The 56098-nt window shown below is 69.3% G+C and carries 51 protein-coding genes (2 of these 51 cut by a window edge); 25 read left to right on the forward strand and 26 right to left on the reverse strand.

What is annotated here, in order from left to right:
• The 4 genes from ACI7BZ_RS16755 to ACI7BZ_RS16770 form a co-directional block, all read right to left on the reverse strand.
• Positions 1 to 888, reverse strand: partial view of an ABC transporter permease gene (locus tag ACI7BZ_RS16755; protein WP_414118293.1) — the 5' portion only. The gene continues 126 nt to the left of window position 1, outside the view; only the first 888 of its 1014 coding nucleotides appear in the window; it begins with the start codon at positions 886 to 888; its stop codon lies off the left edge, out of view.
• A gap of 133 nt (positions 889 to 1021) precedes the next feature.
• Entirely contained in the window at positions 1022 to 2644 is a 1623-nt protein-coding gene (locus ACI7BZ_RS16760; protein WP_414118294.1) for an ABC transporter substrate-binding protein, read from the reverse strand.
• A gap of 255 nt (positions 2645 to 2899) precedes the next feature.
• The gene (gene pssA, locus ACI7BZ_RS16765; protein ID WP_414118295.1) at positions 2900 to 3739 is read right to left on the reverse strand and encodes a CDP-diacylglycerol--serine O-phosphatidyltransferase; all 840 of its coding nucleotides are present in this window, start codon (positions 3737 to 3739) and stop codon (positions 2900 to 2902) included.
• Positions 3739 to 4440, reverse strand: a complete 702-nt coding sequence (locus ACI7BZ_RS16770; protein ID WP_414118296.1) for a phosphatidylserine decarboxylase — start codon at positions 4438 to 4440, stop codon at positions 3739 to 3741. The genes pssA and ACI7BZ_RS16770 overlap by 1 nt, the downstream gene beginning before the upstream one ends.
• 365 nt (positions 4441 to 4805) lie before the next feature.
• Between ACI7BZ_RS16770 and ACI7BZ_RS16775 the strand changes: the two genes are divergently transcribed.
• Complete coding sequence (locus ACI7BZ_RS16775; RefSeq protein ID WP_414118297.1) at positions 4806 to 5339, forward strand: arsenate reductase ArsC; 534 nt, start codon at positions 4806 to 4808, stop codon at positions 5337 to 5339.
• 6 nt (positions 5340 to 5345) lie between these two features.
• Here the strand turns inward: ACI7BZ_RS16775 and ACI7BZ_RS16780 are convergent, their stop codons facing one another.
• Positions 5346 to 6335, reverse strand: a complete 990-nt coding sequence (locus tag ACI7BZ_RS16780) for an AraC family transcriptional regulator (protein ID WP_414118298.1) — start codon at positions 6333 to 6335, stop codon at positions 5346 to 5348.
• Positions 6336 to 6514: 179 nt separating this feature from the next.
• Here ACI7BZ_RS16780 and ACI7BZ_RS16785 point away from each other — a divergent pair, with 179 nt between their 5' ends.
• The 5 genes from ACI7BZ_RS16785 (at position 6515) to ACI7BZ_RS16805 (ending at position 11539) form a co-directional block, all read left to right on the forward strand.
• Positions 6515 to 7282: a 3-hydroxyacyl-CoA dehydrogenase gene (locus ACI7BZ_RS16785; protein WP_414118299.1), complete on the forward strand. Its 768-nt coding sequence runs from the start codon at positions 6515 to 6517 to the stop codon at positions 7280 to 7282.
• Between the two features lie 73 nt (positions 7283 to 7355).
• The gene (locus ACI7BZ_RS16790; protein WP_414118300.1) at positions 7356 to 8546 is read left to right on the forward strand and encodes an acetyl-CoA C-acyltransferase; all 1191 of its coding nucleotides are present in this window, start codon (positions 7356 to 7358) and stop codon (positions 8544 to 8546) included.
• Between the two features lie 81 nt (positions 8547 to 8627).
• Positions 8628 to 9755, forward strand: a complete 1128-nt coding sequence (locus ACI7BZ_RS16795; protein WP_414118301.1) for an acyl-CoA dehydrogenase family protein — start codon at positions 8628 to 8630, stop codon at positions 9753 to 9755.
• Positions 9756 to 9922: 167 nt separating this feature from the next.
• Positions 9923 to 11077: a CaiB/BaiF CoA transferase family protein gene (locus ACI7BZ_RS16800; protein ID WP_414118302.1), complete on the forward strand. Its 1155-nt coding sequence runs from the start codon at positions 9923 to 9925 to the stop codon at positions 11075 to 11077.
• A 114-nt stretch (positions 11078 to 11191) separates the two neighbouring features.
• Positions 11192 to 11539: an ArsC family reductase gene (locus ACI7BZ_RS16805; protein WP_414118303.1), complete on the forward strand. Its 348-nt coding sequence runs from the start codon at positions 11192 to 11194 to the stop codon at positions 11537 to 11539.
• A gap of 193 nt (positions 11540 to 11732) precedes the next feature.
• Here the strand turns inward: ACI7BZ_RS16805 and ACI7BZ_RS16810 are convergent, their stop codons facing one another.
• From ACI7BZ_RS16810 to ACI7BZ_RS16850, 9 genes are all read right to left on the reverse strand, one after another.
• A complete protein-coding gene (locus ACI7BZ_RS16810) occupies positions 11733 to 12206 on the reverse strand; it encodes an SRPBCC family protein (RefSeq protein ID WP_414118304.1) in 474 nt (157 codons plus the stop codon).
• A gap of 17 nt (positions 12207 to 12223) precedes the next feature.
• The gene (locus ACI7BZ_RS16815; RefSeq protein ID WP_414119192.1) at positions 12224 to 12925 is read right to left on the reverse strand and encodes an ABC transporter ATP-binding protein; all 702 of its coding nucleotides are present in this window, start codon (positions 12923 to 12925) and stop codon (positions 12224 to 12226) included.
• On the reverse strand, positions 12918 to 13670 hold the full coding sequence (locus ACI7BZ_RS16820) for an ABC transporter ATP-binding protein (RefSeq protein ID WP_414118305.1): 753 nt from the start codon (positions 13668 to 13670) through the stop codon (positions 12918 to 12920). The genes ACI7BZ_RS16815 and ACI7BZ_RS16820 overlap by 8 nt, the downstream gene beginning before the upstream one ends.
• Positions 13667 to 14677: a branched-chain amino acid ABC transporter permease gene (locus ACI7BZ_RS16825; protein WP_414118306.1), complete on the reverse strand. Its 1011-nt coding sequence runs from the start codon at positions 14675 to 14677 to the stop codon at positions 13667 to 13669. Before ACI7BZ_RS16825 ends, ACI7BZ_RS16820 begins: the two co-directional genes overlap by 4 nt.
• A 31-nt stretch (positions 14678 to 14708) precedes the next feature.
• Positions 14709 to 15584, reverse strand: coding sequence for a branched-chain amino acid ABC transporter permease (locus ACI7BZ_RS16830; RefSeq protein WP_414118307.1), 876 nt, complete (start codon positions 15582 to 15584; stop codon positions 14709 to 14711).
• A 339-nt stretch (positions 15585 to 15923) separates the two neighbouring features.
• On the reverse strand, positions 15924 to 17168 hold the full coding sequence (locus ACI7BZ_RS16835; RefSeq protein ID WP_414118308.1) for an ABC transporter substrate-binding protein: 1245 nt from the start codon (positions 17166 to 17168) through the stop codon (positions 15924 to 15926).
• 59 nt (positions 17169 to 17227) lie between these two features.
• A complete protein-coding gene (locus tag ACI7BZ_RS16840; protein ID WP_414119193.1) occupies positions 17228 to 19567 on the reverse strand; it encodes a xanthine dehydrogenase family protein molybdopterin-binding subunit in 2340 nt (779 codons plus the stop codon).
• Positions 19568 to 19617: 50 nt separating this feature from the next.
• On the reverse strand, positions 19618 to 20118 hold the full coding sequence (locus ACI7BZ_RS16845; RefSeq protein WP_414118309.1) for a (2Fe-2S)-binding protein: 501 nt from the start codon (positions 20116 to 20118) through the stop codon (positions 19618 to 19620).
• Positions 20115 to 20975: an FAD binding domain-containing protein gene (locus tag ACI7BZ_RS16850; RefSeq protein ID WP_414118310.1), complete on the reverse strand. Its 861-nt coding sequence runs from the start codon at positions 20973 to 20975 to the stop codon at positions 20115 to 20117. Before ACI7BZ_RS16850 ends, ACI7BZ_RS16845 begins: the two co-directional genes overlap by 4 nt.
• A gap of 418 nt (positions 20976 to 21393) precedes the next feature.
• Between ACI7BZ_RS16850 and ACI7BZ_RS16855 the strand changes: the two genes are divergently transcribed.
• On the forward strand, positions 21394 to 22029 hold the full coding sequence (locus ACI7BZ_RS16855; protein ID WP_414119194.1) for a TetR/AcrR family transcriptional regulator: 636 nt from the start codon (positions 21394 to 21396) through the stop codon (positions 22027 to 22029).
• A 55-nt stretch (positions 22030 to 22084) separates the two neighbouring features.
• On the opposite strand, the gene ACI7BZ_RS16860 is transcribed toward ACI7BZ_RS16855, so the two are convergent.
• Complete coding sequence (locus ACI7BZ_RS16860; RefSeq protein WP_414119195.1) at positions 22085 to 22966, reverse strand: LysR family transcriptional regulator; 882 nt, start codon at positions 22964 to 22966, stop codon at positions 22085 to 22087.
• Positions 22967 to 23079: 113 nt separating this feature from the next.
• On the opposite strand from ACI7BZ_RS16860, the gene ACI7BZ_RS16865 reads away from it, so the two are divergent.
• From ACI7BZ_RS16865 to ACI7BZ_RS16875, 3 genes are all read left to right on the forward strand, one after another.
• Positions 23080 to 24579, forward strand: a complete 1500-nt coding sequence (locus ACI7BZ_RS16865; RefSeq protein ID WP_414118311.1) for a CoA-acylating methylmalonate-semialdehyde dehydrogenase — start codon at positions 23080 to 23082, stop codon at positions 24577 to 24579.
• Positions 24580 to 24949: 370 nt separating this feature from the next.
• On the forward strand, positions 24950 to 26020 hold the full coding sequence (locus tag ACI7BZ_RS16870) for a DUF2778 domain-containing protein (protein WP_414118312.1): 1071 nt from the start codon (positions 24950 to 24952) through the stop codon (positions 26018 to 26020).
• 260 nt (positions 26021 to 26280) lie between these two features.
• Positions 26281 to 27234, forward strand: coding sequence for a Bug family tripartite tricarboxylate transporter substrate binding protein (locus ACI7BZ_RS16875; protein WP_414119196.1), 954 nt, complete (start codon positions 26281 to 26283; stop codon positions 27232 to 27234).
• A gap of 129 nt (positions 27235 to 27363) precedes the next feature.
• Here the strand turns inward: ACI7BZ_RS16875 and ACI7BZ_RS16880 are convergent, their stop codons facing one another.
• Positions 27364 to 28014 carry a TetR/AcrR family transcriptional regulator gene (locus ACI7BZ_RS16880; RefSeq protein WP_414118313.1) on the reverse strand — a complete coding sequence of 217 codons (651 nt, stop codon included), beginning with the start codon at positions 28012 to 28014 and terminating at the stop codon, positions 27364 to 27366.
• Between the two features lie 112 nt (positions 28015 to 28126).
• Between ACI7BZ_RS16880 and ACI7BZ_RS16885 the strand changes: the two genes are divergently transcribed.
• Genes ACI7BZ_RS16885 through ACI7BZ_RS16895 form a run of 3 tightly spaced genes read left to right on the forward strand, consistent with a single transcriptional unit; the run spans position 28127 to position 31750 of the window.
• Entirely contained in the window at positions 28127 to 29320 is a 1194-nt protein-coding gene (locus tag ACI7BZ_RS16885; RefSeq protein WP_414118314.1) for an acyl-CoA dehydrogenase, read from the forward strand.
• A gap of 56 nt (positions 29321 to 29376) precedes the next feature.
• Entirely contained in the window at positions 29377 to 30552 is a 1176-nt protein-coding gene (locus tag ACI7BZ_RS16890) for a CaiB/BaiF CoA transferase family protein (RefSeq protein ID WP_414118315.1), read from the forward strand.
• A gap of 16 nt (positions 30553 to 30568) precedes the next feature.
• Positions 30569 to 31750, forward strand: a complete 1182-nt coding sequence (locus tag ACI7BZ_RS16895; RefSeq protein ID WP_414118316.1) for an NAD(P)/FAD-dependent oxidoreductase — start codon at positions 30569 to 30571, stop codon at positions 31748 to 31750.
• A 21-nt stretch (positions 31751 to 31771) separates the two neighbouring features.
• Here the strand turns inward: ACI7BZ_RS16895 and cimA are convergent, their stop codons facing one another.
• The 4 genes from cimA to ACI7BZ_RS16915 form a co-directional block, all read right to left on the reverse strand.
• Complete coding sequence (gene cimA / locus ACI7BZ_RS16900) at positions 31772 to 33385, reverse strand: citramalate synthase (RefSeq protein WP_414118317.1); 1614 nt, start codon at positions 33383 to 33385, stop codon at positions 31772 to 31774.
• A complete protein-coding gene (locus ACI7BZ_RS16905; RefSeq protein ID WP_414118318.1) occupies positions 33382 to 33882 on the reverse strand; it encodes a GNAT family N-acetyltransferase in 501 nt (166 codons plus the stop codon). Before ACI7BZ_RS16905 ends, cimA begins: the two co-directional genes overlap by 4 nt.
• Positions 33879 to 35267, reverse strand: a complete 1389-nt coding sequence (gene cysS, locus ACI7BZ_RS16910) for a cysteine--tRNA ligase (RefSeq protein WP_414118319.1) — start codon at positions 35265 to 35267, stop codon at positions 33879 to 33881. The genes ACI7BZ_RS16905 and cysS overlap by 4 nt, the downstream gene beginning before the upstream one ends.
• A gap of 252 nt (positions 35268 to 35519) precedes the next feature.
• Positions 35520 to 36059 (reverse strand): CreA family protein, encoded by a 540-nt coding sequence (locus ACI7BZ_RS16915; RefSeq protein ID WP_414118320.1) that lies wholly within the window; start codon positions 36057 to 36059, stop codon positions 35520 to 35522.
• Positions 36060 to 36347: 288 nt separating this feature from the next.
• Between ACI7BZ_RS16915 and rpsD the strand changes: the two genes are divergently transcribed.
• A complete protein-coding gene (rpsD, locus tag ACI7BZ_RS16920) occupies positions 36348 to 36965 on the forward strand; it encodes a 30S ribosomal protein S4 (RefSeq protein ID WP_414118321.1) in 618 nt (205 codons plus the stop codon).
• Positions 36966 to 37131: 166 nt separating this feature from the next.
• On the opposite strand, the gene ACI7BZ_RS16925 is transcribed toward rpsD, so the two are convergent.
• Complete coding sequence (locus tag ACI7BZ_RS16925; protein WP_414118322.1) at positions 37132 to 37452, reverse strand: DUF1476 domain-containing protein; 321 nt, start codon at positions 37450 to 37452, stop codon at positions 37132 to 37134.
• Between the two features lie 282 nt (positions 37453 to 37734).
• Here ACI7BZ_RS16925 and purC point away from each other — a divergent pair, with 282 nt between their 5' ends.
• The 7 genes from purC (at position 37735) to ACI7BZ_RS16960 (ending at position 43068) form a co-directional block, all read left to right on the forward strand.
• Complete coding sequence (purC, locus tag ACI7BZ_RS16930; RefSeq protein ID WP_414118323.1) at positions 37735 to 38529, forward strand: phosphoribosylaminoimidazolesuccinocarboxamide synthase; 795 nt, start codon at positions 37735 to 37737, stop codon at positions 38527 to 38529.
• Between the two features lie 202 nt (positions 38530 to 38731).
• A complete protein-coding gene (gene purS, locus ACI7BZ_RS16935) occupies positions 38732 to 38974 on the forward strand; it encodes a phosphoribosylformylglycinamidine synthase subunit PurS (protein WP_348833463.1) in 243 nt (80 codons plus the stop codon).
• An 82-nt stretch (positions 38975 to 39056) separates the two neighbouring features.
• Positions 39057 to 39755: a phosphoribosylformylglycinamidine synthase subunit PurQ gene (gene purQ / locus ACI7BZ_RS16940; protein WP_414118324.1), complete on the forward strand. Its 699-nt coding sequence runs from the start codon at positions 39057 to 39059 to the stop codon at positions 39753 to 39755.
• 22 nt (positions 39756 to 39777) lie between these two features.
• The gene (purL, locus tag ACI7BZ_RS16945; protein WP_414118325.1) at positions 39778 to 42000 is read left to right on the forward strand and encodes a phosphoribosylformylglycinamidine synthase subunit PurL; all 2223 of its coding nucleotides are present in this window, start codon (positions 39778 to 39780) and stop codon (positions 41998 to 42000) included.
• Between the two features lie 30 nt (positions 42001 to 42030).
• The gene (locus ACI7BZ_RS16950) at positions 42031 to 42270 is read left to right on the forward strand and encodes a BolA family protein (protein ID WP_414118326.1); all 240 of its coding nucleotides are present in this window, start codon (positions 42031 to 42033) and stop codon (positions 42268 to 42270) included.
• A 125-nt stretch (positions 42271 to 42395) separates the two neighbouring features.
• Positions 42396 to 42734, forward strand: a complete 339-nt coding sequence (gene grxD / locus ACI7BZ_RS16955) for a Grx4 family monothiol glutaredoxin (protein ID WP_414118327.1) — start codon at positions 42396 to 42398, stop codon at positions 42732 to 42734.
• Between the two features lie 28 nt (positions 42735 to 42762).
• Positions 42763 to 43068 carry a hypothetical protein gene (locus ACI7BZ_RS16960; protein ID WP_414118328.1) on the forward strand — a complete coding sequence of 102 codons (306 nt, stop codon included), beginning with the start codon at positions 42763 to 42765 and terminating at the stop codon, positions 43066 to 43068.
• Positions 43069 to 43209: 141 nt separating this feature from the next.
• Here ACI7BZ_RS16960 and purB read toward each other — a convergent pair whose 3' ends face one another.
• On the reverse strand, positions 43210 to 44517 hold the full coding sequence (gene purB / locus ACI7BZ_RS16965; RefSeq protein WP_414118329.1) for an adenylosuccinate lyase: 1308 nt from the start codon (positions 44515 to 44517) through the stop codon (positions 43210 to 43212).
• A 114-nt stretch (positions 44518 to 44631) separates the two neighbouring features.
• Positions 44632 to 45648 carry a Na+-dependent transporter gene (locus ACI7BZ_RS16970; protein WP_414118330.1) on the reverse strand — a complete coding sequence of 339 codons (1017 nt, stop codon included), beginning with the start codon at positions 45646 to 45648 and terminating at the stop codon, positions 44632 to 44634.
• Between the two features lie 193 nt (positions 45649 to 45841).
• Between ACI7BZ_RS16970 and ACI7BZ_RS16975 the strand changes: the two genes are divergently transcribed.
• Positions 45842 to 46939, forward strand: coding sequence for a TRAP transporter substrate-binding protein (locus tag ACI7BZ_RS16975; protein ID WP_414119197.1), 1098 nt, complete (start codon positions 45842 to 45844; stop codon positions 46937 to 46939).
• 115 nt (positions 46940 to 47054) lie between these two features.
• A complete protein-coding gene (locus tag ACI7BZ_RS16980) occupies positions 47055 to 48338 on the forward strand; it encodes a DUF2865 domain-containing protein (RefSeq protein ID WP_414118331.1) in 1284 nt (427 codons plus the stop codon).
• 106 nt (positions 48339 to 48444) lie between these two features.
• On the opposite strand, the gene ACI7BZ_RS16985 is transcribed toward ACI7BZ_RS16980, so the two are convergent.
• From ACI7BZ_RS16985 to ACI7BZ_RS16995, 3 genes are all read right to left on the reverse strand, one after another.
• Entirely contained in the window at positions 48445 to 49791 is a 1347-nt protein-coding gene (locus ACI7BZ_RS16985) for a glutamate--tRNA ligase (RefSeq protein WP_414118332.1), read from the reverse strand.
• 396 nt (positions 49792 to 50187) lie between these two features.
• The gene (locus ACI7BZ_RS16990; protein WP_414118333.1) at positions 50188 to 51678 is read right to left on the reverse strand and encodes an SH3 domain-containing protein; all 1491 of its coding nucleotides are present in this window, start codon (positions 51676 to 51678) and stop codon (positions 50188 to 50190) included.
• 115 nt (positions 51679 to 51793) lie between these two features.
• The gene (locus ACI7BZ_RS16995) at positions 51794 to 53218 is read right to left on the reverse strand and encodes a helix-turn-helix domain-containing protein (protein ID WP_414118334.1); all 1425 of its coding nucleotides are present in this window, start codon (positions 53216 to 53218) and stop codon (positions 51794 to 51796) included.
• A gap of 196 nt (positions 53219 to 53414) precedes the next feature.
• Here ACI7BZ_RS16995 and ACI7BZ_RS17000 point away from each other — a divergent pair, with 196 nt between their 5' ends.
• Both ACI7BZ_RS17000 and ACI7BZ_RS17005 read left to right on the forward strand, forming a co-directional pair.
• Positions 53415 to 54947 (forward strand): acyl-CoA carboxylase subunit beta, encoded by a 1533-nt coding sequence (locus ACI7BZ_RS17000; protein WP_414118335.1) that lies wholly within the window; start codon positions 53415 to 53417, stop codon positions 54945 to 54947.
• Between the two features lie 188 nt (positions 54948 to 55135).
• Positions 55136 to 56098 carry the 5' end (the start) of an acetyl-CoA carboxylase biotin carboxylase subunit gene (locus ACI7BZ_RS17005; RefSeq protein ID WP_414118336.1) on the forward strand. It continues 1065 nt past the right edge of the window, so only the first 963 of its 2028 coding nucleotides appear in the window; its start codon is at positions 55136 to 55138; its stop codon lies beyond the right edge, outside the window.

Here is a 56098-nt window from a genome sequence, read left to right on the forward strand (position 1 = left end):
CAGCGCCTCGACCGCATAGGAGCCGATGCCCGGCCAGGCGAACACCTTCTCCACCAGCACGTTGGCGCCCAAAAGGAAGGAGAAGACCATGCCCAGCGTGGTCACCACCGGCAGCATGGCGTTTCGGAAGGCATAGGTGATGATCACCGTATAGTCGGTGAGCCCCGCCGCGCGCGCCGTGCGCACGAATTCGGAGGAGAGCACCGCCAGCATGGAGGCCCGCGTCATGCGCGCGATGGGCGCCAAGGCGAAGATGGCGAGGGTGATGGCCGGCACTGCCAGCTGCGCCAGCGCCGCCCGGAAGGTTTCAAGGTCGCGGGCGATCAGGCTGTCGATGAGATAGAAGCCGGTCACCGTCTCCGGCGCCGAGAAGTAGACGTCGAGCCGGCCCAGCGGGGCCGGCGCCCAGCCCAGCTTGAAGTAGAACACATAGACCAGCAGCAGGCCGGTGAAGAACACCGGCAGGGAGACGCCCGCCGTGGTGATGAGCCGGCAGGCGTGATCCACCCACGAGCCCTGCTTCACCGCCGCCATGATGCCGAAGGGAACGGCGATGGCGAGGGCGAGGATGAGCCCCGCCAGCGTCAGTTCCGCGGAGGCGGGAAGCCGCGCGGCGATCTCCGCGGCCACCGGCTGGCCGGTGGACAAGGAGGTGCCGAAGTCTCCCGCCGCCAGCGCCGAAACATAATCCACGAACTGCGCGGGCAGCGACTTGTCGAGGCCGAGCTTGGTGCGGATTTCGGCGATGGCCTCCGGCGTCGCGGCCGGGCCGGCGAAATAGGCCGCCGTATCGCCCGGCAGCACGCGGGTGAGCAGGAAGGTGACGATCACCACACCGATGAGGCTCGGCACGGCGGTGGCGAGACGGCTGCCTATAAGCTTCAGCATGGTGCAATCCCTTGATGCGACGGGGCCGGCGGCGCCGTGGACTGGCTGCCGCCGCACCCGCAGTAATCCCGCCTTCGCCCGCGGCGGGGCCGCAGGGCGGCGGACCGCCCCCGGCTGTGCCGGAAGGCGCGCCTCAGCCCTTCTGGAAGGCGCGATAGTCGAGCCGGCGGTGGAACCAGTATTCGTAGCCGGTGACGTTCTTCTGCATCGCGACGTTCACATAGGGCTGGTAGAGCGGGATGCGCGGCACGTCGGCGAAGGCGAGGTCCACCATGCCCTTCACATTGGCATCATACGCCGTCCTGTCGCCATTGGCGGCCGAGGCGCGGGCCGCGTCGATGAAGGCGTCCATCGCCTGCGACTGGTAGCTCATGGTGTTGAAGATAGAATTGTTGCCGTGGTAACACCAGAAGAAGAAGTATTCGGGGTAGTCCAGCCAGCCCGAAAACACATTGGTGTAGAGCGGCAGCACCTTCTTCGTCAGTTCCGTGCGCCAGTTGGCGCCGGGGATCTTGTTGATGGTGGTCTTGATGCCGAGCTGGGCCAGGTTCTCCTGCAGCAGCACGCAGATGGGCTCGTTGACGCCGGCAAAGCCCAGGTCGAACGAAAGGGTGGTCTCAAGCCCGTTGGGGTAGCCCGCCTCGGCGAGGAGCTGCTTGGCCTTGGCAAGGTCGGTGGTGAATTTTGTGGGCTGCGGCCAGGCCACCTGGGTGGGCGCATCCGCCGGGGCGCCGAACATGGGCTTGGCCAGGCCGTACAAGGCGGCGTCCATGATCTTCTGGTAGGGGATGGCATAGGCGATGGCCTGGCGCACCTTCACATTGTCGAAGGGCGGGTTCTTCACGTTCATGCCGATGTATTGCACGCCGTTGGAATAGGGCACGGACGTGATGGTGAGCTTGCCCGCCTGCTTCATCTCCATGAAGTCCTTGCTGGGCAGGTCGTAGGAGATGTCCGCATCGCCGCGCTCCAGCAGCGCCCGGCGGTTGCCGGCGGACGGCACCATGCGCCAGATGACGCGCTTGATCTTGGGCAGCGGGCCGCCCTTCCAGTCGTCGAAGCGCTCGAAGATCACTTCCGTGCCGGGGGTCCACTTGGTGACGCGATAGGCGCCGGAGCCCACCGTGTTCTGCTTGGTGTATTCGAGGCCCCAGGGGTCCTTCTCGGTGGCGTTCTTCTGCACCAGGCCGGAATTGATGACGCACGGCACGATCACCGCAAGGTCGGGGATGGTGAGGCGGTCCTTGCGCAGGAAGTCCACGCGCACCGTGTGGTCGTCCACCACCACGAACTGCTCCGGCTTCTCCAGCGAGCCGGCCTTCATCTGGAAGGTGGGGAAGCCGCCCACCGAGACGGCGCGGTCCAGCGACCACTTCACATCCTTGGCGGTGACCGGGGAGCCGTCCTGGAAGGTGGCATTCTTCTTCAGCTTGAAGGTCACCGACATGTCGGAGATGTTCATGTCCTCGGCCAGCTCGCCCTTGAGCTTGTCGCGGTCGTAGTAGCGCACCCCGTCCTTCTCGGTCATCTCGTGGGTGATGAGGCGGTCGTAGCAGTTCCAGTTCGCCTCATAGCCGGGCACGTTGGTGCCGACGCCATGGATGTCGAGATTGTTGGGGCCGCTCTCCGAGACGATGAGCAAGGTCTCGTTGCGCGCCTGCGCCTGCGCCGAGGAGAAGACGGCGGGAGCTGCGACGCCGGCGCCGGAGGCAACGGCGGTGGCGGACGCGGACTTCATGAATTCACGGCGGTTCATCGGGAGGCATCCCCATGGGTGATTGTCCCCTCCCCTTATTCAAGCCATGTGCCAATTGCATACAAAAAGTTTAAATATGTTTTATTTCAAATAGTTATTAGCTATTTCGGCCCGCGGCCACGCCCGCGTCACACGGTCATGAGCCTAAAAAATAGGCTGATATGTGACTATTGTATGCATTACTGCCGCAAACGGTGGCGGCCAGATTGGCCATCCGGAATGGGCGCTCGAAACGGGCGCCGCGGGCCGGCGGCTTCAGGACGGGCGCGGGCCCGCCCCTTCCGCTGCCGGATGCTCCGCCCGGAACGCCGCCATCAGCCGGCGGTGGCGCAGGGTCGAGACCGGCAGCAGCGCGAGATAGAGCACCGAGCAGACGGTGAGCACGATCCACGGATAGCTCGCCAGCAGCGCGAAGAAGAGGGCCACCAGCACGAACAGGGGCAGCACCATGTCGCGGCGCACCCGGCGCCCCAGCGTCTTGCCGGACCAGGCGGGGACGGTGGAGATCATCAGGAAGGCGATGGCCACGGTGTAGATCAGCGCCAGCGGCGCGCTCACGCCGCCGTGGGGCACGCCGATCAGCTCCAGATAGACCGGCAGCAGCACGGTGATGGCCCCCGCCGGGGCCGGAATGCCGGTGAAGAAGTCGCCGGCGAAGGGCGGCTTGTCCGGGTCGTCCAGCATCACATTGAAGCGGGCGAGGCGCAGGGCGGCGCAGATGGCATAGGTGAGCGCGGCGATCCAGCCGAACGAGCCGGCCTCGTTCAGCCCCCAGAAATAGAGCATGAGCGCCGGCACGCAGCCGAAATTCACGAAGTCCGCCAGGCTGTCCAGCTCGGCGCCGAAGCGCGAGGTGCCCTTCAGCGCCCGGGCGAGCCGCCCGTCGATGCCATCCAGCAGGGCGGCGAAAACGATGGCGGCCAGCGCCAGCTCGATGCGCTCCTCGATGGCCAGGCGCACGGCCGTGAGGCCCGAGCACAGGGCCAGCAGCGTCACCAGATTGGGCAGCAGCACCCGCACCGGCACCCGGCCGAAGCGGCCGAAGCGCGGGCGCGGCCGGCCCTCTGGATCGAAGGGCGGAAACGGGGTTTCCATCAGCTCACCCGGTATGCGGTGTCGCGCGGGGGCGCGGCCGCGAAATCGCACAGCACCGTTTCCCCGGCCACCGTGAGCTGGCCTTCGGCCACGTGAACCCGCGTGCCCACCGGCAGGTAGACATCCACCCGCGAGCCGAAGCGGATGAGGCCGAAGCGCTCGCCGGCGCCGATGGATTCGCCTTCCCGCACGAACGAGACGATGCGCCGGGCGATGAGGCCGGCAATCTGCACGCAGCCGATGCGGCCGAACGGCGTTGCCAGCACCATGCCGTTGCGCTCGTTGTCCTCGCTCGCCTTGTCGAGGTCGGCATTCAGGAAGATGCCGGGCTTGTAGGCGACGCGCTCGATGCGCCCGGTCACCGGCGCCCGGTTCACGTGCACGTTGAACACGTTCATGAAGATGGACACGCGCAGGAGCGGCGTGTCGGACAGGTCCAGCTCCCGCGGCGGCACGGCAAGGCCGATCTGCGAGATGCGCCCGTCGGCCGGCGCCACCACCAGCCCTTCGCGCACCGGCGTCACCCGCGGCGGATCGCGGAAGAACAGCGCGGTCCAGATGGCAAGGCCCACCGCGATCATGCCGAAGAAGGTGGAGAAGGCGAGCAGGACGAGCGCGATCACCGCCGCGAAGGCGATGAAGGGGTAGCCCTCCGGGTGAACGGGGACCAGCGACTTGCGGATGGTGGTGACGAGGGACAACAGAGCCTCCGGCGGCGCCGCTCCGCCGGGAGCGTAGCGCACAGGTCATGAGGGGCACAGGTAGTGAGGGCGCGCCCCGCCGTCAAATACCCCCCGGCGCCGGCTACCGTCGCACGGACCGGCGGCGGACGCCACCTCGTCGCGCGTCTTGCCAGCGGCCGGCAAGATACGTGTTGACAGGCCGGCCTGGCCTCCGTTTGCGTTGTCGGACCGGACTCGCCCAGGAGCCGGGCAACGCTCATGCTGCCGCGACCCGCCCGGTCGATGCGCCGCGGGGCCGGTGCCTTGAAGCGCCACGCGCCGTACCGCCGGGCCATCCGGCCGGCGCGGGCTCCGGCGGCGGAAAAGAATCGGTGGAGGAAGACATGTCGGACGACCGCGTTTTCAATGTCCTGTTCCTGTGCACCGCCAATTCGGCGCGCTCGCTCATGGCCGAATGCATTCTCAACCGGCTGGGCAAAGGCCATTTCCGCGCCTATTCCGCCGGCACTGCCCCCGCGGCGCAGGTGCACCCGGAAACGCTGAAGCTGCTCGCCGGCCTGAATTACGACGTGAGCGCCCTGCGCCCGAAAAGCTGGCACGAATTCACAGGCCCCGACGCGCCGCACTTCGACTTCGTGTTCACCGTCTGCGACGACGCCGCCAACGAGACCTGCCCCACCTTTCCCGGCGAGCCGTGGCATCGCATGTCCGCCCATTGGGGCATTCCCGACCCCAAGGTCGTCGGCGGCACCGCCACCGACCTGTCCTTCGCCTTCGCCGACGCCTATCGGCTGCTGGACCGGCGCATCGCCATCTTCGTCGCCCTGCCCATCCGCTCCCTCGATCGCCTCGCCCTGCAGGAGCATCTGGAGCAGATCGGGCAGGCCGGCGGGGAAGTGCAGGCGCAGGCGAGCTGAGGCGGCTCAGTCCGCCGGCCTGCGGCGGAAGGCGCCGGGGCTGAGGCCGGTCCACTTCAGGAAGGCGCGATGGAAGGCGCTGGGCTCGGAAAAGCCCAGCTCCGCGGCAATGTCCCCCACCGGCAAGGCGGTGGAGAGCAGCAGCGCCTCGGCCTTCAGGCGGCGCAGCTCGTCCTTGATGTCGCGATAGGTGCGGCCCTCATGGGCCAGCCGGCGACGCAGGGTGGACGCCGGCAGGCGCAATTGCCGGGCGAGGTCCTCGAAGCCCGGCCACGCGCTCGCCGGCAGGTCGCGCAACCGCGCCCGCACCTTGGCGGCAAGGCCGGCATCATGCCGGTAGCGCACCAGGATGTTGGCCGGCGCGGCACGCAGGAAATCGCGCAGGGCCCGCTCGCTGCGATGGGCCGGCAGCTTGAGGAAGTCGGCATCGTAGACCAGCCGGCTGACCGGGGCATGGAAGCGCACCGGCGCGCCGAAGAACAGGCCGTAGTCCGCCCCGTGCGCCGGCGGCCCGCAGCGGAAATCCACCTGCCGCAATGGAATGCGCCGGCCCACCAGCCAGCAGGTGATGCCGTGCACGATGATCCAGTAGGTGCGATAGGCGAAGGCCGAGCGCGCCGCCCCGCGGTCCTCCAGCACGATGGCGGCGCGCCCTTCCGCCACCTCCAGCTTGCCCACCGGATCGTCCAGCACCACGCGCAGGAAGCGCAGGGCGCGCTTCAGCGCCTGCTCCAGCGTCGCCGCGCCCATCAGGGCATGGCACAGCAGGGTGAAGCTGCCGCAGCGCATGGGACGCGCGCCGAGGCCGAAGAATTCGTCGTCGAGGGCCTCGGCCACCGCCGTCCAAAGCGCCCCGTACTGTTCCGCCGAAACATGCCCCAACACTGGCGGAACGAGCCCGGCCCGCGCCAGCACCGGCTGCGGGTCGATGCCCCGCCCTGTCAGGCAATCGAGCGCATCGTCCACGAAGCGGGCGGATATCATGCGCCGTTCCAAGGGGCGGGGCTCCATTCTCGCATATGGCAGAATCGCTCAAAAATTTAGATCGCTTCCGCCATCGAATGCCACACCCATCGTGGCTACAGCACATGACGGTCTCTCTTCTTGAGCGTAGAGGCGGCAACCGGCCTTCCCACCCGGCGGGGACGGCCCAGGCATCATCCCGGGAGGAAACCATGAAGATCGAAGGCCGCGTGTTTCTCGTCACCGGCGCCGGCTCCGGCCTCGGTGCCGCCGTCACCCGGATGCTGGTGGCGGAAGGCGCCAGGGTGGTGGGTGTGGATATCAACGCCGCAGCCGGCGAGGCCATCGCCGCGGAGCTGGGCGATGCGGTGCGCTTCCAGAAGGCCGACGTCACCAGCGAGGCTGACGGCATCGCCGCCGTCACCCTCGCCAGGGAGGCCTTCGGCCACCTCCACGGCCTCGTGAACTGCGCCGGCGTCGCCCCCGGCGAGAAGGTGGCGGGCCGCGACGGCCCGCACCGGCTGGACAGCTTCGCCCGCGCCGTCTCCATCAATCTGGTGGGCACCTTCAACATGCTGCGGCTCGCCGCCGATGCCATCGTGAAGGAAGAGCCCGACGCGGAAGGCGAGCGCGGCGTCATCATCAACACCGCCTCCATCGCCGCCTTCGACGGCCAGATCGGCCAGGCCGCCTATGCCGCCTCCAAGGGCGGCGTCGCGGCCCTCACCCTGCCGGTGGCGCGGGAGCTGGCGCGCTTCGGCATCCGCGTGGTCACCATCGCCCCGGGGATTTTCGAGACCCCGATGATGGCCGGCCTGCCCCAGGAAGTGCAGGATTCGCTGGGCAAGACCGTGCCCTTCCCGCCCCGCCTCGGCCGCCCGCCGGAATATGCCGCCCTGGTGCGGCACATCTGCGAGAACACCATGCTGAACGGCGAGGTGATCCGCCTCGACGGCGCGCTGCGGATGCCGCCGCGCTGACGGCAGCCACACCACGGCCGCTGCCGGGTGCGCCGGCGCCGGCCGCCATCGCAACACCGGGAGGAAAATGAAAATGACTGCCGCTGATCCCATCGTCATCGTCGGCGCCGCCCGCACGCCCATGGGCGGCTTCCAGGGCGACCTGAAGGACGTGGCCGCCCCGGCGCTGGGCGCCGCGGCCATCGCCGCCGCTTTGTCCCGCGCCGGCCTCGCGCCGGACCAGGTGGACGAAGTGGTGTTCGGCTGCGTGCTGCCCGCCGGCCTCGGCCAGGCGCCGGCGCGCCAGGCCGGCCTCGGCGCCGGGCTGCCCCTTTCCTCCGGTGCCACCACCGTCAACAAGATGTGCGGCTCGGGCATGAAGGCCGCCATGTTCGCCCACGACCTCCTCCTCGCCGGTTCTGCCGGGGTGGCGGTGGCCGGCGGCATGGAGAGCATGAGCAACGCCCCCTATCTGCTGGACCGCGCCCGCGGCGGCTACCGCATGGGACACGGCAAGGTCCTTGACCACATGTTCTTCGACGGGCTGGAGGACGCCTACGACAAGGGCCGCCTCATGGGCACCTTCGCCGAGGATTGCGCCCAGGCCTACCAGTTCACCCGCGAGGCGCAGGACGCCTTCGCCATCGCCTCCCTCACCAAGGCCCAGAAGGCCATGACCGACGGCGCCTTCGACGCCGAGATCACCCCGGTGACGGTGAAGGCCGGCAAGGCCGAGCGCGTGGTGGCGGCGGACGAGCAGCCGCCCAAGGCGAAGCTGGACAAGATCCCCACCCTGAAGCCCGCCTTCCGCGACGGCGGCACGGTGACCGCGGCCAATTCCTCCTCCATCTCCGACGGCGCCGCCGCTTTGGTGCTGATGCGCCGCTCGGAAGCCGAGAAGCGCGGCCTCACCCCGCTCGCCGTCATCGCCGGCCATGCCACCCACGCCCAGGCGCCCAACCTCTTCACCACCGCCCCCGTGGGCGCGGTGCAGAAGCTCGCCGAAAGGACCGGCTGGGCGCTGGCGGACGTGGACCTGTTCGAGATCAACGAGGCGTTCGCGGTGGTGCCCATGGTGGCCATCCACGACCTTGGCCTGCCGCAGGACAAGGTGAACGTGCACGGCGGCGCCTGCGCGCTGGGCCATCCCATCGGCGCCTCCGGCGCCCGGGTGATGGTGACGCTTCTGGCCGCGCTGGAACGCTACGGCATGAAGCGCGGCATCGCCTCCTTGTGCATCGGCGGCGGCGAGGCCACCGCGGTGGCCATCGAGCGGGTGGGCTGAGGAAGGTTTGCCTCGCCGCCCTCTCCCGCACGCGGGAGAGGGGTCCCACCGCGACAGGAACCACTCCCGGAGGAGCCCCCCATGATCCTCACCGAAACCCAGACCGAGATCCGCGAGGCGGTGCGCGCCTTCGCCTGCGAGCGCCTCGCCCCCGGCGCCGCCGCCCGCGACCGCGAGCACCGCTTTCCCGGCGCCGAGCTGAAGGAGATGGGCGCCCTCGGCTTCCTCGGCATGCTGGTGCCGGAAGCCTATGGCGGATCGCAGACCGACCTTGTGTCCTATGCCCTGGCGCTGGAGGAGATCGCGGCGGCGGACGGCGCCTGCTCCACCATCCTCAGCGTGCATTCCTCCGTGGGCTGCATGCCGCTGGTGAAGTTCGGCACCGAGGCGCAGAAGGAGCGCTTCCTGCCGAAGCTCGCCTCCGGCGAATGGATCGGCGGCTTCGCCCTCACCGAGCCCCAGGCCGGCTCGGACGCTGCGAACCTGAAGACCCGCGCCCGCCGCGACGGGGACCATTACATCCTGTCCGGCGCCAAGCAGTTCATCACCTCCGGCAAGAACGGGCAGATGGTGGTGGTGTTCGCCGTCACCGATCCCGATGCGGGCAAGAAGGGCCTTTCCGCCTTCATCGTGCCCACCGACACCCCCGGCTATGAGGTGGTGCGGGTGGAGGAGAAGCTGGGCCAGCATTCTTCCGACACCTGCCAGCTCGCCTTCAACGACATGCGCCTTCCCGCCGATCTGCGCCTGGGTGCCGAGGGCGAGGGGCTGAAGATCGCGCTGGCCAACCTGGAAGGCGGGCGCATCGGCATCGCCTCCCAGTGCGTGGGCATGGCACGCGCCGCGTTCGAGGCGGCACGGGCCTATGCCCGCGAGCGCGTGACCTTCGGAAAGCCCATCATGGAGCATCAGGCCATCGCCTTCCGCCTGGCGGACATGGCCACCCGCATCGAAGCCGCGCGGCAGATGGTGCTGCACGCGGCCGCCCTGCGCGAGGCCGGCCTGCCCTGCCTCACGCAAGCCTCCATGGCCAAGCTGTTCGCCTCAGAAATGGCCGAGCAGGTCTGCTCCGCCGCCATCCAGATCCATGGCGGCTACGGCTACCTCGCCGATTTCCCGGTGGAGCGCATCTATCGCGACGTGCGGGTGTGCCAGATCTATGAGGGCACCAGCGACGTGCAGCGCATCGTCATCGCGCGGGGGCTGTGACGACGCGCCCTCTCCCGCTTGCGGGGGAGGGCTGGAAGGGGCCGCCCCTTCCCCGCAGATCAATGCCGGGCGAACCGGACCCGTGCACACCTGCCAAGTCCCCTCCGCCACCCCCTCCCCCGCAAGCAGGAGCGGGGGCGAGCCGGAGGACGAACCGAGGAACCGCCATGTCCGACGCCAACGCTTCCCGCGGCCCCCTCGCCGACATCCGCGTGGTGGATCTGTCCCGCCTCGCCCCCGGCCCCTATTGCACCATGCTGCTGGCCGACCTCGGCGCCGACGTGATCGTGGTGGGCGGCGGGCGGGCCGGCGTCGCGATCCCGGAATTCTCCCGCGGCAAGCGCCACATCGCCCTCGACCTGAAGGCCCCCGCCGGCCGCGCCGCGCTGCATGCGCTGGCGAAGACGGCGGACGTGGTGGTGGAGGGCTTCCGCCCCGGCGTCGCCGACCGCATCGGCGCGGGCTATGGCGAACTCTCCGCCCTCAATCCGCGCCTCGTCTACTGCGCCCTCACCGGCTTCGGGCAGGACGGCCCGCGGGCGAAGGAGGCCGGGCACGACATCACCTATCTCGCCCTTTCGGGCGTGCTCGGCGGCCTCGGCCCCAAGGGGGCGCCGCCGGAAGCGCCGCTCAATCTGGTGGCCGATTTCGCCGGCGGCAGCCTGATTGCCGCCATCGGCATCCTTGCGGCCGTGGTGGAGGCGAAGGCATCGGGCCGGGGGCAGTTCATCGACGCGGCCATGATGGACGGCGCGCTCTCCCTCATGGCCATGCACCTGCCCCTGTGGCGGACCCCCCTGTGGCCGGAGCGCGGCGACGGGCTGCTGGGGGGCGGGGCGCCCTTCTACCGCACCTATGCCTGCGCGGACGGCGGCTTCATGGCCGTGGGGGCGCTGGAGCGCGGCTTCTTCGAAACCCTGTGGCGCACGCTGGAGCTGGGGGCGGCGCCCGACCACATGGACCGCGCCCAATGGCCGGCCATCGAGCGCACCCTGGCCCGCACCTTCGCTTGCGCCCCCCGCGACCACTGGACCGCCCTGTTCGCCGGAACCGACGCCTGCGTCGCCCCGGTGCTGGCGCCGGACGAGACCTGGAGCGACCCCCACGTGGCCGCCCGGCATCCCGGCTGCGGGCCGCAGCGCGTGCCGGCGGTGCCCCGCCTGTCGCGCACGCCGGCGCTGGCGCGGCCCCTCGATCTGTCGGACCGCACCGGCGAGGTGCTGCGCGCCCTCGGCCTTTCCGACGCCGAGGTGAGCGCCGCCGCGGCGCCGGACGAGCCGGAAGGCCGCACCGGCCTCGCCTGGCCGCCGGACCTGCGGTGACCAGGCGCCGCGCGGCGCCGGTGGAGACCATCCGCGGGGGCGTCCACCCCGCGCGGGCAATTTGCTATAGCCTTCCCCCTTTCAATCCGGCTTTGCGGTGAAGGGGATTTGCTGATGGGCGCGACGATCTACGGCATCAAGGCGTGCGACACCATGAAGAAGGCGCGGGCGTGGCTGGACGCCAACGGCGTGGCCTACGTCTTCCACGACTACAAGACCGCGGGCATCGAGCGCGCGCGGCTCGAAGGCTGGGTGCGCAAGGCCGGGTGGGAAAAGCTCCTCAACCGCTCCGGCACCACCTTCCGCAAGCTGCCCGACGCCGACAAGGAGGGCCTGGACGAGGCCCGCGCCATCGCGCTGATGCTGGAGAAGCCCTCCATGATCAAGCGGCCGGTGCTGGAAGCCGGCGACGACCTGCTGGTGGGCTTCAAGCCGGACGACTATGCGCAAAAGCTCGGCTAGAGCACGCGCCGACCAGCTTGCACCGCAAGCTGGTCGGATAACGCGTTCTCTATCCTTAAGTGAGAGGGCGATTCACCGATCAAATGGGTTCCATTTGATCGGATCGCGCTCTAGAGCACGCGCCGACCAGCTTGCACCGCAAGCTGGTCGGATAACGCGTTCTCTATCCTTAAGTGAGAGGGCGAAGGTCGCCTCAGGAGGCCTCCGCCTCCGGCGCCGTCTCCGCGGGCGCGTTCAGCGCCTCGGCGAAGGCGGTGAAGAACTGGTCCGAGAGCTTCTTCGCGGTGGCCTGCACCAGCCGGCCGCCGAGGGCGGCGAGCTTGCCGCCGATCTGGGCGTCGGCCACGTAGGCGAGGAGGGTGTCCGCGCCATCCTCCGCCAGCGACACCTTCGCCTCGCCCTTGGCGAAGCCGGCAATGCCGCCATTGCCCTGCCCGACGATGCGGCAGCCGGCGGGCGCCTCCATGTCCACCAGTTCCACCGTGCCGGCAAAGGTGGCCGAGACCGGCCCCACCTTCACCTGCACCTTGGCGGCATAGGCATTGTCCCCGGTCTGCTCCAGTTCCTTGCAGCCGGGAATGCAGCGGCGGAGCATCTGCGGGTCGAGGATCGCCTGCCACACCGTCTCGCGCGGGGCGTTGATGCGGTATTCGCCTGTGAGTTCCATGGTGTCCTGCCCCGTGATCAGACCGCGCAGTAGCGGTCCTGGATGTCGGTGTCGGCGAGCAGCGCGGCGGCGCTGGATTCATGCACCTTCTCGCCCTGGTCGATGATGATGGCGCGGCCGGCGAGGTTGAGCGCCCATTCCACATTCTGCTCCACCAGCAACAGGGTGGTGCCCTGGTCGCGCAGGCGGCGGAACAGGGCGCCCATCTCCTCCACCAGCACCGGCATGATGCCTTCGGAAGGCTCGTCCAGCAGCACCATCTTCGGCCGGGCGATGATGGCGCGGGCGATGGCCAGCATCTGCTGCTCGCCGCCCGACATGGTGGTGCCCTGCTGGGTCAGCCGCTCCTTCAGGCGCGGGAAGCTGCGGGCGATCTCGTCGATGGCGGCGCGCTCGTCGGTGCGGCCGGCGGCCACCAGGCCGAGCTGCAGATTCTCCCGCACCGTGAGGCCGGAGACGATGCGCCGTTCCTCCGGCACATAGGCAAGGCCCAGGCGGAAGCGGGCGTGGGCGCCCAAAGGCAGGAGGTCGGTTCCGTTGAAGGTCACCCGCCCCTCCGCCCGGGGCATCAGCCCCATGATGGCGCGCAGGGTGGATGTCTTGCCCGCGCCGTTGCGGCCCACCAGGGCGACGATCTCCCCCTCCTCCACCGCGAAGGACAGATCGTGCACCACATGGCTCGGCCCATACCAGGCGTTGAGCCCTGAAACCTCAAGCATAGCCATCGTTCTGCCCCAGATAGACGCGGCGGACCTCGGGGTCGGCCTGGACGGCGGCCGGCGTGCCGTCGGCGATCAGCCGGCCGTGGTGAAGCACGAGGATGCGGTCGGACAGGCCGAGGATCATCTTCATCTTGTGCTCGACCAGGAGGATGGTGCGGTCCGCCGCGAGGCGCTCGATGAGCGCCACCATCTCCTTGGTTTCCTCCGGGCCCATGCCGGCGGTGGGCTCGTCCAGCAGCAGCAGCTCGGGCGCGGCCACCAAAGCGATGGCGATCTCCAGCGCCCGCTGCTCGCCATGGGCGAGGTCGCGCGCCATGCGGCCGCGGCGGTGGTGGAGCCCCACCTGGCCCAGCGCGGCCTCCGCCTTCTCCGCAAGCTCAGGATAGCGCGCGCGGTGGGAGAAGACATCGTAGCGGGTGCGCAGGGCCTGCGCCGCCACCCGGACATTCTCCTCCACCGTGAGGGCGGGGAACAGATTGGTGATCTGGTAGGAGCGCGCGATGCCCAGATGGGCGAAGCGGTGCTGCTTCAGCCCCTTCAGTTCCTGCCCCTTGAAGGTGATGGAGCCGGTGGAGGGGGCGAGCACCCCCGAGAGCACGTTGAAGAAGGTGCTCTTGCCGGCCCCGTTGGGGCCGATCACCGCCGTCACCTTGTTGCGCTCGAACCGGGTGGTGATGTCGGCCAGGGCGACGAAGCCGCCGAACGAGCGGCCCACGTTCTGCACGGTCATGAGGGCGGTCATCGCGCAGTCTCCCCCTCGCGGCGGGCGCGGGCAATGAGGCTGCCCCAGATGCCCTTGGGCAGGAACAGCACGAAGACGATGAAGACGATGCCGACGATGAGCTGCCAGTGGGAGGTCCACAGGGAGGCCACATCCTCGATCAAAAGGAACACCAGCGCCCCCACGAACGGCCCGAAGAAGGAGCCGACGCCGCCCAGCATGGTCATCATCACCACGATGGACGAGGTGTGCACCCCCAGCGCATCCAGCGGCACGATGGACAGGTGCAGGGCCGAGAGCGTGCCGGCGAGGCCGCACAGGGCGCCCGAGAGCACGAACGAAAGCAGCTTGGTGCGCTCCACGTCGAAGCCGCAGGCCCGTGCCCGGGTCTCGTTCTCCCGCACCGCCTCGATGGCCGCGCCGAAGGGCGAGTTCAGCACGCGCGAGACGAACCACAGGGCCAGCGCCGCAAACACCATGAGAAAATAGTATTTCTGCACCGGGTCGAGCAGGTTCACCGAGACGAGCCCGAGAATGTCCGCGCTCGCCACGGTGAAGCCGCGCAGGCCGTTCTCGCCGCCGGTCCAGCCGGATGCCTGCAAGGCAAGGTAATAGACCAGCTGGGACAGGGCCAGCGTCACCATGCAGAAATAGATGCCGCGGGTGCGGATGGAGAGGGCGCCGACGACCGCCGCCAGCAGGCTCGCCCCGCCCACGCCCACCAGCATGGCGGAAAACCAGCCGAGGCCGAAATGGGCGATGGCCATTCCCGTCAGATAGGCCCCGCCGCCGAAGAAGGCGGCATGGCCGAAGGAGAGCAGGCCGGTGTAGCCGAACAGCAGGTTGAAGCCCACGGTGAACAGCCCGTAGATGAGCACGTTCACCGCCAGCGCCTGCGACGGCAGCACCCACGGCAGCACGCACAGCACGCCGATGGACAAGGGCACGCGCCAGCGATCGAGCACGGCGCCGGCAGAAAGCGGCCGGCGGTGCACCACCCGCCCGGCGGCGAGTTCGGAAGGGGTCATGGTCTCGTCTCCGCTCACGCGCCAAATCCGCTCATGCGCCCACGCCCGGCCGGCCGAACAGCCCCTGCGGGCGCACCAGCAGGATGAAGGCCATGAGGGCGAACATGACGATGGTTGCCATCTCGGGGGCGAACAAAGCCGTCATGCTCACCGCCACCCCCACGAGGAGCCCGGCCACCACCGCCCCCAGCAGCGAGCCCATGCCGCCGATGACGGTGACGACGAAGGCTTCCGCCAGAACCAGGGTGCCCATTTCCGGGCTCACATTGCGCATGGGGGCCGCCAGCACGCCGCCCAGTGCGGTCAGCCCCACGCCGAGGCCGAACACCAGCAGCCACAGCCGGCCCACATCCACGCCCAGCACCTTCATGATGAGGGGATCGCGCGCCCCGGCCCGCACGATGAGGCCGAAGCGCGTCTTCTCCAGCGCCAGCCACAGCAGCACCAGCACCGCCGCCACCACGCCCATCACGAACAGCCGGTAGAGGGGGAAATAGCCCACCCCCAGGTCCACCACGCCCTGCAACTCCTCCGGCGCGGAAAACGGGATGCCGTCGGTGCCGAAGGTGATGCGCACGCTCTCCACCAGCACGTAGCCGAGGCCGAAGGTGAGCAGCAGCGGATCATCCGGCGTGCGGCCGTAGAGCGGGCGGATGAGGAAGCGCTCTATGACCATGCCGAGCACGCCGATGGCGATGGGGGCGACGAGGAGCGCCCACCAGAAGCTGCCGGTCTGCGCGGCGATCCACAGGCCGGCATAGGCGCCTACCATGAACAGGGCGCCATGGGCGAAATTCACGATGCCCAGCATGCCGAACACGATGGTGAGGCCGAGGGCGACCATCACCAGGATCGACCCCAGCGCCAGGCCGGAGAACAGCTGCATGAGAATGAGTTCGAGGTCCATGGGCGGTCTTTCGGGGCAATCGTTCGGGGCAATCGGGCGAAGGCGTCATCCCCGCCTGCGGGGAGGGGTGAATGTCGGGCGGGACCGGCGTTCCCGCCTGCACACTGATCTCCCTCTCCCGCTTGCGGGGGAGAGGGCAGGCCCCTCCATTCAGCACGGTCGGCTGAGGCGGAAGCACCGCTTTCCCCCTCCCTGCCCTCCCCCGCAAGCGGGAGAGGGTCTGCGCCGGTCTCGCCCCGCAAGCGGGAGAGAGGGGCTGCGCCGGTCTCGCCCCGCAAGCGGGAGAGGGTCTGCGCCGGTCTCGCCCCGCAAGCGGGAGAGGGGCTCCTGTCCGTGGCCTCAGGTCGGGAAGCCCAGCTCACCGCAGGAGCGCAGCATCTGCTCCGAGCCGGGCACGTTCTGGATGATCTCGAACAGGTCCTGATCGCTCTTCATCTCGGCCTTGGGCTTGGACTTGAGCACCAGCACCGACTGCACCGATTGGTGGTCGCAGGTGCGGAAATATTGCGGCCCCTTGGCCACATCGTATTTCAGCCCTTCCAGGGCGGTGATCACCTTGTCCGTGTCGGTGCCGCCGGCCTTCTCCATGGCGAGAAGCAGGGCCGAAACCCCGGTGAAGCCATAGGCGCCGTAATCCGTGGGCAGGCTGCCGTAAGCGGCCTTGTAGGCCGCATTGAAGGTCTTGGCGGAGGGAACGCCGTTCTCCAACTCCCAATAATAGTTCGCCCCGCCGATCACCCCCTCGAACACCTCCGGCGCCACGGCGATGCGCTGGTTGTGCAGCAGCACCGGAACCACGATCTGCATCTGCTTCTTCATGCCGAAATCGTTGGCCTGCTTGATGGAATTGGCCTGGTCGCGACCGAAGTTGCAGATGGCGAGGATGTCCGGCTTCATGGCGCGGATGCGGGGCATCAGGGTGGAATAGTCCGCTGCGCCGAACGGGTGCAGGATCTCGCCCACGATCTCGGCGCCCAGCTCGCCAGCGGCACGCTTGAAGCCGCGCATCATCTCGTGGCCATAGGCATAGTCGGCGCCGAGGAGGGCCACCCTGGAGCCCTTCCTGAAGGTGGCCCGCGCCACCGCGGCGGTGGTCATGTGCGGGTTCAGCGCCTCGTGGAAGGTATAGCGGGAGAAGTCCTTCACCTCGTTGATGGTGTCCGACTGGCTGATGGACACGTAGATGACGCCGCGGGCGCGCGTCACCTCGTTCACCGCCAGCTGCACGGCGCTGGAGAGGGCGCCCACCACCGCATGCACCTTGTCCTTCTCGATCAGCTCCAGGGTGCGGGTGGCCGCCTCGCCGGCATTGAGCTTGTCGTCGCGGACCAGCAGCTCCACCTTGCGGCCGGCGATGCCGCCCTTGTCGTTGGCGAGCTTCACCGCCAGCTCGGCGCTCTTCACCTGGTCCTTCGCCTCGGCGCCGAAGGGGCCGGTGAGCGGGGTGGGAAAGCCGATGCGGATGGTCTCGCTTTGGGCCCGCACGATGGCGGGCGCGGCCATGAGGCCGACGCCGGCTCCGAGCCCGGCAAGCACGGCACGGCGCGATACGCTGGAGAAGGGACGCTCGTTCTGTCCGGTCATTCAATCCTCCCGAATGGTCTTGTTCGTTGGTCGTCGTCTGGCGTCGGCGTTCGGTGGCGTCAGAAGGTGCCCAGCGCTTTCAGGATGCGCGCCGGGGTCATGGGGATCTGGGTGAGAAGGGCGCCCAGGGGAGCCAGCGCGTCGTTCACCGCATTGAGGGCGGCGGCGGAGGACGCCGCGGTTCCGGCCTCGCCGCAGCCCTTGGCGCCAAGCTCGGTGTCGCGGGTGGGGGTCTCCACATGGTCGATCACCATGTCCGGCATCTCGCACGCCATGGGCACGAGATAATCGGCCAGCGAGCCATTGGTGAGCTGGCCGGTGTCGCTGTAGCGGCACTCCTCGAAGAAGGCTGCGCCCAGCCCCTGCACCACGCCGCCGCGCACCTGCTCTTCCACCAGCAGCGGATTGATGATGCGGCCGCAATCCTCCACCACGAAGTGCTTGAGGATTTTGACAAGACCGGTCTCCGCATCCACCTCCACATGGCAGCCGTGCACGCCGTTGGTGAAGGCGAAGGGATAGCCCGAAGGCGCATAATGATGGGCGACGGTGAGCTGCGCCTCGGTGCCGGGCGGCAGGGTGTCGGAGCGGAAATAGGCGATGCGTGCCACCTCCGACAGCGGCAGGCGCACCGCGCTGCTCGCCTGCTCCACCACCTGCCCGTCCACCAGGTCGAGATCGCCGGCCCGGGCCTGGAGGATGGCGCCGGCCAGCGCCAGCACATTGGCCTTCAGCTTCTTCGCCGCCTGCAGCGCCGTTTCCCCGCCGATGCCGGCGCCGCGGCAGGCCCAGGTGGCGCCGCCGTGGGGGGTGACTTCCGTATCGCCGGTGATGACCTTCACGATGTCGCGGGACACGCCGAGATAATCGGCCACCACCTGACCGATGATGGCCTCCGTGCCCTGCCCCTGCTCGGTGACGGAGATGAGGCAGCGCACCTCGCCGGAGGGGGTGACGGTGAGCACCGCCCCATCCTGCGCCGAGATGCGCGCGCCGCCGATGCCGTAGAAGGCCGGCGTGGGATTGGTGATCTCCACGAAGGTCGCAAGGCCGATGCCGCGCCAGATGCCGCGCCGGCGCAGTTCCTCCTGCTCGGCGCGCAGGCGCTCGTAGTCCATCAGGGCCTTCAGCCGGGCGAGGCAGGCCTCATGGGAGAGCTTCTCGAACCAGTAGCCGGTGGGAGACTGGCAGGGATAGGCGTCGTCCGGGATGAGGTTGCGGGCGCGGATGGCGAGCGGGTCGAGCCCCACGCGGGCGGCCGCCCGGTCCATCAGATGCTCGGTGACGGCGCAGGCGATGGGGTGGCCCACGGCGCGATACTGGCTGGTCTGCGTCTTGTTCTGGAACACCACCTTCAGGCCCGCGCGATAGCCCTGAAGGCGATAGGGCGCGCCGACGAGGCGGATGACCTGGTTGCCTTCCACCGCGCTGGTGCGCGGATAGGTGGAGAAGGCGCCGATGGCGGTCTCGTCCTCCACCTGCATGGCGAGGATGCGGCCATCCGCATCCACCGCGGCCTTCGCCTTCACCCGGTGGTCGCGGGCGTGGATGTCGGAGACGAAGGCCTCCAGCCGGTCGGCGACGAATTTCACCGGCCGCCCGGCGAGCATGGACAGGCCGATGACGGCCATGTCCTCATGGTAGACGTGCAGCTTCACGCCGAAGGAGCCGCCCACGTCCGGCGCCGCCACCCGCACCCGGGATTCGGGGATGCCGTAGTGGCGGGCATAGAGGTCCTGGAACTGGAACGGGGTCTGGGTGCCGTGGTGGACGGTGAGGCGGTGCTCGCTGGCGTCATAATCGGCAATGAGGGCGCGCGGCTCCAGCGTCACGCCGGTGTGGCGGCCGAAGACCATCTCCGCCTCCACCACATGGGCCGCGCCGGCGAACAATGCGTCCACCGCGCCGCTCTCCAGCGCGCTGCGGAAGCAGATGTTGTCGGCGAAGCCCTCCACCAGGCGGGGGGCGTCGGGGGCCAGCGCCGTGTCGAGGTCGGCGAGGACGGGCAGCTCCTCATACTCCACCTCCACCAGCTCGGCCGCATCCTCGGCGGCGGCGCGGCTTTCGGCGACGATGGCCACCACCGCCTGCCCGCACCAGGTGACGCGCTCCAGCGGCAGGGGCAGCTGCGGCGCGGACTTCATGCCCTTGAAATGGTCGAGGGTGCCCACCCAGGGCGTGCAGAGCTGCGCAAGGTCCGCCCCGGTCGCCACCAGCGCCACGCCGGGCGCGGCGCGAGCCGCCGCCACATCCACCCGGACAATGCGGGCATGGGCGAAGGGCGAGCGCACGAAGGCCGCGTGCAGCATGCGCGGCAGCTTCATGTCGGTCACATAATTGCCCCGCCCGGCCGCAAGGCGCTTGGCATTGGGGCGCGGCAGGGGCCGGCCCACATGCACGCCGGGCTGAAGATGGGGCGCGGCCCGCTCGGGGGGATCAAAGGGGGCGTTCACCGCGCATCCTCCCCGTTGGCGGCGCGCGCGGCGGCCTCGATGGCGTCCACGATGGCCTCGTAGCCGGTGCAGCGGCAGTAATTGCCGGAGATGGCATCGCGGATCTCCGCGCGGCCGGGCACGCCGCCCCGCTCCAGCAGGGCGTAAGCGTTCACCAGCATTCCCGGCGTGCAGAAGCCGCATTGCAGGGCGTTGCGGGCATGGAACGCCTGCTGGAGCCCGGCCAGCGCGCCGCGCGCCACGAGGCCTTCCAGCGTTTCCACCGCCTGCCCTTCCACCTGCACGGCGAAGACGAGGCAGGAATGCACCGGCACGCCGTCCAGCAGCACCAGGCAGGCGCCGCAGGCGCCCATCTCGCAGCCCAGGTGGGTGGCGGTCAGCTCCAGTTCGGTGCGCAGGAAATCGGCCAGCGTGGTGCGCGGCGCCACCATGCGGGCGACCGGCGCGCCATTGACCGTGAGCGAGACCGGCACCAGGCCGGTGGCCATCATGTTCATCGCGCGATCTCCAGCTGGCGCAGCAGGCGGCCCAAAAGCACGCGGGCGAGGTGGCGGCGCATGGCGGCGGGCACCTCCTCGTCGTCGAGGGGGTCGATGTCGGTGTCGAGGGCGCGCTGGGCGGCGGCGATGGCTTCGGCGTCGGGCGCACGGCCGGCGAGCGCCTGTTCCGCGCCGCGGGCGCGCACCGGAGTGGGCCCCACGGAAAACAAGGCGATGCGGATGGCCCGGATGATGCCGCCGTCGCATTCGGCCAGGATGCCGCCGCCCACCATGGCATAGTCGCCGCGGCGGCGGGCCAGTTCGTCGAACGCCCAGCAATGGCGCGGCCCCACCGCCGGAACATGCAGGGCAACCAGGATTTCGCCCGGCTCAATGGCGGTCTGGTAGAGATCCTGAAAGTATTCGCCCGCTGGCACGCGCCGGGTGCCTTCAGGGGCGGAAATCTCCATCTCGGCGTCCATGGCCAGCATCATGGCGGGGAATTCCGAGGCGGGATCGGCCAGCGCCACGCTGCCGCCGAGGGTGCCGCGGTTGCGGATGGCAGGGTGCGCCACGAACGGGGCGGCGGCGGCCAGAAGCGGCGCGTGGGTGCAGATCAACGGGTCGGTGAGGGCTTCGGCATGGCGCGTCAGCGCGCCGATGCGCAGCACCCCGCCGTCCAGCCAAACCCCACGCAGCGCCTCGATTCCCGCAAGGTCGATGAGCACCTGCGGCGCCTGCAGGCGCATGGCCAGAGCCGGCACCAGGCTCTGCCCGCCGGAAATATAGCTGGCGTCCCCCTGCGCCCCGGCATAGGCGGCGTGGGCCTCTCCAAGGGTGCGCGGACGCGCATAGGCGAAAGCACGGGCTTTCAACGGCACTCCTCCCGGTGGCGTGTGGCTTCATTTTTGTGACCACTTGGTCACAAGATGATGCGGACCGGGGCGGGCGTCAACGGGAATTATGCCCTCCACTGGGGAATAACTTGCTGCATTGCCGAATGGCCCTGTATTTCAACGCAGATTAAGCGTTATTGTCATTTATATATAGCTTTTAATCTTGGCCGTCACTTGCCCTCCCGGACAGCCCCTCCCCCTTGGTGGCGGCGGCCGGTTGCGCTATCGCAGGCAGGCGGCCCGCGGGACGCGACGGGGACCCTATCCTCAAGTTAGAGGGCGATTCACCGATCAGATTGAGTCAATTTGATCGGTGAATCGCGCTCCAGGACAGCCGGTGAAGCCTTTGCCCGAAAACACCTCAGACGATCCGGCCCAGCGGCCGCGCCGCCGCCACATGCGCGCCGCCGACCGCGAGCAGGCCATCATCGAAGAGGCGGTACGCTTCTTCGCCGAGCACGGCTTCGAGGGGCAGACGCGCGAGCTGGCCAAGCGCATGGGCATCACCCATTCCGCCATCTACCGCTACATTCCCTCCAAGGAAGCACTCATCGAGCGGGTCTACGAGCATGTCTACCTGAGCCGCTGGAACGACGGCTGGGCCAGTCTCGTCACCGATCGCAGCCGGCCGCTGGAGGCGCGCCTCACCCAATTCTACCTTGAATATGTGGAACGGGTGTTCGACTATCATTGGGTGCGGATCTTCGCCTTCTCCGGGCTGAAGTCCTTCGACATCACCTCCCGCTACCTCGCCATCGTGCGCGAGAAGATCATCCTGCCCGCCTGCGCCGAGCTGCGGGCCGAACTGAAGCTGCCGCCGCCGGCGCAGGTGCCGGTGGGCGAGCGCGAGGCGGAACTGTTCTGGGGCCTGCACGGGCGCATCTTCTACCTCGCCATCCGCCGCTATGTTTACGGCACGCAGACGCCGGACGACCTCACCCCCATCGTGCGCGACGCCGTGCGCGCCTTCCGGGCGGGCGTGGGGCCGGTGCTGGCGGACATCGTGGCGGAGGCGGGTCCACAGGAGCGGTGAACCGCCCTCCAATTCCGGGAGGAAGCCGGCCGCCATCGCCCGGCCGGCGCGCACCTCAGGCGCGGAAGCGGGCGCGGACGGCCTTCACCTCGTCAACGATGAAGCGCTCGGTCTCGGTGATGCGCTTAAGCCCGTGCATGTCGGCATGCACCACCAGCCAGTAGCTGCGCTCGAACCGCACCTGGGGCAGGATGCGCACCAGGTCTTCATGCGCGGCGGCGGCGTAATCATGCAGCACGCCGATGCCCGCCCCCGCCCGCACCGCCTCGAACTGCCCCACCGCGCTGGCGCATTCGAAGCGCCGGCCGGCGCCCTTCGCTACCGCGCCGGCATAATCGAGCCCGGATGAATAAGCGAGGTCGTCCACATAGGTGACCACGGTGCGGTCGGCGAGGTCGGCGGCCGCGCGCACCGGCCCCGTGCGCTCCAGATAGGCCCGGGCGGCATAGACGCCGAGGGTATAGTCCGTGAGCTTGCGGCCGTAGAGCCGCCCTTCCTGGGGCTGGTCCAGCACCACGGCGATATCCGCCTCGCGCCGGGAGAGGGAGAAGGTGCGCGGCAGCGGCACCAGCTGCAGCACGAGCCCGGCGTGGCGCTCCACCAGCCGCGGCAGGCGCGAGGCGAGGAAATAGGTGCCGAACGCGTCCGGCGCGCCGATGCGCACCGTGCCGTCGATGCGCGCGGCCGCCTTCAGCAGCTCCTGGGCGCGCAGCATCTCCGTTTCCATCCGCTCCGCCCCGGGCAGGAGCCGTTCGCCCTCCGCGGTGAGGGTGCAGCCGGTGGGCCGGCGGGCGAACATCTTCGCCCCCAGCGTCGCCTCCAGCGCATTGAGGCGGCGGGTGACCGTGGCGTGATCGAGGCCGAGGCTGCGCGCGGCAGAGAGCATCTGCCCGTCCCGCGCCACGGCGAGGAAGATGCGCACGTGGTCCCAGTTCACCGCACCGGCCATGATGAACGCCTAAATTCGCGGAATGAATGCGCCACCTTACCGGTTGATGTGCGCTGCTGCCAGAGCTTCCCTGCGGCTCCCGGACCTTCAGGAGACGCGAGATGCACACCATCGGCCATTACATCGCCGGCCGGCACATCGGCACGGCGGCGCAGGGCGAGACCACCGCCCCCGTCTTCAACCCCGCCACCGGGGAGGAGACCGGCCGCGTCCTCCTCGCCGATGCCGCCCGCGTGGACGAAGCGGTGTCCGCCGCCGCCGCCGCCCTGCCGGCCTGGGCCGCCACCCCGGCCCCGGCGCGGGCACGGGTGATGTTCCGCTTCAAGGAGCTGCTGGAACGCCACCTGGACGAGCTGGCCGCCCTCATCACCAGCGAGCACGGCAAGACGGTGGATGACGCCAGGGGCGAGATCACCCGCGGCATCGAGGTGGTGGAATTCGCCTGCGGCATCCCCCACGTGCTCAAGGGCGAGTTTTCCGACCAGGTGGGCCGCGGCATCGACACCTTCTCCATGCGCCACCCGGTGGGCGTGTGCGTGGGCATCACCCCGTTCAACTTCCCGGCCATGGTGCCCCTGTGGATGATCCCGGTGGCCCTCGCCACCGGCAACACCTTCGTGCTCAAGCCGTCGGAGAAGGACCCCTCCGCCGCCCTGCGCCTGGCCGACATGCTGGCGCAGGCCGGGTTGCCGGCGGGCGTGTTCAACGTGGTGCAGGGCGCCAAGCCCGCGGTGGATGCGCTGCTGACCCATCCCAGGGTGGCGGCGGTGAGCTTCGTGGGCTCCACCGCGGTGGGCGAATACATCTACCGCACGGCGGCGGCGCACGGAAAGCGGGCGCAGGCCCTGTGCGGCGCCAAGAACCACATGGTGGTGATGCCCGACGCCGACCTGGACAAGGCCGTGGATGCCCTCATGGGCGCGGGCTACGGCTCCGCCGGCGAGCGCTGCATGGCGGTTTCCGTGGCCGTGGCCGTGGGCGGCATCGGCGATGCGCTCATGGAAAAGCTGGCGCCGCGGGTGCAGGCGCTGCGCGTCGGTCCCGGCAATGATCCCGACAGCGAGATGGGCCCCCTCGTCACCCGCGAGCACCTGGCCAAGGTGTCCGGCTATGTGGACCTCGGCGTCAAGGAAGGCGCCAGCCTGGTGGTGGACGGCCGCGGGCTGAAGCTGCAGGGCCATGAGAACGGCTATTTTCTCGGCGGCTGCCTGTTCGACCACGTGACGCCCGAGATGCGCATCTACCAGGAGGAGATCTTTGGCCCCGTTCTCTCCGTGGTGCGCACGGATACGTTCGACGCGGCGCTGAAGCTGGTGAACGACCATGAATACGGCAATGGCGCCGCCATCTTCACCGCGGACGGCGCCACCGCCCGGGCGTTCGACTATGGCGTGCTGGCCGGCATGGTGGGCATCAACGTGCCCATCCCGGTGCCCATCGCCTACCACTCCTTCGGCGGCTGGAAGCGGTCCATCTTCGGCGATCGCAACGTCTACGGCCTGGAAGGCGTCGGCTTCTACACCCGGCTGAAGACCACCACCGCCCGCTGGCCGCAGGGCGTGCGCACCGGCGCGGAATTCGTGATGCCCGTGCTGCGCTGAGCCGCCCGCGCCGCGCCGCAGCCCCGCACGCTGCGGCGCGGCATCGCCTCACCCTGGGTCATGGGTCGCACTCGCCAAGGCGGCCGCAGATTGCTAGTCTGCACGCTCCGGCGGGACTCACGGGGCCGTGATGCGGCCATGTTCTCGCCCTCGTGATCTGGTGTAGGGGGTGGCGTAAAGGGAATCGTTACCGGATTTCGGCAGGTTCGCGGGGCTGGCAGGCCGTGTGTTTCTCGCACGTGCACAGCGTCCATGGCGCCGGCAGGCCGGGCGGGCTCACCGCCGGGTCCGAGGTCGTCGGGCGCAACCAGGTGGCCCTGCGAGGGATGAACGAGGCCGGGTGCGGCCGTCAGGTCGAATAGCGGGGACCATGAGTCACACGAACTGGACACCGCAGGAAGACGAGAACTTCTTCGACCCGCTGGGTCCGGAGGGGCGTCCGCGCGGCACCCTGCGGCACGGAACCCTGATCGGGGTCGGTGCCGGTATCGCCTTCGGCCTCATGGTGACGTTGGGCGCGGTGTGGGCAACCCAGGGCTCCTTCAGCTTCAACGTTCCCGAGCCGGCCACGGTTCCGCAGGCGCAGGTGCTCGCCGCAGTGGGCATGAGCGTCACCGAAATCACCTTCCTGACCCCCTCCGGCGCCCTCGAAATCGAGGAAACCCGGCTCTATGCCACCTCCCTCGGGCTGGACGGGCGGGCCTTCACCGGCGCCGCCGCGCCCGCCGATGCGCCCAGGGCGCCCACCGTGCAGGTGACGCGCAGCGTGCCGCTGCCGGCGGCCAACCCTCTCTTCGCCGGCCGCGCCCCCGGCGACGCCCAGAGCCTCCAGGGCACGGACCCGGGCACCGCCGCCCCCCTGCCCCAGCGCAATCCCCTGGTGCGCGACCAGCGCCTGGCCTACGCCTCGCTGCCCGATCCCGCCGCGCCGCTGGGCGACACTCCCGCCCCCCCGGCCCCGGCGGACACGCCGCTGGGCGAGGACGACGTGGCCCTGCCCACGCCGCAAAGCGACTATGCCGTGTACGACATCAAGGGCCGCAAGCTCTACATGCCCGGCGGCGACCGCTTCGAGGCCCATTCCGGCTATGGTGAGATGATGGACGACGTGCGCCACGTCTCGCGCCGCATGGTGGGCCCCACCCCGCCCAACACCTATTCGCTGACCATGCGCGAATCGCGCTTCCACGGGGTGGAGGCGGTGCGCATGAACCCGGTGGGCACCGGCAAGATGTACGGCCGCGCCGGCATCCTCGTGCACCCCTACATGCTCGGCCCGCGCGGCGATTCAAACGGCTGCGTGTCGGTGAAGGAATATGAGAAGTTCCTTGCCGCCTTCAAGCGCGGCGAAGTCAAGCGCATCGTCGTGGTGGCGGAGTTGAAGAAGCCGCCGGCGGATGCCAACTCCCTGTTCTCCTGGCTCAAGCCCAAGACAGACTGACGACCCGCCGCCCCGCACTGCATCCGCGCGTGCCGGCAGTGTACGACTTAAGTCGTAACCCTCGCAAATTGAAGCCATTGGCTCGGGGCATAGTCCTCTAAACTCAAGAAAAAGAACGCGTTTTCCCATACGCTTGCGATGCGGGCCGATCGGCGCGTGCTCCAGGGGGACTTAAGGTCAGCTCCGCTCCGGTCTATAAGAGGTGCGGAGGAACCCCCATGAAACACTTCGCGTCCGCATTCACGCTCGCCCTCGGCCTCATGTCGGCTGCCGTCTGCGGCCTTGCCGCCGGCCCCGCCGCCGCCCAGCAGACCTTCCCCGACCGGCCGATCCGCCTTGTGGTGCCGTTCGCGGCCGGCGGCTCCACCGACATCGTGGCGCGCATCATCGCCGCCAAGATGAGCGAGATCCTCAAGCAGCAGGTGATCGTGGAGAATCGCGCCGGTGCCGGCGGCAATGCGGGCGCCGCCGCCGTGGCCCGCGCCGCGCCGGACGGCTACACCGTGCTCATGGGCACGGTGGCGACCCATGCCATCAACCCCGCCCTCTACACCAAGATGCCCTATGACCCGGTGAAGGATTTCGCGCCGGTGTCGCTGCTGGTGAACGTGCCCAACGTGATCGTGGTGCACCCGTCCTTGAACGTGAAGAGCGTGGCCGAGCTGATCGCCCTGCTCAAGGCCAACCCGGACAAGTATGACTACGCCTCGTCCGGCATCGGCACGCCCCTGCACCTGTCCGGCGCCCTGTTCGAGAGCATGGCGGGCGTGAAGATGCAGCACGTGCCCTACAAGGGCGCCGGCCCGGCCCTGCTCGACGTGGTGGCCGGCCAGGTGAAGATCATGTTCGACAACCTGCCCTCCTCCATCGGGCAGATCCGCAAGGGCGGCGTCATCGGCCTTGCCGTCACCACCAAGGAGCGCTCGCCGGCCGCCCCGGACATGCCCACCGTGTCCGAATCCGGCCTGCCGGGCTACGAGACCTATTCCTGGAACGCCATCTTCGCCCCGGCGGGCACCCCGCAAGCCTATATCGACATCCTCGCCAAGGCCGGCGCCCAGGCGGTGGCCGACCCGGCGGTGAAGGCCCGCCTTGCGGACCTCTCGGCAGTGGCGGTGGGCTCCACCCCGGCCGAGCTGGCGGCCCATGTGAAGGCGGAGCTCGCCAAGTGGGGACCGGTGGTGAAGGCCTCCGGCGCCTCCGTCACCGAGTGACCTGTTGCGGGTGAAACCCCGCGCGTGCATCGCGGCCCGCCCGGCCGCTGCAGCAGCCGCCCGCCCCGTTCAGCGTGTCACGTTGAGCGGGGCGGGCGTTGTTATTTCCGGTGAACGGGCGCCGGCGCTTCAGCCCCCGGCCCCGGGCAGCATCCCGCGCAGCAGCAAGTCGTAATAGTCCTGCGCCACCTCTTCGGCGCTCTTGCGCCCGCCGGGCTTGAACCAGCGCACCATCCAGCTCAGGAGCGAGAGCACCGCGCGCCCGGTCATGGCCGCATCCATGCCGCGGAAGGCCCCCTCGGCAATGCCCGCCGCCAGGATCTCGCGCAGCAGGCCCTCATGGGCATCGCGCAGGCGCAGGGCATCGTCCTTCAGCTCGGCATTGGCCATGCCGGAAAAGCCCACCAGCATGGTGACGAAGCTGTCGTAATTCTCCGCAAGGAAGCGCGCGTGGGCCACCATGAACTGGCGCAGCCGCTCCGCCGGCGGAGCGGCTGGCTGCACCGCGGCCGCCGCGCTCTCGTAAAGCCCGGTCAGGGTGAAGATGATGATGGCGTCGTAAATCTCCTGCTTCGAGGAGAAGTAATTGTAGATGGCGCCCTTGGAATAGTTCATGCCGCGCGCCAGCTCGTTCAGCGAGCTTTCCTGATAGCCCTTGCGCGCAAACAGCTTCGCGGCGCTGCGCAGGATCTGCGCGCGCGGGTCGTCCATCAGCGGCGGCCGGCCCGGCCGTGGCGGCGCGCCGGCCTTGCGCCCGGCACCGGGCGCGGCTGCGGGCACCGCCTGCGTCTTCAGCTCTTGCGTCAGCGGACCACTCCCTTGACCAATCCATCAGAATTATATACCGACTGGGCGGAATGTAAACAACACCACGCCACCCGGGAGACAGACCATGGCCGCAGCCTCCAAGCCCGTGTTCGACTGGACCGACCCCTTCGACCTCAATGGCCAGCTCACCGAGGACGAACGCCTCGTGCGCGACACGGCGCGGGACTATGCGCAGGAAAAGCTGCTGCCGCGCGTCACCTCGGCCTATCTGGAAGAGCGCTTCGACCGCGAGATCATGAACGAGATGGGCGCGCTCGGCCTGCTCGGCCCCACCATCCCGGCGGAATATGGCGGCGCCGGCCTCGGCTATGTCTCCTACGGCTTGGCGGCCCGCGAGGTGGAGCGGGTGGACAGCGGCTACCGCTCGGCCATGAGCGTGCAGTCGTCCCTCGTCATGCACCCCATCTATGCCTATGGCACCGAGGCGCAGCGGCAGAAGTACCTGCCCAAGCTCGCCACCGGCGAATGGGTCGGCTGCTTCGGCCTCACCGAGCCGGACGCCGGCTCCGACCCCGCCGGCATGCGCACCAAGGCGGAGAAGATCGACGGCGGCTATCGCCTCAACGGCGCCAAGATGTGGATCACCAACTCGCCCATCGCCGACCTCGCGGTGGTGTGGGCGAAGTCGGCGGCGCACGACAACGCCATCCGCGGCTTCGTGGTGGAGCGGGGCATGAAGGGCTTCTCCACGCCCAAGATCGAGGGCAAGCTCTCCCTGCGCGCCTCCATCACCGGCGAGATCGTGCTGGAGGACGTGGAGATCCCGGAAGAAAATCTCCTGCCCAACGCCACGGGCCTTGCCGGCCCGTTCGGCTGCCTCAACCGGGCGCGCTACGGCATCGGCTGGGGCGTCATGGGCGCGGCGGAGGCCTGCTATGCCCAGGCGCGGCAATACACGCTGGACCGCAAGCAGTTCGGCAAGCCGCTGGCGGCCACCCAGCTGGTGCAGAAGAAGCTGGCGGACATGGCCACCGACATCGCCTTCGGCCTGCAGGCCTGCCTGCGCGTCGGCCGGCTGTTCGAGGAAGGCCGCCTGCCGCCGGAAACCATCTCCTTCATCAAGCGCAACAATTGCGGCAAGGCGCTGGACATCGCCCGCACCGCCCGCGACATGCACGGCGGCAACGGCATTTCCGCCGAGTTCCACGTCATCCGCCACGCCGCCAACCTGGAAACGGTGAACACCTACGAGGGCACGCACGACATCCATGCGCTGATCCTCGGCCGGGCCATCACCGGCATCCAGGCGTTCTTCTGAGCCCTGCCCCCTCTCCCGGTGCGGGAGAGGGGCCCTTCCGTTGCGAGAGCAAAGCCATGTCCCCTCCCCTCGCCGGCCTTCGCGTCCTTGAGCTTGCCCGCATCCTCGCCGGGCCGTGGTGCGGGCAGTTGCTCGCCGACCTCGGGGCGGAGGTGATCAAGGTGGAGCGGCCGGGCGGCGGCGACGATACCCGCACCTGGGGCCCACCCTTCCTGAAGGGCGCGGACGGGGCGGACCTCGGCGCCGCCTATTTCCATGCCACCAACCGCGGCAAGCGCTCGGTGGCGGTGGATTTCGAGACGGCGGAGGGGCAGGAGACCATCCGCGCGCTGGCGCGGGAGAGCGACGTCCTCATCGAGAATTTCAAGGTCGGCGGCCTGAAGAAATACGGGCTCGACTACGAGAGCCTGAGGCAAGAGAACCCCCGCCTCGTCTATTGCTCGGTCACCGGCTTCGGCCAGGACGGCCCCTATGCCCCGCGCGCCGGCTACGACTTTCTCGTGCAGGGCATGGGCGGCATCATGGACCTCACCGGCACACCGGATGGCGAGCCGCAGAAGGTGGGCGTCGCCTTCGCCGACATCTTCACCGGCCTTTATGCCACCGTGGGCATCCTCGCCGCCCTGCGCCGGCGGGACGAAACCGGCACCGGCGGGCATGTGGACATGGCGCTTTTGGACACCCAGGTGGGCGTGCTCGCCAACCAGGCCATGAACTACCTGGCCTCCGGCAAGGCGCCGAAGCGCATGGGCAATGCCCACCCCAACATCGTGCCCTATCAGGTGTTCCCCTGCGCCGACGGCTATTTCATCGCCGCCATCGGCAACGACAGCCAGTTCGCCCGCTTCTGCGCCGTGCTCGGCGCGCCGGAGCTGGCGGACGACCCGCGCCATGCCACCAATCCCGAGCGCGTCGCCAGCCGGGCCGATCTGGTGCCGCGCCTTGCCGCCCTCACCGCCACCTTCCGGCGCGACGAGCTGCTGGCCGCACTGGAGGCGAAGGGCGTGCCCGCCGGCCCCATCAATACCGTGCCGCAGGTGTTCGACGACGCCCAGGTGATCGCCCGCGGCCTGAAGGTGGACCTGCCCGAGGCGGGCGGCGGCACCGTGCCGGCGGTGGCAAGCCCCATCGTGCTCGACGGCGAGCGGCAGGTGGCGAAGGCCGCCAGCCCGCGCCTCGGCGCGGACACCGAGGCGGTGCTGGCGCGCATCGCCGCCATCATCAGGGCCTGAGCGGGGAGAGAGCGCCATGGCCGGCGAGGCGTTCGACGTGGTGGTGATCGGCGGGGCGGCTACCGGCTCGTCCGTCGCCTTCCACCTGGCCGCCGATCCCGCCTTCGCCGGCCGCGTGCTGGTGCTGGAGAAGGACCCCTCCTACCAGCGCTGCGCCTCGGCCCTCTCGGCCGCCTCCATCCGCCAGCAATATTCCACCGCCATCAACGTCCAGATCTCGCTTTTCGGCATCGCCTTCCTGCGCAGCATCGGCGCACGCCTGGCGGTGGATGGAGAGCGGCCGGATATCGGCCTCACCGAGGGCGGCTATCTCTTCCTCGCCGGCCCGCAGGGGCGCGCGGCCCTGGAGGCCGGGCACGCGGTGCAACAGGCGCAGGGGGCCCATGTGGCCCTGCTGGAACCCCCGGCCCTGTCCGCCCGCTTCCCATGGCTCAACACGCAGGGCCTGTCCGCCGGCTGCCTCGGCCTGTCCGGAGAAGGCTGGTTCGACGGCTACGGGCTGATGCAGGCCTTCCGCCGCAAGGCGCGCGCCCTCGGCGTGACCTACCGGGCGGCGCATGCGCGCGCGGTGACGGTGACCGGCGGGCGCGTGACCGGCGTGGTGCTGGAGGATGGCGAGACCATCGCCTGCGGCGCGGTGGTGAATGCGGCGGGCGCGGGCGGGCGGGCCATCGCCGCCTCGGCCGGCATCTGCCTTCCGGTGCACATGAAGAAGCGGATGATCTTCACCTTCACCGCCGAAGACCCGGTGCCCGGCTGCCCGCTGCTCATCGACCCCACCGGCACCTATGTGCGGCCGGAGGGCCGGGGCTTCCTGTGCGGCGCCGCCCCCGCGCCGGAGCACGACCCGGACAGCGACGATTTCGAGGTGGACCACACCTTGTTCGAGGATGTGGTGTGGCCGGCGCTGGCGGCGCGCATTCCCGTCTTCGAGCGCATCCGGCCGGGGCGCGCCTGGGCCGGGCATTACGACATGAACGCCTTCGACCAGAACGCCTTCATCGGCCCGGTGGAGGGGGTGGCCGGCTTCTACCTCGCCAACGGCTTTTCCGGCCACGGGCTGCAGCAGTCGCCGGCGGTGGGGCGCGGCATCGCCGAATGCATCGTCCATGGCCGCTATGTGAGCCTGGACCTCTCCCCCCTCGCCTTCTCCCGCCTCGCCGCCGACAAGCCGCTGCGCGAGCTGAAGGTGGTGTGAGGCGCCGGGCGGACGCTGCCGTCAGGCCGTCGCGCCTTCCTTCAGCAGCTTCCAGGTGATGGAATCGATCAGCGCCTCGAACGAGGCGTCGATGATGTTGGGCGACACCCCCACCGTGGTCCAGCGGTCCCCCGTCTCGTCGGCGCTCTCGATCAGCACCCGGGTGACTGCCTCGGTGCCGCCGTTGAGCACGCGCACGCGGTAGTCGGTGAGGTGCAGGCCGGCGATGACCGGCTGATACTTGCCGAGATCCTTGCGCAGCGCCACGTCCAGCGCATTCACCGGGCCGTTGCCTTCGGCGGCGGAGATGAGCACGTCGTCGCCCACCTTCACCTTCACGATGGCCTCCGCCACCGTGGTCAATTCGCCCTTGGCGTTGAAGCGGCGCTCCACGTTCACGCTGAAGCGCTCCACGTCGAAGAAGTCGGGCACCGAGCCCAGCATGCGCCGCGCCAGCAAGGCGAAGGAGGCGTCCGCCGCCTCATAGGCATAGCCCAGGGCCTCGCGGGCCTTCACCTCGTCCAGCAGGCGGGCGATGCGCGGGTCGGCCTTTTCCACCTTAACGCCCAGGCGCTCCAGCTCCGCCAGCACGTTGGACTTGCCCGCCTGGTCCGACACCAGGAGCTTGCGCCGGTTGCCCACGGCCTCCGGGGCCACATGCTCGTAGGTGGCGGGGTCCTTGAGGATGGCGGACGCGTGGATGCCGGCCTTGGTGGCGAAGGCGCTTTCGCCCACATAGGGCGCGTGGCGGTTCGGCGCGCGGTTCAGCATCTCGTCGAGGGTGCGCGAGACATGGGCGATGGCGGCCAGCCCCTCGGGCGTGACGCCGATGTGGAAGCGCTCGGAAAACTCCCGCTTCAGCAGCAGGGTGGGGATGAGGGAGCACAGATTGGCATTGCCGCAGCGCTCGCCCAGGCCGTTGAGCGTGCCCTGGATCTGCCGCGCGCCGGCCCGCACGGCGGCCAGCGAATTGGCCACCGCCTGCTCGGTGTCGTTGTGGGCGTGGATGCCCACATGGTCGCCTGGCACCTGCTTCACCACCTCGGCCACGATGGCCTCCACCTCGTGCGGCAGGGTGCCGCCATTGGTGTCGCACAGCACCACCCAGCGGGCGCCGGCCTCATAGGCGGCGCGGGCGCAGGCGAGGGCGAAGTCGCGGTCTTCCTTGTAGCCGTCGAAGAAGTGCTCGCAATCCACCAGCGCCTCGCGCCCGGCACCGACCGCGGCGGCGACGCTCTCGCGGATGGAGGCGAGGTTTTCCTCCTTCGTGGTCTCCAGCGCCACCCGCACCTGATAGGCGGAGGACTTGGCCACGAAGCAGATGGCGTCCGCCCTGGCATCCAGCAGCGCGGCGATGCCGGGGTCGTTGGAGGCGGAGCGGCCCGGGCGCTTGGTCATGCCGAAGGCGGTGATGCGCGCCTTCGCCGGATGCTCCTGCGCGAACAGCTGCGTATCGGTGGGATTGGCGCCGGGATAGCCGGCCTCCACATAATCCACGCCCAGTCCGTCCAGCAGGGAGAGCACCCGCAGCTTGTCGGCGACGGTGAAGTCCACCCCGTTGGTCTGCGCGCCGTCGCGCAGGGTGGTATCGAAGAGGTAGAGGCGCTCGCGCCCCGCGGCCGCTTGCGTGCTCATTGCCTTGTCCCCTCCGCCAGCTTCTTTTCCATGGCCGTGTTGCCCAGCCAGGTGTCGCCCCGTGTCACCATGTTGCGGCGCTGGGGCACGTAGCCGCGCTTCTGGAAGAAGCCGAGGGCGGTGTCGCTGGCATCGACGGTGAGGGCCTTGGTGCCCCGGCTGCGGGCGAGGGCCTCCAGCGCATCGCACAGGGCGCGGGCGACGCCGGTGCCGGCCGCGTCCGGGTGCACATAGAGGAATTCGATGTGCCGGTTGTCCTCCAGCGCAGCGAAGCCCACCGGCGCGCCGCCCTGCACCGCCACCAGGGTGAGCAGGGCCTGGAGGCGGGCGCCGAAGGCGTCCTCGTCGTCGGCCGCCATGGCCCAGGCGTCCTGCTGCTCCTCGTCATAATCCTCGCCGGTCAGGCCGGCGATGGCGGCGCGGAACAGGGCCGCCAGCACCGGAGCGTCGGCCGGCAGGAAGGGGCGCAGGGACAGGCGCGCAGCGGAGCCGGTCATCGCGCCACCTCCCAGCTGGTGGTGCCGTCCTTGTTGTCCATGAGCACGATGCCCTTGGCCGCCAGCTCCTCGCGGATCTGGTCGGCGCGCTTGAAGTCCCTCGCCTTGCGGGCGGCGAGGCGCTCGGCGATGAGGCCGGCGATCGCCCCCTCGTCGAGGCTGATGGCCGCTTTCTGCCGCGCCAGCCACCCGCTTTCGGTATCGTTGAGCAGCCCCAGCAGATTGGCCGCGCCCTTGAAGCGGCGGCGCAGGGCCGAGGAGGCCTCCTCATGCTCGGCCACCTCGGCCAGATGGTGCAGGTGGGTGATGGCCGAGGGGGTGTTCAAATCGTCCGCGAGGCGGTCGGCGATCTCGGTCTCGAACGGGTTGGCGTCCCCGGTCTCCGCCTCCACGTCGGCGATCACGCGGTACCATTTGTCGAGGGTCTTGGCGGCGAAGCCGAGGCCCTGGCGGGTCCAGTTGATGGGCTGGCGATAATGGGTGGAGAGCATGGCGAGGCGCAGCACCTCGCCGGGCCACTCCTCCAGCAGTTCGCGGATGGTGACGAAATTGCCCAGCGACTTGGACATCTTCTCGCCTTCCAGCATCAGGAAGCCGTTGTGCATCCACATCTGCGCCATCACCCCCGTATGGAAGGCGCAGCGCGACTGGGCGATCTCGTTCTCATGGTGGGGGAACACCAGGTCGATGCCGCCGCCGTGGATGTCGAAGGTCTCGCCCAGGTGCTTCCACGACATGGCGGAGCACTCGATGTGCCAGCCCGGCCGGCCCGGGGTGACGATCCCGCAGGGGGAGGGCCAGCCCGGCACGCCGGCATCGCTGGGCTTCCACAGCACGAAATCCATGGCGTCGCGCTTGTAGGGGGCGACATCCACCCGGGCCCCGGCGATCATCTCGTCCAGCGGCCGGCGGGAGAGGCGGCCGTAATCGGGCATGGACGGCACGTGGAACAGCACGTGCTCGTTGGCCACATAAGCATGGCCGGAGGCCACCAGCCGCTCGATGAGGGTGCGCATCTCGCCGACATGCTCGGTGGCGCGCGGCTCGACGGTGGGCGGCAGGCAGCCCAGCGCGGCGGTGTCCTCGCGGAACCAGCGGTAGGTCTCCTCCGTCAGGTCGCGGATGGAGATGGAGCGCTCGGCGGCGCGGGCGTTGATCTTGTCGTCCACGTCGGTGATGTTGCGCACGTAGCGCACATGGTCCGCGCCATAGAGCCGGCGCAGCAGCCGGAACAGCACGTCGAACACGATCACCGGGCGGGCATTGCCGATATGGGCGTGGTCATAGACCGTGGGCCCGCACACATACATGCGCACGTCGGCGGGATCGAGCGGACGCAGGGCGTCCTTCGATCGGGTCAGGGTGTTGTAGAGCCTGAGCTCCATGGATCGCTTCCCCCTCACGGCGCGCGGGCGCGCGCCAAAGCCGGTCCACCGGCCGGGGCGTCCAGATCCTTAAAATCCTTAAGGGTGCAGCAAGGGACGGCCGCGGCCAGCTTTTCGGGCTAACCGCAGATAATCGCCGAAATGGCGCAGGTGATGCTGTGACGGCCGTTCATGGCGCGGGACAATGGTTCGCCGATCGTCCCCCGTCAAGGGCTTTCCGCCACCTGCGGGCGCGCGGCCGCGCGAGCGGCCTCACCGCAGGAAATCGGCGCAGCGGGGCACGTCCCCGGCCCCGCCCCAGGGCATGATGGGCACGGTGGAGGTGGAATTCTTCGGGCTGCCGTCGATCAGCTTGTCCGAATAGACCAGGTAGACCAGCACGTTGCGCTGCGCATCGCAGCCGCGGACGATCTGCATCCGCTTGAAGAAGAAGGAACGGCTCTCGCGGAACACCACGTCGCCCTGCTCGAACTTGGTCTTGAACGAGATCGGCCCCACCTGCCGGCAGGCCAGCGAGATGTCCGACACCTCCTCCGCCACCCCGAACATGCCGGAGACGCCGCCTTTCTCGGGCGTGGTGTAGTGGCAGGCCACGCCGGCGACGACCGGATCGTCGATACCGTAGACCGCGAGCTTGTCGTCCGGCGTCAGGAACTTCCACACGGTGGACTTGCGGAAGATGAGATTCGGCTCCTGCGCCGCGGCCGCACCGGGCAGCACGGCCGGGGCCAGGACAAGAGCGGCGCCCATCAGGGCGGCGGCAACACGCATCGGGCTGGTCACAGCTTTCATCAAGGCCCCCGGGTTCGACACCCTCCATATGGGGGCGCGTGGCGGGAAGGGAAGCGGGCGGCGGCGGGGGCCGGGACCCGGAGGCGGCAAACATTGACTTTGCACCGCCAGACCCCTATGAAGCGCCCACCTTGAGGGCCGGTTTCGGCCCGCTTGGCGTTTCACGCACCCGTGGCATCGCATGGCAGCGCGCCGGGCGAGCCTGTCGGCGGATGGGGCCTCCAAGGCCCGGTCCGCAGAGGAGGGGCGCGATCCCAACCAACCTTAAGACCTAAGGATCCGCGTTACATGAGCAAGCGCATTGCGGCCAAGCACAAGATTGATCGCCGTATGGGCGAGAACATCTGGGGCCGCCCCAAGAGCCCGGTGAACCGCCGCGAATACGGTCCCGGCCAGCACGGCCAGCGCCGCAAGGGCAAGCTGTCCGACTTCGGCGTGCAGCTGCGCGCCAAGCAGAAGCTGAAGGGCTATTACGGCTCCATCGGCGAGAAGCAGTTCCACAAGGTGTATGTGGAGGCCTCGCGCCTGAAGGGCGACACCGGCGCCAACCTGATCGGCCTGCTGGAGCGCCGCCTCGACGCGGTGGTCTACCGCGCCAAGTTCGTGCCCACCATCTTCGCTGCGCGCCAGTTCGTCTCCCACGGCCACGTGAAGGTGAACGGCCAGCGCGTGAACATCGCCTCCTACCTGGTGAAGGTGGGCGACGTGATCGAGGTGAAGGAAGCCTCCCGCCAGATGGCGCTGGTGATGGAAGCCCAGCAGCTGGCCGAGCGCGACGTCCCCGACTACATCGAGCTGGACACCCACAAGCTGGCCGCCCGCTTCGCCCGCGTGCCCGAGCTGAACGAGGTGCCCTATCCGGTGCAGATGGAGCCCAACCTCGTGGTCGAATATTATTCGCGCTGACGCGCGCCACGTCCCGGAATATGGAAAGGCCGCCCATCCGGGCGGCCTTTTTGTTTTCGGGCCGCGTTGTCCGGCTTCGGTTTCCGGTTCCGCCTGCCGGTCCCGCCCCGGGGCGCGGCAGGGACGACCGGCGGAAGCCCGCCGGCCGGCTGCACGCCCGGCCGGATCAGCCGGCCTTCATTTCCTCGGCGGCCGCGACCATGAACTCGTCCATGCTGCGGCGGATCTGGTGGTCGGACACATCCACGCCCTTGGCGTCGAAATCCCCGCGCACCTTGCGGAACACATCCTCGTCACCGGCCTCCTGGAGGTCGGCGATCACGACTTCCTTCGCATACTCGGCGGCGGCGTCGCCGGTGAGGCCGAGCTTGCCCGCCGCCCACAGGCCGAGCTTCTTGTTGCGGCGGGCGACGGCCTTGAAGCGGGTTTCCTCGTCGAGCGCGAAGCGCTTCTCGAACCCTTCCTCGCGCTTGTCGAACGTGGTCATGGCACCCCTCTTCCTGACGATCTGGTGACCGGTTGGCGACCGGTATCGGTCTGCACGGCCGATGGGCCGCGCGCGTGACTTGAATATCCTTCACCTCACCCTAGATCAACGGCACTGAGGCGCTGCCCCATGTCGCGTCCCGGCGCGGCGCGGGCGGAAACGCAGTCGCGTTGTATTGCGCCTTCCAATGGGCTAGTGTCCGACCGGGTGTGGAAAGGCCTGCGCAAGCAGGCATCCGCACCCAGCCGAGGAGCGTCACCAGAACGGAGCCTTGGCAAACCAATGGATTTCCTCAATCGACGGTATATTCCCATGAGCCGCCGCCGCCGAATCTACGAAGGCAAGGCGAAGGTCCTCTATGAAGGCCCCGAGCCGGGCACGCTGATCCAGCACTTCAAGGATGATGCCACCGCCTTCAACGCCAAGAAGCACGAAGTCATCGACGGCAAGGGCGTGCTGAACAACCGGATCTCGGAGTACATCTTCTCCCGGTTGAACGACATCGGGGTGCCGACCCACTTCATCCGCCGGCTGAACATGCGCGAGCAGCTCATCCGCGAGGTGGAGATCATTCCGCTCGAAATCGTGGTGCGCAACGTCGCCGCCGGCTCCATCTCGACCCGCCTCGGGATCGAGGAGGGGACGCAGCTGCCGCGCTCCATCATCGAATTCTATTACAAGAACGACGCGCTCAACGACCCCATGGTGTCGGAAGAGCACATCACCGCCTTCGGCTGGGCCACCACCCAGGAGATCGACGACATCATCGCCTTGGCGATCCGCGTCAACGACTTCCTGTCCGGCCTGTTCCTCGGCGCCGGCATCCGTCTTGTGGATTTCAAGATGGAATGCGGCCGCCTGTGGGAAAACGACATGATGCGGATCGTGGTGGCGGACGAGATCAGCCCCGATTCGTGCCGGCTCTGGGACATCAAGTCCAACGACAAGATGGACAAGGACCGCTTCCGCCGCGACATGGGCGGGCTGGTCGAGGCCTACAGCGAAGTGGCGCGGCGGCTCGGAATCCTCATGGAGAACGACCCCAATGCCGGCAAGGGGCCGGTGCTGGTGAAGTGAGGCGTTGAGCCTTGCGCCTGAATAGTGCTAGGCGGGGGCCGGATCGGCCCCCGTTTTGCGTTGCGCCGGATGCCACCGCAGCGGTGGCCCCGGCACAAGGCGGCGTTCATTCCTGCCGGCCCGGACCGGATGCGGCCTGCCGCATCCCGCGCCACGGCCGCGACAGACAGAGAGCAGAAGGTGTCATGAAGGCGAGGTTTTCATGAAGGCCCGTGTGATCGTCACCCTGAAGTCGGCGGTGCTGGACCCCCAGGGCAAGGCCATCGAGGGCGCCCTGCGCTCCCTCGGCGTCGCCGGCGTGCAGAGCGTGCGGCAGGGCAAGGTGTTCGACGTGGAGCTGGCCGGCAACGACCGCGCTTCCGCCGAGGGTGCCCTGAAGGAAGCCTGCGACAAGCTTCTCGCCAACACCGTGATCGAGACCTACAAGGTCGAGTTCGCGGAGTGATGCCGCCCCGGGCGGCGTGCCGGCCACCGGCATGCCGCCTCGCCCGATCGAACGCCGGCCCGGCCGTGCCCGCTGAGAGACCATGAAACCAGCCGTCATCCTCTTCCCCGGCTCCAACCGCGAGCAGGACGCCGTGCGCGCGCTGCGCCTCGTCGCCGGCGCGAAGCCCCAGGTGGTGTGGCACGCCGAGCACGAGCTGCCCGCCGGCACCGATCTCGTGGTGCTGCCCGGCGGCTTCTCCTATGGCGACTACCTGCGGTGCGGCGCCATCGCCGCCCGCGCCAACATCATGGAAGCCGTGCGCGCCCACGCCGCCCGCGGCGGGCTGGTGCTGGGCATCTGCAACGGCTTCCAGATCCTGTGCGAGGCCGGCCTCCTGCCGGGGGTGCTGGTGCGCAATGCGCGGCTGCGCTTCGTCTGCCGCGAGGTGGTGCTGCGGGTGGAGCGGGCGGACACGCCCTTCACCAAGGCCTATCGCAAGGGCGAGCTGATCCGCATTCCCGTCGCCCATGGCGAGGGCAACTACACGGCGGACGAAACCACCATCGCCCGGCTGGAGAGCGAGGGCCGCGTGGCCTTCCGCTATGCCCGGCGCGACGGCCAGATCGACGAGACCGACGGCCCCAACGGCGCCATCAACGGCATCGCCGGCATCTATTCGGAAAAGTTCAACGTGCTCGGCATGATGCCGCACCCCGAGAACTACATCGAGCCGGAGATCGGCCCCACGGACGGCCGCGGCCTGTTCGAGAGCCTCGCCGGTGCCCTGAAGGCGGCATGAGCGCACCCTCAATTCGGATCGAATGCCCGTGACCTCCATCCCCAACACGCCCCGCATCACCCCCGAGCTGGTGGCCGAGCACGGCCTGAAGCCCGAGGAGTACGAGCACTTCGTGAAGCTGATCGGCCGCGAGCCGTCGATCACCGAGCTGGGCATCGTCTCCGCCATGTGGAACGAGCACTGCTCCTACAAATCGTCCAAGGTCTGGCTGCGCACCCTGCCCACCAAGGGCAAGCGGGTGATCCAGGGGCCGGGCGAGAATGCGGGCGTGGTGGACATCGGCGACGGCCTGGCGGTGGTGTTCAAGATGGAGAGCCACAACCATCCCTCCTTCATCGAGCCCTACCAGGGCGCGGCGACGGGGGTGGGCGGCATCCTGCGCGACGTGTTCACCATGGGCGCGCGGCCCATCGCGGCGCTCAACGCTTTGCGCTTCGGCGACTGCCACAATCTGAAGACCCGCCGCCTGCTGGCCGGCGTGGTGGCCGGCATCGGCGGCTATGGCAATTCCTTCGGCGTGCCCACGGTGGGCGGCTCGGTGGGCTTCCACAAGCGCTACAACGGCAACATCCTGGTCAACGCCATGGCGGTGGGCATCGCCAGGACCGACGAGATCTTCTATGCGGCCGCCACCGGGGTGGGCCGCGCCATCGTCTATCTCGGCTCCAAGACCGGCCGCGACGGCATCCACGGCGCCACCATGGCCTCGGCCGAGTTCGGCGCCGACGCGCAGGAGAAGCGCCCCACCGTGCAGGTGGGCGACCCCTTCGCCGAGAAGCTGCTGCTGGAGGCCTGCCTGGAGATCATGCAGGCCGGCTGCGTGGTGGCGATCCAGGACATGGGCGCCGCCGGCCTCACCTGCTCGGCGGTGGAGATGGGCGCCAAGGGCGGCCTGGGCGTGGAGCTGAACCTCGACGCCGTGCCCTGCCGCGAGGCCGGCATGAGCGCCTATGAAATGATGCTCTCGGAGAGCCAGGAGCGCATGCTCATGGTCATCGCCGACGGCAAGGAAGCAGAGGCCGAGGCCATCTTCAGGAAGTGGGGCCTGGACTTCGCCATCGTCGGCCACACCACCGACACGCTGCGCTTCGTGGTGAAGCACAAGGGCCTGCTGGAAGCCGACCTGCCCATCATGGAGCTGGGCGACGAGGCCCCCGAATACCGCCGCCCCTATGAGGAGCCCCTGCCCCGCCCGGTGATCGACCCGGCGGAGGTGCGGCCCGGCGTATCGGTGGCGGACGCGCTGGAGCGCCTCATCGCCTCGCCCGACCTGTGCTCCAAGCGCTGGGTGTGGGAGCAGTATGACCACCTCATCCTCGGCAACACCGTGCAGCGGCCGGGCGGCGACGCCGCCGTGGTGCGGGTGGGCGACGGCCCCAAGGCGCTGGCGATGACCACCGACGTGACGCCGCGCTATTGCGAGGCCGGCCCGTTCGAGGGCGGCAAGCAGGCGGTGGCGGAAGCCTGGCGCAACCTGACCGCCGTGGGCGCCCTGCCCATCGCCGTCACCGACAACCTGAATTTCGGCAATCCCGAGAAGCCGGAGATCATGGGCCAGTTCGTCGGCTGCGTGAAAGGCATCGGTGCGGCCTGCGAGGCGCTGGATTTCCCGGTCGTGTCGGGCAATGTGAGCCTCTACAACGAGACCAACGGCAAGGCCATTCTGCCCACCCCCACCATCGGCGGCGTCGGCCTGATCGAGGACCTCGACCAGACCATGACCCTTGCCTTCAAGGCGGCGGGCGAGCCCATCCTGCTGGTGGGCAAGACCCAGGGCTGGCTCGGCGCCTCCGTATTCCTCGCCACCGTCTGCGAGCGCGAGGAGGGGGCCCCCCCGCCGGTGGACCTGCTGGCGGAGAAGCGCAACGGCGACTTCGTGCGCGGCCTCATCCGCGACGGCATCGCCACCGCGGTGCATGACATCTCCGACGGCGGCCTCCTGGTGGCCATCGCCGAAATGGCCATGGCCGGCCAGCATGGTGCCACGCTGGAGGACGGCCCGGCCGGCATGGACCCCTACGCCTGGTGGTTCGGCGAGGACCAGGCCCGCTACGTGCTCACGGTTCCCTCGGGCCAGAGCGCCGAGGTGATCCACAAGGCGGAGATGGCCGGCGTGCCCATGGTCAAGATCGGCAAGACCGGCGGTGACCGCTTGATCCTGCCCGATGACCGCTCGATAGTTGTGGAAACGCTGCGCGACCGGCACGAAACCTGGCTGCCCATCTATATGGGCGCGTCGGCCTGAGGCCGGCGCCATCCGTTCGAGGACGAACCTATGCCCATGCATGCCCGCGACATCGAGCAGCTCATCAAGGCGGCGTTGCCCGACGCGACGGTGGTGATCGAAGATCTGGCCGGCGACGGCGACCACTATGCCGCCCGCATCGTGTCCGAGTCGTTCCGCGGCAAGAGCCGGGTGCAGCAGCACCAGATGGTCTATGCCGCGTTGCAGGGAAACATGGGCGGGGTGCTGCACGCTCTGGCCCTGCAGACCTCGGCGCCCGAAAAGGCCTGAGCCGCGGCGCTCACGGGCCGGCGCTGCGGAGCCGTTGCGCGGTGCGGTCTTGCGCTTTGCGTCGCGAAGGTCGATCTTCAATCAAGAGGGCCACCTGTTCCGGCCCGCCATACTGGATTTGACCTATGAGCATTCGCGAAGACATCGACGCCATCGTGAAGTCTGGTGACGTGGTCCTGTTCATGAAGGGCACGCCCCAGTTTCCGCAGTGCGGTTTTTCCGGCCAGGTGGTGCAGATCCTCGACCACGTGGGCGTGCCCTTCAAGGGCGTGAACGTGCTGGAGAACGATTCCGTCCGCCAGGGCATCAAGGAATATGCCAACTGGCCGACCATTCCCCAGCTCTACGTCAAGGGCGAGTTCGTCGGCGGCTGCGACATCATCCGCGAGATGTTCCAGTCCGGCGAACTGGTGCCGATGCTTGAGGAAAAGGGCATCGCCATCCGCGACAAGGCCATCGGCTGAAGCCCGCACCGGCACGGAAGAGCGCATCTTGAGCGCGCCTGAAGCCAAGCCGCCGGCGCCGCTTGCGCTCAAGCTTGCCATCGGCCTCGGCCTTCTGGCCAATGCCGGCCTGGCGGCGCTCCTCATCGGCATTTCCGGGTTCGTCTTCGGCGGCCCGGAAGGTGCGCGGGGGGAGGCATCCGCCGTCATGGGCTGGGCATCGACCTTGGCCATCTGCCTCCTGTCCCCCGCCCTCGGCCTGTGGATGTGGCGCCGCAACCGGCGCGACCTCGCCCTGGCCATGACCTGGCTGCCGCCCCTGGCCTTTCTCGTGGGCGTCGTCGCGGTGTTCTGAGGGGCGGCGGTGTTCCGAGGGCAAGCGGCGGGTTCGCCCTTGCCCTGCCCTGCGCCCGGATCTCCCCGCCGCGCGCGGACCGGCAGCCATACGCCGCCGGTCACGATTGCGGGAGGGTCGGCTGCGGGAGGGTCGGCGGGCTCAGGCCCGGCCGAACACCCGGGTGAAGATCGTATCCACGTTCTTCAGATGATAGCCGAGGTCGAACTTCTCGTTGATGTCCTCTTCCGAGAGGTATTTGCGCACGTCCGCATCGGCGAGCAGGAAGGTGCGGAAGTCGCCCTCGCCCCGCCACACCCGCATGGCGTTGCGCTGCACCAGGCGGTAGCTGTCCTCGCGGCTCGCGCCCTTCTGGGTCAGCGCCAGCAGCACCCGCTGGGAGTGGATGAGGCCGCCCAGCTTGTCCATGTTCTTCTGCATGTTGTCGGTGTGCACCACCAGCCTGTCCATCACCGAGGTGAGGCGGGCGAGAGCGAAGTCCAGCGTCACCGTGGCATCGGGGCCGATCATGCGCTCCACCGAGGAGTGGGAGATGTCCCGCTCGTGCCACAGGGCCACGTTCTCCATGGCCGGCAGGGCATAGGCGCGCACCATGCGGGCAAGGCCGGTGAGATTCTCGGTGAGCACCGGGTTGCGCTTGTGGGGCATGGCCGAGGAACCCTTCTGCTCGGGGGAGAAATACTCCTCCGCCTCCAGCACCTCGGTGCGCTGCAGGTGCCGCACCTCGATGGCAAGCCGCTCCACCGAGGAAGCGACCACCCCCAGCACGGCGAAGAACATGGCGTGCCGGTCGCGCGGGATCACCTGGGTGGAGACGGTTTCCACCGCAAGCCCCAGCTTGCGCGCCACATGGGCCTCAACGCGCGGGTCCACATGGGCGAAGGTGCCCACGGCGCCGGAGATGGCGCAGGTGGCCACCTCGGCCCGGGCGGCGACGAGGCGGGCGCGGGCGCGCTGGAACTCGGCCGCGGCGATGGCGAGCTTCACGCCGAAAGTGGTGGGCTCGGCATGGATGCCGTGGGAGCGCCCCACGGTGGGGGTGAGCTTGAACTCGAACGCCCGGCGCTCCAGCACCGCCAGCAGGCCGTCCACGTCGGCGATCAGGAGGTCCGCGGCGCGCGAGAGCTGCACCGCAAGGCAGGTGTCCAGCACGTCCGAAGAGGTCATGCCCTGGTGGACGAAGCGCGCCTCCGGCCCGACGAACTCGGCCAGATGGGTGAGGAAGGCGATGACATCATGCTTCACGTCCCGCTCGATCTCGTCGATGCGGGCGACATCGAACTCGGCCGCGCCGCCCAGCTCCCAGATCTTCGCCGCAGCCTCCTTCGGCACGATGCCAAGCTCGGCCATGGCGTCGGCGGCGTGCGCCTCGATCTCGAACCAGATGCGGAAGCGGGCCTCGGGGGACCAGATGGAGGCCATTTCCGGCCGGCTGTAACGCGGGATCATGAGGTGTGCTCGTCCAAGTCCAGGGCTGGCGCGGGCTCTCGCTCGCAAGGGAGGCCGCAGGCCCCGGCTCTAGCAGATCGGGCGCGCCGTGAGTAGCCGCGCCGGGCGCATCCCTCAGCCCGCCGGTTCGCGCCCGCCCGCATCCCGCGCACGGATGCGCCGGGCCAGCGGCAGCAGGAACAGGGGCATGAGATAGATGGGAAACTGCGCTGCCGCCACATAGAGCCAGGTTTCGGGCGGCAAGGCGGCGCCGGTGGCGGCGATCATCACCGATATGTTGCGGTGCCCGGCCGCGAACCCCAGCATCAGCGCATCGCCCGCCCCCACGGCGCGGAACACCAGGGCGGTCAGGCCCAGCCCGCTTAGGGAGAGGGCGAAGGCAAGCCCGGTGAGGCCCAGCACGAAGGCAGGATCGGCCATGAACCAGGCGGTCACCCCGTCCATCAGCCCCACCGCCAGAAGCCCCAGCAGCAGCACGTTCGCCCCGTCCAGATGGGCCCGCAGGCGGGCGATCCTTGCCGGCGTCACCAGCCGGCGCAGGCCCAGCCCGGCCCCCGCCGTGCCGCCCAGCACCGCCCCGAGCCGCAGGGCGAGGCCGAGGGAATCCAGCGCCAGCGCCCCGTGGGAGAAGAAGGCCACCAGCAGCGGCGCGGACAGCGGCGTCAGCACCATGGAGCCCACCATCACCGCCAGCACCAGCCGGGGGTCCAGCCCCAGCAGCAAGGCGAAGGCGGGCGCCGACATGATGGGCGGCGCGCAGGCCTGCATCAGCAGCGCCAGCGTGAGGTCCGAAGGCTCGCCCAGGGCCAGGGTGACGGCGCCCAGCCCCGCCGGCAGGGCCAGCATGATCCAGCCGATGGCCAGAAGGCCGACCACGGCGCGCCGGCCGCCGAAGCCCCCGGCCGGCTCGGTGCGCAGGAAGGCAAGGGTGAGCAGCGCCAGGATGGCCGGCACGATGAGCGGCTTCGCCAGCGCCGCCAAAGGCGGCAGGGCCAGCCCCACGAACACGCTCGCCGCCACGGCCGGCGCACTCCGGCGGCCGAGGGCGGCAAGACCGCGGGAGAGCAGCGAAAGCAGGACGAGCGCGGAACCGGGGGGACTGGAACGGGGGGAACTGGAACGGGGGGGCATGGGCAGGCCTCGGCGGTCCTTCCTACCGGCTCGCGCCGCAACGGGAAAGGCCGGGTCGCGCAATGGCCCCCTGCACCGTCCGACGCCCGCGCATGATTGACGCGCGCGAGCGACCGTGACACCCCTTTGCGCCCACCGATCCCGCAAGCAAGAAGATTCTGCACAAGCCCCCAAGGAGCCTTTCCCCATGGACATCAAGCGCCGGCGCTTCCTGGGCGCCTCCGCCGTCGCCGCCACCGGCGCCGCCGCCTCGACCCTCGCCGCGCCGGCTCTGGCGCAGACGCAGCCCGAGGTGAAGTGGCGGCTGACCTCCTCCTTCCCGCGCTCCCTCGACACCATCTTCGGCACTGCGCAGACCTTCGCGCGGCTGGTGTCCGAGGCCACCGACGGGCGCTTCCAGATCCAGGCCTTCCCGGCGGGCGAGCTGGTGCCCGGGCTGCAGGCGCTGGACGCGGTGTCCAACGGCGCCGTGGACTGCGCCCATACCGCCACTTATTTCTACACCGGCAAGGATGCCGCCCTCGCCTTCGGCACCGGCGTGCCGTTCGGCTTCAATTCCCGCCAGCAGCACAGCTGGTGGTTCTTCGGCGGTGGCGCCGAGATCATCAATGGCGTGCTGGCGAAATACAATGTCACCTCCATGCCCATGGGCAATTCCGGCTGCCAGATGGGCGGCTTCTTCCGCAAGGAGCTGAATTCGGCGGACGACCTGAAGGGCCTGAAGTTCCGCATCGGCGGCATCGGCGGGCAGGTGCTGGCGAAGCTCGGCGTGGTGCCGCAGCAGATCGCCCCCGGCGATGTCTATTCCGCTCTGGAACGCGGCTCCATCGACGCCGCCGAGTTCGTCGGCCCCTATGACGACGAAAAGCTCGGCCTTGTGAAGGTGGCCAAGTATTATTACTACCCCGGCTGGTGGGAAGGCGGGGCCATGCTGCACCTCGTCGTCAACTCGGCCCAGTGGGAGGCGCTGCCCAGGCACTACCAGGCCATCGTGCGCAACGCCGCCGAGGCGGCCAACAACTGGATGCTGGCCAAGTATGATTCCGTAAATCCCCCGGCCCTGCGCCGGCTGGTGCAGCAGGGGGTGGAGCTGCGGCCCTTCCCCGCCTCCATCCTGGAAGCCGGGCACAAGGCCGCCTTCGAGCTTTACGGCGAACTGGCCGCCACCAACCCGGCCTTCCGCCAGGCGCTCGAGTCCATGAACGCCATCCGCTCCGACCAGCTGGTGTGGTGGCAGATTGCGGAATACGCCTTCGACAGCTTCAACATCCGCTCCCGCGGCAAGAGCTGAGGCCGGGCCCCGGCGGGGTGCGAAGCCATAGTTTCGTCACCATTGCCGGGCGCTCTCGGTCTATAGGAATGGGGCGTGCCGCCGCCGGCGGACATTTGCGAGCGAGAAGGTGCGGATGGGTCGTTCGGGACGGATGGGCAGGGTCGGCCGCGCCGGAATCGTCGCGCGGTGCGCCGCCTTCATGCACGCCGCGGCGCCGAAGGCTGCCGCACCGGCGGGCGCCCCCCGCACCGCCGCCCGGCGGGTCCTGCTGGCGGCGCTGGCATTCGCCATGGCGGCCGGCGCCATGGGCGAGGCCCATGCGCAGGGGGCCTCCTGTGCCCAGCTTGAAGCCTCCCTCCAATCCCTCGATCGCAGCGCCAGCGGCGCCTCCTCCCAGCAGGCCCAGGCGGCGCGGATGCGCGGGGAGCTGGACCGCCTCTCCTCCCAGGCCCGCGGCATGGGCTGCGATGCGCCGCGCGGCTTCCTGATCTTCCAGGGGCCGCCCCGGCCGCCCGAATGCGACCAGATCAGCGACCAGATCTCGCGCCTGCGCTCCTCTCTCGCCGGCATCGAGCGCGGCGGCTCGGACCACAGCGGACAGCGCCGCGCGCTGATCCTGGCGCTCGCCCAGAACAATTGCGGGCCGCAATATACCGCCGCCGTGCAGGCCGCCCGCCGGGCCGATCCGCAGCCGCAGCGCCCGCGCAACTTCTTCGAGGCCATCTTCGGCACGCCCCAGAGCGAGCCGGAGGAGAGCGCCCCCGACCTGGACAGCATTCCGCTGGATGCGGTGAAGCCCTCCTATTCGCGCACCGTGTGCGTGCGCACCTGCGACGGCTATTTCTTTCCGCTCTCCAGCTCCTCCAACCCCAGCCGCTTCGCCACCGAGGATGCGCTGTGCAAGCGCCTGTGCCCGGCCTCGGACACCCAGCTGTTCACCTATGGCGGCGACATCCGCTCCGCCGTGAGCATCTCCGGCCAGCCCTACATGTCGATGCCCAACGCCCTGCGCTACCGCAAGGAGCTGGTGTCGTCCTGCACCTGCAAGCCTGCCGGCCAGTCCTGGGCGCAGGCGCTCGCCGGGCTTGAGGACCAGACCACCCTGCGCAAGGGCGACATTCTGGTGACCGAGGAGCAGGCGCGGGAAATGTCCCAGCCGAAGTTCAACGAGCCGGCCGCCGGAGCCAAGGGCAAGACGGCCAGCCGCGACGCGGCGGCCGAAGCCGGCGGCCCGGTGGCGGCGACCGTGGCGGCGCCGCTGGCGCCCGCCTCCGAGCAGCCGGGCCAGCGCCAGGTGCGCATCATTCCCCTGCCCCGCTCGCAGAATGCCCGCACCGCCGCCACCAGCGATGCCGCGGCGCCGCAGCCGGCGGCTCCCGCCACCCCCTCGGGCGCCGGGCGCGGCACCGGCCAGTAGCCGCGCCGGGCGCCGGACCGGACTGCGCCTGTTCAATAAAAGAGAGCGTGATTCACCGCGCACCGGGAGCCGCGCCGCGCGGCTCCGCATGTGAGCGGACCAGCGCCTACGCCACTTCGCCCCGCAGCCGCCCCGCCACCCGCGCCCGGCCCATGAGGGGCAACAAGGCGGCAAGCTCCGGCCCGGTGTCGCGCCCGGTGAGCGCGCGCCGCAGGGGATGGAACAGCCCCTTGCCCGCGCGCCCGCTCGCCGCCTTCACCACCTTGATCCATGCGCCATAGGTGGCGCCGTCCCACGGCTCGTCCGGCAGCAGGCCGGCCGCTTCGGCCAGGAAGGCGCGGTCCTCCTCCGCTATGGCGCCGGCGCCGGGCGCCGCCACACACGCCCACCACGCGCCCGCCTCGTCGAACCGCGCAAGATTGCCCCGCACCGCCAGCCAGAAGGCCTCCCCGCCGCCGATGTCCAGGGCGGCAAGGCGCGGGCGCGCCGCTGCGAACGGCATCATGTGCACGGTGCGCGCCGTCAGCGCCGGCAGGTCGTCGGGGTCGAAGCGCGCCGGGGCGCGGGAGATGGCGTGAAGGTCCACCAGCGCGGCCAGCGCATCGAGGTCCGCCACCGGCTGCACCGCGTGGGAGGTGCCCACCAGCACCGCGGCGGCGGCCACCGCGAGGGCCTCGTGGCCCGCTTCCCGCAAGGCGGCGAGGGAGAGGTGGCCGAGGCGCTTGGAAAGGCCTTCCCCGCTCGGCAGGGTGAGCAGGTTGTGATGGGCGAAGCCCGGCACCGGGCCTCCGAGCGCCTCGAAGATCTCGATCTGCACCGCGGTGTTGGTCACATGGTCCTCGCCGCGCACCACCTGGGTGACGCCCATGGCCATGTCGTCCACCACCGAGGGCAAAGTGTAGAGGAAGCTGCCATCGGCCCGCACCAGCACCGGATCGGAAAGGGTGGTCGTGTCCACCTGCTGGGGGCCGCGCACGCCATCGTCCCACGCCACCAGCCGATGATCGAGGCGAAAGCGCCAGTGCGGCGCGCGCCCCTGCGCCGCAAGGGCGGCGCGGCCGGCATCGTCCAGCGCCAGGGCGGCGCGGTCATAGACCGGCGGCAGGCCGCGGGCGCGCTGGAGGCGGCGCTTCAGCTCCAGCTCCTCCTCCGTCTCATAGGCGGGGTAGAGGCGGCCGGCGGCCTTCAGGCGCTCGGCGGCCGCCGCATAATCGGCGAGGCGGTCGGACTGGCGGAAGGTGCGGTCGGGCGGAATGCCCAGCCAGTCCAGATCCAGGGCGATGGCCTGCGCATATTCGGCCCTGGAGCGGGCGGCGTCGGTGTCGTCGAACCGCAGGATGAAGATTCCGCCGCCGCGCCGCGCCAGGAGCGCATTGATGAGGGCGGTGCGGGCATTGCCCACATGGATGAGGCCGGTGGGCGACGGGGCAAAGCGCAAGACGGGTGGAGACATGAAGGGACCCATGGAGGCGTACGGCCGCGCGGGCCGGGCGGGCCGGAGCCATCCGCCTCCCATGCAGGATGAGGAGAATGCCCGCGGCCGGCGCATGGTGGGCGCCGGCCGCGGAAAGCTCTAGAGCACGTTCCGATCAGGTTGATTCAACCTGATCGGATTAGGCTCTAGAGCGCGATCTAAGCAAATTGAACTCATTTACTCGGTGAATCGCCCTCTAAACGCGAGAAGGAGCACGCGCGATCAGGCCGGAGGGAACCACCCTGCGGCTCCCCGTGCGGTGAACCGCCCGCTCGCCTCCAGAATAAGGCGGATTGCCCCGCCATCCGCAATGGCCGCGGCGGTTGCGTGCGGCCGGAACGGCGGGAGCCCGGCGCTGGGCCGGGCTCCCGTGTATCAGCGTGGCGGACGGCAATCCGGCCCGGTGCACGGCGGCGGGCGCCGGCCCTGGCCTTGACCCTGACCCTGACCTTGGCCCTGGCCTTGGCCCTGCGGGCGGGACTGCTGTTGCTGTTGCTGACGCATCTGCTGCTGCTGTTGCCGCATCTGCTGCTGTTGCTGGCGCATCTGCTGCTGTTGCTGCTGACGCATCTGCTGCTGCTGTTGTTGTTGCTGCTGCCGCATCTGCTGTTGCTGTTGCTGCTGCTGCCTCATCTGCTGCTGTTGCATCTGCTGCTGCTGCCGCATTTGCTGCTGTTGGCGCTGCTGATCCTGCTGGAACTGCTGCCGGCCGCCCGCGCCACCGGGACCCATGCCCGGCTGCCCGGCACCACCGGGGCCGCCCGGACGACCGGGACCACCCGGCATGCCGGGACCTCCCGCGCCGCCCGCGCCACCGGGACCCATGCCCGGCTGGCCGGCACCGCCGGGGCCGCCCGGACGACCGGGACCACCCGGCGTGCCGGGACCTCCCGCGCCGCCCGCACCGCCGGGACCCATGCCAGGCTGGCCGGCACCACCGGGGCCGCCCGGACGACCGGGGCCACCCGGCGTGCCGGGACCTCCCGCTCCGCCCGCGCCACCGGGACCCATGCCCGGCTGGCCGGCACCGCCGGGGCCGCCCGGACCCACGCCCGGAGCACCGGGGCCGCCGGGATGGCCCGGTCCGCCGGGACCACCCGGACCGCCGGGGTAGCCGGGGCCACCTGGGCCACCCGGATGCCCGGGACCACCGGGGCCGCCGGGACCACCTGGATAGCCGGGGCCACCCGGTCCGCCCGGATAGCCCGGACCGCCGGGACCACCCGGATAACCCGGACCACCCGGACCTCCCGGATAGCCGGGTCCACCCGGACCACCCGGTCCGCCCGGATAACCGGGATAGCCCGGCCGGCCCCAGCCCGGAGGCGGCGGCGGCGCGCCGGGGGGCGGGGGACGCATGCCGGGCGGCGGCATGTAGCCGTTGCGCCACCAGCCGGGATTACGCGGCCCGGGCGGCGGAGGATACCAGCCCGGCCGCGGGCGCGGCGCATAGGCTTCCCAGCGGTAGCGCTGGGCATACCATGGCTGGTTCACATAAATGGGCCGGCCCACATAATACTGGTTCCAGTATTGGGCCGCGGCAAAGCCGACAACCGGCACGCCAATGGCTGCAAGGCCCCAATCGGGCAGCACGGCCGCGCGCCCCTGCTGCTCAAATCCTAAGTATTCGCTGTAGACCCAGCCGCGATAATCCAGCCAGATGACATCGCACCAGGATTCGTCTTCGAGACAGCCTTCTATCTGCAGCGGCGAGCCTTCCGGTATGACGCCGAGGCTGGGAAATTCCGTGTCCGGTCCGGTTCTTATGTTCACATTGGCGGTGGAATAGCCCGGCGCGGCTTCAGCCGCCACCACTCCAGCCATGGCCAGGCCGGCGACGAGACCGGCCAGTTTCAGCACCCTCATGGCATGCTCCCATTCGACTCAGCACCGAGTCGATCCGACGACTGTAGCCTTTACGTCGTGGCGTTTCATTTACGCAGGCGCGGCGTTTCGCAAGCACAAGCGCGGCGCAATTGCGTCAGGCGATGGTAAACGGAACGATGTCGCGCACATTGGCATCGATGCGGATCTCCCGGTCCAGTGGCGGGAAGGCCCGCAGGTCGCAGTCGCGCCGCGGGCAGATGCGGCAGGAAACCCCCAGCCGCGCCACCGGGGCGGCCTTCAGGTCCAGCCCGTCCGCATACACGATGTCATGGGCGAAGGAGACCTCGCAGCCCAGGCCGAAGGCGAAGGCCCGCGCCGGCTGCCCGTGCCGCGCGGGCGGGCTCGCCACCGCCCGCGCCAGGCAGATGTAGCGCGCCCCATCGGGCATCTCGCCCACCTGCACCAGGGTGCGCCCGGCCATCTCGAACGCCTCGTGCACGTTCCAGGCGGCGCAGGCCCCGCCGTGGCGGGCGAACTGGAAGCGGGTGGCGGAATGGCGCTTGGTGATGTTGCCGGCCCGGTCCACCTTGGCGAAATAGAAAGGCACCCCCTTCGCCCCGGGCCGCTGCAGGGTGGAAAGGCGGTGGCACACCTGCTCCAGGCTGGCGCCGGTTTCCAGCACCATGCGGTCCAGGTCATGCCGCAGCCGGCGGGCAAGGTCGAGGAAGCGGCGGTAGGGCAGAGTAATTGCGCCGGCAAAATAATTTTGCAGCGCCAGCCGGCAGATCTCCGCCGCGGTCTGGCTGCGGAAGGCGCCGGAGGCCACCGTCTCCGCCACCAGGTCGCCATGCTCCAATTGGGCGATGACGGCGGCGATGCGGAAGGCCCGGCTGGGCGCCGGCAGCACGCCGGAGAGCACCAGCCGGCGGGCGCGGGGATCGAACAGCGACAAGGCCGCGGCAGGGTCCGGCGGCCCCACCTCCACCTGCACGCCATGGCGCCGGGACAGGTGCGCCGCAAACGCCGCGGCGGGGTCCGCCCCCTCCAGCACGCCGAGCGCGGCGGCGGCATTTTCCGCTGCGCGATCAAGACCATCCACGTAATTGTCGATATAATGGAAGAAGTCCCGCACCTCTTCATAGGGGATGAGCTTCGCCTCGTCCGCCCCCGGGGCCACGCCGGCGGTGAGCATGTCGTCGAGGGAGGCGCGCCACTCGGCGGTGCGCCGCAGCGCCACGTGCATGCGCAGGAAGGCATGGGCGAAGGCGGGAGAAAGGTTCGCCACCGCCTTCACATCCTGCAGGCCCAGGTCCAGGTCGCGGAAGAAGGGGTCGGCGGTCACCTCCCGCAGGTCGGCCACCAGCCGGTCCAGGTCCTCGGCCCCGAACGAGGTGATGTCCACCGCGAAGGTGCGCGAGATGGCGATGAGGATGGAGGCGGTCAGCGGGCGCTGGTTGCTCTCGATCTGGTTGATGTAGGAGGGCGACACGGCGAGGCGCTGGGCCAGCTCGCTCTGCTTCAGCCCCAGCTTCTCGCGCAGGCGGCGCACCGCGTGGCCGGCATAGACCTTTTGGCGCATGGCGCTCCCCCGACTTCGCAATTGCAAAAACTTCACAATAAACATCGTGAAGTTTTCACACATTCCAAAGCCGTGCAACTCCTGCTAGCGGACGTGAATTGATCCGGCGGGACGGAATTGGGGCGAAGCTGGCGCTTCCGCGCCCTCCGGCCCGCCGCTACACTCGACCCATAAACAGCCGAATGAGGGCGGACGCATGAAGGATATCCTCGAAGAGCTCGAGAGCCGGCGCGGCGTCGCCCGGCTTGGCGGCGGCACGCGGCGCATCGAGGCGCAGCACGCCCGCGGCAAGCTCACCGCCCGCGAGCGCATCGAGCTGCTGCTCGACCGCGGCACGTTCGAGGAATACGACACGTTCGTGCAGCACCGCTGCGTGGACTTCGGCATGGAAGACCAGAAGGTCCCCGGCGACGGCGTGGTCACCGGCTGGGGCACGGTCAACGGCCGCAAGGTGTTCGTGTTCGCCAAGGACTTCACGGTGTTCGGCGGCTCCCTCTCCGAGGAGCACGCGCGCAAGATCACCAAGATCCAGGACATGGCGCTGAAGACCCGTGCGCCCATCATCGGCCTGTTCGACGCCGGCGGCGCCCGAATCCAGGAAGGTGTCGCGGCGCTGGGCGGTTATGGCGAAGTCTTCAAGCGAAATGTCATCGCCTCGGGCGTCATTCCGCAGATCTCGCTCATCATGGGCCCGTGCGCCGGCGGCGACGTCTACTCCCCGGCCATGACCGACTTCATCTTCATGGTGCGCGACACGAGCTACATGTTCGTGACCGGCCCCGACGTGGTGAAGACGGTGACCAACGAGACCGTCACCGCCGAGGAGCTGGGCGGCGCCAAGGTGCACACGTCCAAGTCCTCGGTGGCGGACGGCGCCTATGAGAACGACGTGGAGATGCTGCTGGAGACGCGGCGGCTCATCGACTTTTTGCCGGCGAATAATATCGAGGGCGTGCCGGAATGGCCTTCCTTCGACGATCCGGGCCGCTATGATCACAGCCTGGACACCCTGATCCCCGACAATCCCAACAAGCCCTACGACATCAAGGAGCTGATCCTCAAGGTCGTGGACGAGGGCGACTTCTTCGAGATCCAGGCCGCCTACGCCAAGAACATGGTCACCGGCTTCGGCCGCATCGAGGGGCGCACGGTGGGCTTCGTCGCCAACCAGCCCATGGTGCTCGCCGGCGTGCTGGATTCGGACGCCTCCCGCAAGGCGGCGCGCTTCGTGCGCTTCTGCGACGCGTTCGAGATCCCCATCGTCACCTTCGTGGACGTGCCCGGCTTCCTGCCCGGCACCGCGCAGGAATATGGCGGCCTCATCAAGCATGGCGCCAAGCTTTTGTTCGCTTATTCGCAGGCCACCGTGCCGCTGGTCACCGTCATCACCCGCAAGGCGTTCGGCGGCGCCTATGACGTGATGGCCTCCAAGCACGTGGGCGCGGACGTGAACTATGCCTGGCCCACCGCGCAGATCGCGGTGATGGGCGCCAAGGGCGCGGTGGAGATCATCTTCCGCCAGGACATGGGCGACCCGGAGAAGATCGCCGCCCAGACGAAGAATTACGAGAAGCGCTTCCTCTCGCCCTTCGTGGCGGCGGAGCGGGGCTATGTGGACGAGGTGATCATGCCCCACTCCACCCGCCGCCGCCTCGCCCGCGCGCTCGCCATGCTGCGCACCAAGAAGCTGGAGCAGCCGCCGCGCAAGCACGACAACATGCCGGTGTGAGGGCGGGCCTCCGACGGCTCTCTGCGCCGTCCTGACGGGCGGCGCCCCCTCCCAACCCTCCCCCGCAAGCGGGAGAGGGCTTTCCCAACCCGACGCAACGCGGCTCCCTCTCCCGCTTGCGGGGGAGGGCTGGGGAGGGGGAACACGGACTTCAGCAGATTTCAGCGCCCAGGGCGCGGGAGACACAGATGTTCACGAAGATCCTGATCGCGAACCGGGGTGAGATCGCCTGCCGCGTCATCAAGACCGCGCGCCGCATGGGCATCAAGACCGTCGCCGTTTACTCGGATGCCGACAAGGACGCCCTCCATGTGGAGATGGCCGACGAGGCGGTGCACATCGGCCCGCCGCAGGCGGCCCAGTCCTACCTGATCGCCGAGAAGATCGTGGAGGCCTGCAAGCTCACCGGGGCGCAGGCGGTGCATCCCGGCTACGGCTTCCTCTCCGAGCGCGCCTCCTTCCCCAAGCTGCTGGCCGAGCACGGCATCGTCTTCATCGGCCCCAACCCCCATGCCATCGAGGCCATGGGCGACAAGATCGAATCCAAGAAGGCGGCGGCGGCGGCCCATGTCTCCACCGTGCCCGGCTATCTGGGCGTGCTGGAGAACGGCGCCGAGGCGGCCAGGATCGCCGACGAGATCGGCTATCCGGTGATGATCAAGGCCTCCGCCGGCGGCGGCGGCAAGGGCATGCGCATTGCCTACAGCCGCGACGAGGTGCAGGACGGCTTCGACCGCGCCAAGAGCGAGGCCAAGTCCTCCTTCGGCGACGACCGCGTGTTCGTGGAGAAGTTCATCGTCGATCCGCGGCACATCGAAATCCAGGTGCTGGGCGACAAGCACGGCAACGTCGTCTACCTGGGCGAGCGTGAGTGCTCCATCCAGCGCCGCAACCAGAAGGTCGTCGAGGAGGCCCCGTCCCCGCTGCTCGACGAAGCCACCCGCAAGAAGATGGGCGAGCAGGCCGTGGCCCTGGCCAAGGCGGTGGGCTACGACAGCGCCGGCACGGTGGAGTTCGTCGCCGGCCAGGACAAGAGCTTCTACTTCCTGGAGATGAACACCCGCCTGCAGGTGGAGCATCCGGTCACCGAGCTCATCACCGGCATCGACCTTGTGGAGCAGATGATCCGCGTCGCCGCCGGCGAGCCCCTC

This window comes from Xanthobacter sp. AM11 (genome assembly GCF_047444035.1).
Classification (GTDB): Bacteria; Pseudomonadota; Alphaproteobacteria; order Rhizobiales; family Xanthobacteraceae; genus Xanthobacter.

Excerpts from the sequence above, each read along its gene's own strand:
- purB (WP_414118329.1), bottom strand. The coding sequence starts at position 44,517 with ATGATCCCGCGTTACAGCCGGCCGGAAATGGCCTCCATCTGGTCCCCC.
- ACI7BZ_RS16825 (WP_414118306.1), bottom strand. The coding sequence starts at position 14,677 with ATGACCCCTTCCGAACTCGCCGCCGGGCGGGTGGTGCACCGCCGGCCG.
- ACI7BZ_RS16905 (WP_414118318.1), bottom strand. The coding sequence starts at position 33,882 with ATGACCGGCTCCGCTGCGCGCCTGTCCCTGCGCCCCTTCCTGCCGGCC.
- ACI7BZ_RS16775 (WP_414118297.1), top strand. The coding sequence starts at position 4,806 with ATGTCGGACGACCGCGTTTTCAATGTCCTGTTCCTGTGCACCGCCAAT.
- ACI7BZ_RS16805 (WP_414118303.1), top strand. The coding sequence starts at position 11,192 with ATGGGCGCGACGATCTACGGCATCAAGGCGTGCGACACCATGAAGAAG.
- ACI7BZ_RS16795 (WP_414118301.1), top strand. The coding sequence starts at position 8,628 with ATGATCCTCACCGAAACCCAGACCGAGATCCGCGAGGCGGTGCGCGCC.
- ACI7BZ_RS16995 (WP_414118334.1), bottom strand. The coding sequence starts at position 53,218 with ATGCGCCAAAAGGTCTATGCCGGCCACGCGGTGCGCCGCCTGCGCGAG.
- ACI7BZ_RS17000 (WP_414118335.1), top strand. The coding sequence starts at position 53,415 with ATGAAGGATATCCTCGAAGAGCTCGAGAGCCGGCGCGGCGTCGCCCGG.
- ACI7BZ_RS16855 (WP_414119194.1), top strand. The coding sequence starts at position 21,394 with ATGCGCGCCGCCGACCGCGAGCAGGCCATCATCGAAGAGGCGGTACGC.
- ACI7BZ_RS16760 (WP_414118294.1), bottom strand. The coding sequence starts at position 2,644 with ATGAACCGCCGTGAATTCATGAAGTCCGCGTCCGCCACCGCCGTTGCC.
- ACI7BZ_RS16895 (WP_414118316.1), top strand. The coding sequence starts at position 30,569 with ATGGCCGGCGAGGCGTTCGACGTGGTGGTGATCGGCGGGGCGGCTACC.
- ACI7BZ_RS16835 (WP_414118308.1), bottom strand. The coding sequence starts at position 17,168 with ATGACCGGACAGAACGAGCGTCCCTTCTCCAGCGTATCGCGCCGTGCC.
- cimA (WP_414118317.1), bottom strand. The coding sequence starts at position 33,385 with ATGAGCACGCAAGCGGCCGCGGGGCGCGAGCGCCTCTACCTCTTCGAT.
- purC (WP_414118323.1), top strand. The coding sequence starts at position 37,735 with ATGGATTTCCTCAATCGACGGTATATTCCCATGAGCCGCCGCCGCCGA.
- ACI7BZ_RS16970 (WP_414118330.1), bottom strand. The coding sequence starts at position 45,648 with ATGCCCCCCCGTTCCAGTTCCCCCCGTTCCAGTCCCCCCGGTTCCGCG.
- ACI7BZ_RS16870 (WP_414118312.1), top strand. The coding sequence starts at position 24,950 with ATGAGTCACACGAACTGGACACCGCAGGAAGACGAGAACTTCTTCGAC.
- ACI7BZ_RS16785 (WP_414118299.1), top strand. The coding sequence starts at position 6,515 with ATGAAGATCGAAGGCCGCGTGTTTCTCGTCACCGGCGCCGGCTCCGGC.
- ACI7BZ_RS16950 (WP_414118326.1), top strand. The coding sequence starts at position 42,031 with ATGCCCATGCATGCCCGCGACATCGAGCAGCTCATCAAGGCGGCGTTG.
- ACI7BZ_RS16875 (WP_414119196.1), top strand. The coding sequence starts at position 26,281 with ATGTCGGCTGCCGTCTGCGGCCTTGCCGCCGGCCCCGCCGCCGCCCAG.
- ACI7BZ_RS16865 (WP_414118311.1), top strand. The coding sequence starts at position 23,080 with ATGCACACCATCGGCCATTACATCGCCGGCCGGCACATCGGCACGGCG.
- ACI7BZ_RS16925 (WP_414118322.1), bottom strand. The coding sequence starts at position 37,452 with ATGACCACGTTCGACAAGCGCGAGGAAGGGTTCGAGAAGCGCTTCGCG.
- purS (WP_348833463.1), top strand. The coding sequence starts at position 38,732 with ATGAAGGCCCGTGTGATCGTCACCCTGAAGTCGGCGGTGCTGGACCCC.
- ACI7BZ_RS16810 (WP_414118304.1), bottom strand. The coding sequence starts at position 12,206 with ATGGAACTCACAGGCGAATACCGCATCAACGCCCCGCGCGAGACGGTG.
- purL (WP_414118325.1), top strand. The coding sequence starts at position 39,778 with ATGCCCGTGACCTCCATCCCCAACACGCCCCGCATCACCCCCGAGCTG.
- ACI7BZ_RS16815 (WP_414119192.1), bottom strand. The coding sequence starts at position 12,925 with ATGCTTGAGGTTTCAGGGCTCAACGCCTGGTATGGGCCGAGCCATGTG.
- ACI7BZ_RS16890 (WP_414118315.1), top strand. The coding sequence starts at position 29,377 with ATGTCCCCTCCCCTCGCCGGCCTTCGCGTCCTTGAGCTTGCCCGCATC.
- rpsD (WP_414118321.1), top strand. The coding sequence starts at position 36,348 with ATGAGCAAGCGCATTGCGGCCAAGCACAAGATTGATCGCCGTATGGGC.
- purQ (WP_414118324.1), top strand. The coding sequence starts at position 39,057 with ATGAAACCAGCCGTCATCCTCTTCCCCGGCTCCAACCGCGAGCAGGAC.
- ACI7BZ_RS16985 (WP_414118332.1), bottom strand. The coding sequence starts at position 49,791 with ATGTCTCCACCCGTCTTGCGCTTTGCCCCGTCGCCCACCGGCCTCATC.
- ACI7BZ_RS16790 (WP_414118300.1), top strand. The coding sequence starts at position 7,356 with ATGACTGCCGCTGATCCCATCGTCATCGTCGGCGCCGCCCGCACGCCC.
- ACI7BZ_RS16915 (WP_414118320.1), bottom strand. The coding sequence starts at position 36,059 with ATGAAAGCTGTGACCAGCCCGATGCGTGTTGCCGCCGCCCTGATGGGC.
- pssA (WP_414118295.1), bottom strand. The coding sequence starts at position 3,739 with ATGGAAACCCCGTTTCCGCCCTTCGATCCAGAGGGCCGGCCGCGCCCG.
- ACI7BZ_RS16800 (WP_414118302.1), top strand. The coding sequence starts at position 9,923 with ATGTCCGACGCCAACGCTTCCCGCGGCCCCCTCGCCGACATCCGCGTG.
- ACI7BZ_RS16830 (WP_414118307.1), bottom strand. The coding sequence starts at position 15,584 with ATGGACCTCGAACTCATTCTCATGCAGCTGTTCTCCGGCCTGGCGCTG.
- ACI7BZ_RS16980 (WP_414118331.1), top strand. The coding sequence starts at position 47,055 with ATGGGTCGTTCGGGACGGATGGGCAGGGTCGGCCGCGCCGGAATCGTC.
- ACI7BZ_RS16885 (WP_414118314.1), top strand. The coding sequence starts at position 28,127 with ATGGCCGCAGCCTCCAAGCCCGTGTTCGACTGGACCGACCCCTTCGAC.
- ACI7BZ_RS16990 (WP_414118333.1), bottom strand. The coding sequence starts at position 51,678 with ATGAGGGTGCTGAAACTGGCCGGTCTCGTCGCCGGCCTGGCCATGGCT.
- ACI7BZ_RS16820 (WP_414118305.1), bottom strand. The coding sequence starts at position 13,670 with ATGACCGCCCTCATGACCGTGCAGAACGTGGGCCGCTCGTTCGGCGGC.
- grxD (WP_414118327.1), top strand. The coding sequence starts at position 42,396 with ATGAGCATTCGCGAAGACATCGACGCCATCGTGAAGTCTGGTGACGTG.
- ACI7BZ_RS16845 (WP_414118309.1), bottom strand. The coding sequence starts at position 20,118 with ATGAACATGATGGCCACCGGCCTGGTGCCGGTCTCGCTCACGGTCAAT.
- cysS (WP_414118319.1), bottom strand. The coding sequence starts at position 35,267 with ATGGAGCTCAGGCTCTACAACACCCTGACCCGATCGAAGGACGCCCTG.